This is a genomic window from Serratia sp. 2880STDY5682894, from assembly GCF_001537385.1.
Taxonomy (GTDB): domain Bacteria; phylum Pseudomonadota; class Gammaproteobacteria; order Enterobacterales; family Enterobacteriaceae; genus Serratia; species Serratia nevei.
Genome location: NZ_FCJA01000013.1, coordinates 54870 through 108749 on the forward strand (window position 1 = coordinate 54870; position 53880 = coordinate 108749).

Consider the following 53880-nt stretch of genomic DNA (forward strand, 5'->3'; position numbering starts at 1 on the left):
GCCAATCGCGCCAGTCGTTGGTGCCGGCGAACGCCAACACATACTGCTTGTCGTTGCTGTAAATCCCGGCCTGGAAACCGCTGCCCGCGTCGTGCAGGCTGGCGGGATCGATGCCGAAACCGAGCAGCGCACTGTCGCTCAGGCGGTTGAACCCGGCGGCGCCCTGGCCATTGAGTGAGTAAACGTCCTTGGCCAACAGCGCCAACGCATAATCCCCCTCCTGCGATTGCTGCCCCCGCGTCACGCCCGGCGCTGCCGCCGCCGTCGGTGCCGCCGCTGAGATATCGCCGACCAGCGTATTCAACAGATTCTGCGCATTGAGCGTGTTCTGAGAGGGAGAGGCCACCGGCGCCGGATTTGCCGGCGCTGCCGCGGGCTGCGCCGCCGTCGCCGTCTCGGCAGCGGCGCGAGGCGTAGGGATCGCGGCCACCGGGGATACTGTAGAGGTAAAACTTAAAGGCATACTCATGCCGACTCCTTGTCGATAGACTTTTTATTGAGCACCTGAATAGGTGCTGATTTAGCTATCGGCAGGTCGGATGAGTTCTGTATTAGAAATGCTTATCTTTGTACAGAATGTGATCCGCGTTCGGTTTTCGGCCGCCAAACGCCAGAAAGGGAGCCGAAGCTCCCTGATTGACTGCGCCGCAAATTACAGGCTTTCGGTAAAGGTGCGGGCGATAACGTCGCGCTGCTGTTCCGGCGTCAGGGAGTTGAAGCGCACCGCATAGCCGGACACGCGGATGGTCAGCTGCGGGTATTTTTCCGGGTGCTTGACCGCGTCTTCTAGGGTTTCGCGACGCAGCACGTTGACGTTCAGGTGCTGACCGCCTTCCACGCGCACGGTCGGCTGCATTTCCAGCGGCACTTCACGGTATTCGATCTGGCCCAGGTCGCTCACCGCGACAACCTGATCTTCCGCGTAGTTGGCCTTGGCGCACACGCAGCGAGCTTCCGCTTTTTCATCGTCCAGCAGCCAGAAAGAATTCACCAGCGCCTGGTCATTCGCTTTGGTAATTTGAATACCGGTAATCATTATGTTGCCTCCGTACAAGGGCGTAAAAATTCACGTCGTGAGAAAACCCAATTCTGGTTTCGGCCATTTGGTAAAACCATTGTTGTCTTGTTGTTCTGTATACCAGCCTGACCGGGCCAGTTCCTTGATTAAAGTCAATTTTTACCGGGTAGGCACAGAGCGTGAAGGGGCAAATTTATGTTTTATATCAATTTTCCCACTGCGGCAAAAAACAATTATTTTTGTAAATTTTCAAAAATAATTGCATAAGGCACGGCGGCGAGAAATGAAAAGCGGGTTTCGCTGCGCGTGCCGAAACGGTAAGCTATAGCCCATGAATTGCTAAAGAAAACAAAGGAGAGCGTTTATGGCCACCTCCCTCACCTGGCATGACGTGATCGGCAAAGAGAAAGAGCAACCCTATTTTGTTGAAACGCTCGCCTTTGTTGCCGCTGAGCGCCAGGCCGGTAAGACCATTTATCCACCGCAGAAGGACGTGTTCAACGCTTTCCGCTATACCGAGCTGGCGGACGTCAAGGTCGTCATCCTCGGCCAGGATCCGTATCACGGCCCCAATCAGGCGCACGGTCTCTCTTTCTCGGTGCGCCCCGGCGTACCGGCGCCGCCGTCGCTGGTGAATATGTATAAAGAGCTGGCGACCGACATTCCCGGCTTCGAACGCCCGGATCACGGCTACCTGCAAAGCTGGGCCGAACAGGGGGTGCTGCTGCTCAACACCGTGCTGACGGTGGAAGGCGGCCGCGCGCACTCGCACGCCAACCTGGGCTGGGAAACCTTTACCGATAAAGTGATCGCCGCCCTGAACGAGAACCGTGAAGGCGTGGTGTTCCTGCTGTGGGGCTCGCACGCGCAGAAGAAAGGCAACTTTATCGACCGCAACCGCCACCATGTGCTGAAGGCGCCGCACCCGTCGCCGCTCTCCGCGCACCGCGGTTTCCTCGGCTGCCGTCACTTCTCGCAGGCCAATCAGCTGCTGGAGCAGCAGGGGCTCACGCCGATCGACTGGATGCCGCGCCTGCCGCAGGCGTAGCACAGAGACAAAAAAGGCACCCTCGGGTGCCTTTCTTTATGCCGTTGCCGGGGCGATTACGCCTTGGCTTTGGAGACTGCAACCATCGCCGGACGCAGCAGGCGGCCGTTCAGCGTATAGCCTTTCTGCATCACCATCATCACGTGGTTCGGTTGGTGATCGGCGGATTCCATCATGCTCATCGCCTGATGCACTTCCGGGTTAAACGGCACGTTGACGTCGCCGACGATTTCGATGCCGTACTTGCGCACCACGTCCAGCAGCGATTTCAGCGTCAGCTCGATGCCTTCGATCATCGCGGCCAGTTCCGGGTTGTTTTTATCCGCCAGATCCAGCGCGCGCTCCAGGTTGTCGATCACCGGCAGCAGATCGCCGGAGAATTTCTCCAGGGCGAACTTGTGCGCTTTCTCGACGTCCAGTTCGGCGCGGCGGCGGATGTTTTCCGCTTCCGCTTTGGCGCGCAGCAGGCTGTCGCGCTCGTGCTGCTGAGCTTCCGCCAGTTGGGCTTCCAGTTCGGCGATACGCGCATCGCGCAGATCGACGCCTTCCGCCGCTTCCGGCAGCGTATCATCGTGATGAGCGTGTTGTTCCATTTCTTCCGAGACTTGCTCGTTTGGCGTCTTCTGTTCTTTACTACTCATGAATATCTCCGCGTTTTAGCATTAATCTCGCAACTTGGCTTATTATGGGGATCAAAACCGGGGTTTCAAGTCAACCGGTCACAATGTGGGGCATAAACGGGTCCCGGTGAGGAAAATCACAACAAATGAATAAAAAATTCGCCTGTATTGGCATTGTTGGCCACCCGCGTCACCCTTCAGCGCTGGCAACCCACGAGATGCTGTTCCACTGGCTGGTCGCCCGCGGCTATTCGGTGATGGTCGAACGCCAGATCGCCCATGATTTGGGGCTGAAAGACGCCGTGACCGGCAGCCTGGCGGATATCGGCCAGCGCGCCGATCTGGCGGTGGTGGTCGGCGGCGACGGCAATATGCTCGGCGCCGCGCGCGTGCTGGCGCGTTACGACATCAAGGTGATCGGGGTCAACCGCGGCAACCTCGGCTTCCTCACCGATCTCGATCCCGACAACGCCCTACAGCAGCTGGCGGACGTGCTGGAAGGTGAGTACATCGACGAACAGCGTTTCCTGCTGGAAACCATCGTGCATAAAGAGCACCAGCAGTGCCGCATCAGCACCGCCATCAACGAAGTGGTGCTGCACCCCGGCAAAGTGGCGCACATGATCGAATTCGAAGTGTACATCGACGATCGCTTCGCCTTCTCGCAGCGCTCCGACGGCCTGATCATCGCCACGCCGACCGGCTCCACCGCCTACTCGCTCTCCGCCGGCGGGCCGATCCTCACCCCGTCGCTGGAGGCGATCGCGCTGGTGCCGATGTTCCCGCACACTCTCTCCGCCCGGCCGCTGGTGATCAACGGCGACAGCACCATCCGCCTGAAGTTTTCGCAGATCGGCAGCGATCTGGAGATCAGCTGCGACAGCCAGATCGCGCTGCCTATCCAGGAAGGCGAAGAAGTGCTGATCCGCCGCAGCGATTTCCACCTGAATCTGATTCACCCGAAGGACTACAGCTATTTCAACACGTTAAGCACCAAGCTGGGCTGGTCGAAAAAATTGTTCTAAAATCTGCGCCGGCCACTTTACTGTATATAAAACCAGTTTATACTGTATGAAATTACAGTTATGTATTTATACACAGGAAGGTTCCCATGCTGGCGCAATTAACCATCAGCAACTTTGCTATCGTTCGTGAGTTGGAAATCGATTTTCAACCGGGTATGACGGCGATCACCGGTGAAACCGGCGCCGGCAAATCCATCGCCATCGATGCGCTGGGGCTGTGCCTCGGCAACCGCGCCGACGGCAACGTGGTGCGCCTGGGAGCCGCCCGCGCCGACATCTGCGCCCGCTTCTCGCTGGCGGACACCCCGTCTGCGCGCGAGTGGCTGGAACAGAACCAGCTGGACGACAGCAACGAATGCCTGCTGCGCCGGGTGATCAACGCCGACGGCCGTTCGCGCGGCTTTATCAACGGCACCGCCGTGCCGCTGTCGCAGCTGCGCGAGCTGGGGCAACGCCTGATCCAAATCCACGGTCAACACGCCCATCAGTTGCTGCTCAAACCGGAGCACCAAAAAGCGCTGCTCGACGCCTACGCCGACGAACCCGCCCTGCTGGCGGCGATGAGCCAGGCCTACCAACGCTGGCACCAGAGCTGCCGCGAGCTGGCGCACCATCAGCAGCAGTCCATCGAGCGCGAAGCGCGCAAGCAGCTGCTGCAATACCAGTTGAAAGAGCTGAACGAATTCGCGCCGCAGGCCGGCGAGTTCGAACAGACCGACGCCGAGTACAAGCGCCTGGCCAACAGCGGCCAGCTGCTGACCCTCAGCCAGCAGACGCTGCAGCTGCTGGCCGACAGCGACGAGAACAACATGCTCAGCCAACTCTACAGCGCCAAGCACCTGCTGCTCGAGCTGGCCGGGCTGGACGACAAGCTCAGCGGCCTGCTGGACATGCTGGAAGAGGCCTCTATCCAGATTAGCGAAGCCAGCGACGAGCTGCGTCACTACGCCGATCGTATGGATCTCGATCCCAATCGCCTGCACGAGCTGGAACAGCGCCTGTCGCGCCAAATCAGCCTGGCGCGCAAACACCAGGTTGCGCCGGAAGAGCTGCCGCAGCTGCATCAGCAGTTGCTGGATGAACAACAGCTGCTTTCACAGCAGGAAAGCGACCATGAGCACCTGAACGAGGCGGTCACCCTGCATCACCAGCAGGCGCTGGCGCTGGCGGAGCAGCTGCATCAGAAACGCCTGAATTACGCCGCCGAGCTGACCACGCTCATTACCGACAGCATGCAGGCGCTCTCCATGCCGCACGGCAAGTTCAACATCGATGTGCGTTTCGAGCCGCAGCATCTGAGCGCCGAAGGGGCCAGCCGCACCGAGTTCTGCGTCTCCACCAACCCGGGGCAGCCGCTGCAGCCACTGGCGAAGGTCGCCTCCGGCGGTGAGCTGTCGCGCATCGCGCTGGCCATTCAGGTAATCACCGCCCGCAAGATGGAAACCCCGGCGCTGATCTTCGATGAGGTCGACGTGGGCATCAGCGGCCCGACCGCCGCCATCGTCGGCCGCCTGCTACGCCAGCTCGGCGAATCCACCCAGGTGATGTGCGTGACCCACCTGCCACAGGTGGCCGGGTGCGGGCATCAGCACCTGTTCGTCAGCAAACAGACCGATGGCACGGTCACCGAAACCCAGATGGCGCCGCTGGATAAGCGCGCCCGGCTGCAGGAGCTGGCGCGCCTGCTCGGCGGCAGCGAAGTCACCCGCAATACGCTGGCGAACGCCAAAGAACTGCTGGCGGCATAAAAAAGCTCAACTTTTTCACTTTCCTGCGGTCTGACAGTGACGCTGTTGACCCGAAAGATATCTAAAGTGCGGCGCGGCGGTGATCTTAAGCTTCCTCAACGGCCTGAAACAGGCCAAGCGCTTGAGGTGCTGAAAGAAAGCCAACGCGTCGCAACTTGAAAGATGAAGGGTATAAAGGTTTCCAACTGCCGCAAGGTCTATTATCATCGGCATCCTATGCCCTAAAGGAATGTGATTACTATGCGCTGTAAAACGCTGACTGCCGCCGCTGTAGTTCTTGTGATGCTGACTGCAGGCTGTTCTACTTTTGAAAAGGTGGTTTATCGTCCTGACATCAACCAGGGGAACTACCTGACGTCGACCGACGTGGCGAAAATTCAGAGAGGGATGACCCAGCAACAGGTCGCTTACACATTGGGCACCCCAATGCTGCAAGACCCGTTCGGGACTCAGACGTGGTTCTATGTGTTCCGCCAGCAGCCTGGCCATGAAGACATCACCCAGCAGACGCTGACGCTGACCTTCGACAGCGCAGGCGTGTTGACCGATATCCAGAACAAACCGGCGCTGACCAAGTAATCGGCGCCGCCCGCTCTTCCGGCCCATGAGGGGGCATGATGTTCCTCATGACAGTCGCAGGCTGCAACGCGGAAGAGAAAATCAGTTTCAGATAAAAAAATAAGGCGCTCATAGCGCCTTATTTTTTTGCCTTTTCTGCCCGTTGCCGGCGCAGCTCTTTCGGATCGGCTATCAGCGGCCGGTAGATCTCCACCCGGTCGCCGTCGTTCAGCGTATCGCCCAGCTTGGCCGGGCGGCTGTAGATGCCTATTTTGTTGCTCTTGAGATCGATATCCTGGCGCAGCTCCAGCAGGCCCGAAGCCTGGATCGCCTGCTCGACGCTGCTGCCCTCGGCCAGTTTCACCTTGCGCAGGTACTGACGCTCCGGCAAGGCGTACACCACCTCGACCTGGATGTCAGACACTGTAGACCTCTTTCGCCCGCTGGGTAAATGCCTGCACCATGCTGCCCGCCAGCTCTTTGAACACCTTGCCGAACGCCAGCTCTATCAGTTTGTTGGTGAACTCGAAGTCCAGGTGCAGCTCCACCTTGCAGGCCTCTTCGCTCAGCGGCGTGAACTGCCAGCCACCCATCAGCTTGCGGAACGGACCATCGACCAGCTGCATATTGATGCTCTGGTTATCCAGCAGCGTATTGCGCGTGGTGAAGGTCTTGCTGATACCGGCCTTGGCGACGTCCACCGCGGCGGTCATTTCGTTGGAGGTAGCGTTAAGCACCCGGCTGCCGGTGCAACCTGGCAGAAAATCGGGATAAGAATGAACATCGTTAACCAACTGATACATCTGCTCGGCGCTGAACGGCACTAATGCAGACCGACTGATCTGGGGCATATCATTTCCTGTGAGACATAAAACGTACAGATAATACCATTTATCTGGCGGCAAACAAAAAATCTGCTAAGGGATGGGGGCGCCAAAAATGCGAAAAATTGCGCAGGTGCTGAACGGGAAAGGATTTCTTTCGCTGAAGCATCCAGTATAATGAACGCACTATGACAAAGAAAAAAGCACACAAACCCGGTTCCGCCACCATTGCTCAAAACAAGCGCGCGCGTTTCGAATACTTCATTGAAGAAGAGTTCGAGGCGGGCCTGTCGCTGCAAGGGTGGGAAGTTAAATCGCTGCGTGCAGGCAAAGCCAACCTCAGCGACAGCTACGTGACGTTCCGTGACGGTGAAGCCTATCTGTTTGGCGCCACCATCACCCCGCTCAACGTGGCTTCGTCGCATGTGGTGTGCGATCCGACGCGTACCCGTAAACTGCTGCTGAAACGACGCGAGTTGGATACCCTGCTCGGCCGCGTCAACCGCGAAGGTTACACCGTGGTGGCCTTGTCCCTGTATTGGAAAAATGCCTGGAGCAAGATCAAGATCGGCGTAGCCAAAGGCAAGAAAGAGCACGACAAACGCGATGACATCAAAGATCGCGAATGGCAGACGGCGAAAGCCCGTATCATGAAGCACGCCAATCGTTAAGCCGCTGGCTTATCGAGGTAAACTTCTGGTATACTGCACAAAGTTACTTGGGGCTGATTCTGGATTCGACGGGATTTGCGAAGCCCTAGGAGCATGCCGAGGGGCGGTTGGCCTCGTAAAAAGCCGCAAAAAAATAGTCGCAAACGACGAAAACTACGCTTTAGCAGCTTAATACCCTGCTTAGAGCCCTCTCTCCCTAGCCTCCGCTCTTAGGACGGGGATCAAGAGAGGTCAAACCCAAAAGAGATCGCGTGGACGTCCTGCCTGGGGCTGAAGCGTTAAACTCAATCAGGCTAGTCTGTCAGTAGCGTGTCCATCCGCAGCTGGCCGGCGAATGTAAAGATTGGACTAAGCATGTAGTGCCGACGGTGTAGTAATTTCGGACGGGGGTTCAAATCCCCCCAGCTCCACCAAATACGTCGCCAGTGAACCAGATAGACCCGGCGATAATAGCGAAAAAGCCCACAACTTCGGTTGCGGGCTTTTTTGTTTTTGTCGTATTCCGAAGGCTCGCCCCACGGCCCGGGCTCCCCCGAGCCGATGCAGGCTAGTGATCCAAATAAAGGTAATGCAGCCAGCTGGTCATGCGCAGCAGCACTTTGCGCATCACGGAGACGTGCTCGAAGTGCCCGGTATACACCGCCGCCTGGGCGCTCACGCCGTCGGGCAGATGAGCCAGATCCGGGTTGGCCGCCAGGTCAATCATCACGTACACCCCTTCCCGGCCCGGCGTGGCGCTCAGGCCCTGCAATGCGCCGCTGGCCTGGTAGCTGCCGTCCGGTATCGCCGGCAACACCCGGCTTACGGTGCCGCCATAAACCTGCCCCGGCAAGCCGTTGAACACCACCTCGGCCTGGTCCCCCTGCGCCAAGCGCAGGATGGCGTTCTGACGGAACACCGCCACCACCTGGCGCTTTTGCTGCGGGATAAAAATCATCACCGGCTTGAACGGCAGGCGAACCGCCGCCGTACCCGGCCGCGCCAGCACCTGCGTGACATAACCGTCGCTCGGCGCGCGCACCACCGTTTGTTCCAGGTTGTAGCGCGCTTCGGCAATCTGCGATTTCAGGCTGGCTATCGTGGCGTCTTCGCCGTCATAGCGCCCGGACAACCGCGCCTGTTCCTGCTGGAACTGGGCTTTCGCCGCCTGCAGCGCGGCGGATTGCGCCTGGTACTGCTGCTGCGCATGGCTGACGTCCTGCTCCGAGAACGGGTTGACTGGCATCGCCGCCCCTTTCGCATAGCGCTGGTAGTCCTTGCGGGCACGCTCGTACTCCGCATTAGCCCGCTGCACGTTGGCGGCGGACTCGCTGAGCGCCGCCCGGCGCGTTCTGATCTCCGCCTCTGCCCCGGCCAGATCCGCCTCCAGCCTGGTGAGCCGCGCACGGTAGCGGCTGTCGTCGAGACGGAACAGCACCTCGCCTTTGCGCAGCAGCACGTTGGTTTTCTCCGTCACCTCAACGATCATGCCCGAGACCTGCGGCACCATCGGCACAGAAACGGCAATTTTCTGCGCCCGATCGCTGTACGGATGGTTATAGTTCATTGTCAGAATCAAGGCGCCGACGATAACGATCCCGCCGAGCACGGCGGTCGGCACGGTCCATTTATTAACCGGAATGCGGAACAGTTTAAATACGCCGTAGCTCAGCGCCACGTAGCTGAGAATAATGAGCAAATCCATAGATTACGCTCAACTTACCGTAGGGCCGGAAACCGCCGTCGGCTTTTCCTGCAGGCGTTGCAATTCGGCTTCGAGCAGCGCGATGCGCGCCTGCAGGTCCGTTGAAGGTTCTGCCTTCTCACTCATGCCCCAGCCGCGTTCCGGCCGATAGAGCGTCGCCCAGATCCACAGCAGTGGCCAAATAGCGTGCAGCGTAAACAGGCTAACCCAGCCGGCGACGTGAATCGCATCTTGATGCGGGTGCTGGCGCTTTTTGGCCAGCAAATAGGGAATGTCATGAATAATAATGACGCCGTAGAATAAAATCAGGAATACCGCAATCAGTACGCCTAAAGCAAAATAATTAAGAAACATGTAAAGCCCTGATTGGTCATAGCGGAAATAAACGAGGTTTATAGCGTGTTATATTGTCTGATATCGTTAGCGATGGTATCGATGGCATTCTTCACGTCGGTGACTTTAAGCTGCGCTTTCTCGTTATTGAGATTTTCCCCTGAAGCCTTGCGCACCACTTTAATGACCGGCTGATTAGTCGCCGCATCGATAAACTCGCCTTCCATATAGACCGCACTCTCCATGGTGCGGTGCCCGGTTACGCTTTGCGTCGCGGCGATCAGCAGGGTGATCGGCAAGACTTCATAGATCTGCAGCCCTTTCTTCTGCGTGTCGATCGCCGTGATGGCGCCGCGGAAAATCAGGGTATGCTCGCGCGGCATATCCACCAGCGTAAAGTGGGTACCCATCGCCTGCTTAAACTGCTGGTTGGTGTAATTCAGGATATTGTCGAGTGCGCGCTGGCTCACCATCTCGCTCGGTTTCGGCCGCGGGAAATAGATCATCGGTTGATAAACCAGATATTGATAACGGGAAAAATCGACGTTCTTATCCTTCCAATATAAAACGTCTTTGCCGGACGCGGATTGACCTTTATTGATATCGTTATAATTGGTCAAAAAGGTCGAGTACTTTTCTTTTTCGGTCACGGCGGAAGAACACGCGGCCAGTAATAACAGCGCAGGCAAAATAACCGCTCTTGTCACTTTCATTGACGGGTTTCTCTTTATTTTGGTGGATAGCAAATAATCAAATCGAATGATACCCACCCGTCCACGATAAGTCATATGACAATGCCGCCAAAGGTGTATATCATTTTTGATATACAAACTCACAAGAGCCGGCCAGTGAAAGAGAAAGACTTCCGCATTGAAGAACTCAGGATTGTCCGCATCATTGCCGAAACGGCAAGCGTCAGCAAAGCGGCGCAGCGGTTGGATATGCCGCAGTCTAACGTGTCGCGCGCCCTCACCGCGCTGGAACGGCGGCTCGGGCTGGAACTGTTCCTGCGCGGCCCGCGTACCCTGGCGTTGACCGAATTCGGCGAGCAATTCTTACGGCGCGCCTCGCAGTTGCTGGACGAACACAGCGATCTGCTCGATATGTCCGGCACCTATAAACGCAGCCTGAGCGGCATGGTCACGCTCGGCGCGCCGATCGGCATCCACGCTTTCCTGGCCCGCTATTTACTGCCGCCGCTGCTGCACGCTGTGCCGGCGCTGACTGTCGATCTGGTGACCCGCAACCCCGACGAACGCGAGAAAAAGTACGGCGCAGTATTCGACAGCGACTGCGATTTGCTGATCAGCTTTTTCCAGCCGCAAAACGAAAGCCTGATCGCCAGGCCCTTCACCCGCTTTCGCGTCGGGCTGTTCGCCGCGCCGGATTACATTGCCCGCTCGCCGCTGAGAGCGCTGGATGAACTGCCGCAGCATCGCTGCATCACCTTGCGCATGCTGGGCGGCATCCGCAATACCTGGAGCGGCTACAATGCGCAGGGGGAATTGGTACAGGTCGAGATCGGCGGCGCCAGCGTCTGCGATAACATTCTGCCGGCGATCGAGCTGGCCAAACAGGGCCTGGGCATCGTCTACGCCCCGTACTATTCCGTCGCCGCCGAGCTGGATGCCGACACCCTACAGCCCTGCCTGGCGCGCGAGCGCGGCATCGATATGCAGGCCTACCTGATCTACCGCCGGCGCGGCGTGTTGCCGCACCGCGTGCAGGTGACGATGGACAGCATCATGGAGAGCGTTAAGCTGCACGCCCACCGGCTGATATAACCAAGAAAAACCCCGCCGCAGCGGGGTTGAACGCTTCATGTCGGCGCAAAATACCTCACCGCCCCTCTTTCTCCCCTAGGAAGAAATACCACAGCGGAATGGAAAGCAGCAGGGTGAACACCAGCGTATACAGCAGCACCATCAGGCTCTGCATGATCACCATCTGGGCGCTCCAGGCGCCGATCGGCAGCTGGAATTGCTCGACGGTGCCGCCGAGGATCGCTCGGCCCATCACGCAGCCGACCGCCACCGCCACCGTCGCCACCGCCGCGCGGAACTTGCGCACCTCGGCGCGGCGGGCGGCCGCTTCCGGCGTTTCGTCCTGAAGGCCTTGCCGCTGGCCGCGCCAGCGCCATACGTCCACCAGCAGCAACGCCGCGAGGCTCACGCCCATCACCGGCAGGCAATAACCCATCGCCGCTGCTACCAGCAGCGTGACGGCGCGGGCAGGCAGGGAAAGCGCCAGCCAGGCGGCAACCAGCGTATGCACCGGATGCTGCGCCCCCGCCGCCGGGCGGCGCAACCACCACATGCGGTAACCCAGCGCAATCATCAGGCACAGCCCGAGGCCGAACGCCGCCAGCAGCAGCTGATTCGGCAAGCCGAACAGAATGCCCATGTGGGCGTCGATGCCCCAGCGGGTCAGCTTGGCGATGAGCGGGAAGGTGTCGAACCGCACCTGATCGATGACGGCGAAGCTTTGCGGCGCGATGGCAACCGCGTCCACCTGCGTCGGCCAGCTGCGATCCACTTCGGTTACCGTCCAGGCTTTGCCCTCGCCTTTCGGCTGGCGCAGCTCGACCTTGGCGGCGTCGATCCCGGCGGCGCGCGCAGCGTGCAGCGCCCGATCCCAGTCGCCGTTCAGCGCATTGGCCTGCACGGCAGGGTTCATCTTCATGCCCGGCATCATCCCGCGGTGCTCGGCGTGCGGATCGGCCGGCATCTGCGGCGCATCGGCCTGCAGGCTAGTGTTGACCTGCGGCGTCAGCCAGCCCAGGTTGGCCCGCAGCGCGTCGATGTTGCCACCGGCCCACTGCGACCAGGTCAGCCCGGTAGCCGAGAAAAACAGCAGCCCGGCCAGCAACGCCACGCCCAGCGTGATATGCCAATGGCGGCTGGCGGCGAAGCCCCCTTTTGCTCTTTTCAGCCTGCGCTTCGGCCGCGTCGCCAGCCACAGCGCCACGCCGCCCAGCGCGGCCACCCACAGCCAGGAGGCCGCCAGCTCGCTGTAGTTGCGCCCCAGATCGCCAAGCAGCAGGCTGCTGTGCAACTTATCCAGCCAGGTGCGCAGCGGCAGCACGCCGGAGGTGCCGTATACCGTCATATCGCCCTTGATCGCCAGGGTGTAAGGGTCGACAAACAGCGCGCGCGACTCGGAAGCGCCCAGATCGGCGCCCGCGAACTGTACGCGCGTGGTGTCCATTGCGCCGGGTGCCGGGCGCACGGCGTAAATGCGCGCCTCGTCACCCACCGCGCGGCGGGCGGCGGCGATCTGGTCAGCCAGCGATCTCGCCTGCCCGTGCGGTTCGGTGAAAAGCGCATCGCGATACAGCGCCTCTTCAAGCTGCGGGGTCAACACATACAGCGTGCCGGTCAGTGCTGCGACCAGAATAAAAGGAGCGACCAGCAGGCCGATATAAAAATGCAGCCGTCTGATCAGGTTCAGCATCGCGCCACGCGGCGATGCGGCAGGTGGAGTTTTGGTTATTGAAGACATGGCCTTTCTCGTTTTTCAAACTGTGCGCGCAGGCAAACCGTCCGCAGCGATACGGACGGCGTTACCCATGATCAAGCAATAGGGAAAAACGGTTGGCCGGGTGGCCCGCGCGGGCTCGGCCGCAGAGTCAGGCGCCGAATGGGCGGAGAAACGATGCGCGGCGCGCAAGGCAGACGCGCGATGCGCGCCATCAGCCACAGCAGCGGGACGAATGTCCACAGCAGCAGCGGCACGTGGATCAGCAGCTCGCAATAGCCGCAGAAAATCATCTCCGCAGGGTCCATGCCGTGGTGGCCGGCATGCTCGGCGGCATGCATCGCCATCGCGTGCATGTCGTGCGGCATAGCGGCGTCCGTCTGCGCCATGCCGCCCATCATTGGGTGATGCATCAGCGATTTCGACACCACCGGCGCCACAAACAGCAACAGCACCGCCATAATGGCGATGCAGGCGGTAAAGCGTTGCTGTAGTTGGCGTGGCACTCTCATCGCGGCGGCGAATTAACCCGGTCGGTGGCGAACAAGCGGCCAGTGTAACCCGCGATGCGCGATGAGGTGAAAGAAAAGTCAGATTTGTCTTAATCGTCCCCGGCGGCGGCGATCACAGCACCCGCGAATAGATCCGCGAGGATTCGCCCCAGGGGTGATACCCGAGCCCGTTATAAACGAAGCCGCTGCGCTCGTAGTAGCCTTCCAGATCGGTGCACAGGTGCAGCTGCGGGAAGCCCAGCCGGCGGGTTTCCGCCGCCACATGCTCAATCAGTTTGGCGCCGTAGCCCCGGCCGCGCTGCGTTTCCTCTACGTAGAGCGCACACAGCCAGGGATACAACTCCCCCCGGCTGATAAAGTCGTTGGTGATGAGCCCCGCGCAGCCGAGGATCTGGTCATTTTCCATCAGCAGGTACCACTGCGGCAGCGGGTTGGCGGCGCCGAGGCTGCAGTTGATGGCGTCTTCATACATCATCAGCGTTTCTGCCGTGGCCCAGTGCCGCTGAAAATACGCAATGGCGCGCGGCGCCAGCTCGGGCGCTTGCCGCACCGAAATCATGTCCATCGTCATTCCCGTTATTCATGTTGTCAGCGTAGAATTATGCAGCAATATACACGGTATGGCAGCGGCATTCCGCCGCCGTCATTCACCCCAAGGAGTCATCATGACGCAAAACATCTATGACAATCAGGCCTTTTTCGACGGCTATGCGCAGCTCAGCCGCTCGCAGCACGGCCTGGACGGCGCGCCGGAATGGGCCGCCATCCGCCGCATCCTGCCGGATTTGCAGGGCAAAAGCGTGGTCGATCTCGGCTGCGGCTACGGCTGGTTTTGCCGCAGCGCGCGCGAACAGGGCGCCGCCGACGTGCTGGGGCTGGACGTCTCGGAAAAAATGCTGGCCAAGGCGCGGGAGATGACCGCCGACGCGGGCATCGAGTACCGTCGGCAGGATTTGGCGCAGCTGCAGCTGCCGCCGGAAAGTTACGATCTTGTCTACAGCTCGCTGACGCTGCACTACCTCGAGGATCTGGCCGCCCTGTTCGCCACGGTTTACGCCGCGTTGAAACCCGGCGGGCAGTTCATCTTCACCGCCGAGCACCCGATCTACACCGCCCCGGCGCAGCAGGGCTGGCTGACCGACGGCAACGGGCAGAAATCCTGGCCGGTGAACGGCTACCAGCGAGAAGGCCAGCGCGTTTCCAACTGGCTGGCGGAAGGCGTCATCAAGCAGCACCGCACGCTCGGCGGCTATATCAACCCGCTGGCGCAGCAAGGGTTTATCATCCAGCATTTGAACGAATGGGGCCCCAGCGCGCAGCAAATTGCCGCTAATCCGGCGCTGGACGAAGAGCAGGAGCGCCCGATGATCTTCATTCTCGCCGCCCGCAAACCCGCCTGATTGATCCGCAGTAAACCGTTCACACCACCACAGTTGGGGAGTCCGCCTCCCCCCAACGGCTATTATGCCGGCAACGCCACCCCATGCGCCGCGAAGTGCGTCAACGCCTCGCCCTCCATACGATAGCGCACCCACTCGCTCTGCGGCTGCGCGCCGATGCTGAGGTAGAAATCGATGGCCGGTTGGTTCCAGTCCAGCACGCTCCACTCCAGGCGGCCGCACTGCCGTTCGCACGCCAGTTGGGCGATGTGCCGCAGCAGCTTTTTACCGGCGCCCGCGCCGCGATGCTTCGGCGCCACGTACAGGTCTTCCAGATAGATGCCGTTTTTACCCAGCCAGGTGGAGTAACTCATAAAGAACACCGCATAACCCGCCGGCTCGCCGTTTACCGTACAAATCAGCGCTTCGGAACAGGCGCCCGGCCCAAACAGGCTGCGTTCGATATCTTCCACGCTGGCCAGCACCTGCTCGCGCGCCTTTTCGTACACCGCCAGCTCGATAATCATGTCCAGAATCAGTTTGGCGTCACTTTTTTGCGCCGGGTAAATCTCAATGGTCATGGCAAATCCTGAGTGTGTTGATGACTGTGCTTGCCAGCATATCGCGCCTCAAATACTGTATGAACTGCATTTTCATCAACAGGTAATGAATATCATGCATCTGGATTTGAAGCGTCTCGATCTCAACCTGCTGCTGGTGTTCGAAGCGGTCTATCGGCTGCGGTCGGTGACGCGCGCCGCGGCAGAGCTGGCCCTCAGCGCGTCGGCGCTGAGCCACGCGTTGATTCGGCTGCGCAAGGCGCTGGCGGACGAGCTGTTCTACCGGGTCGGCAACGACATGCACCCGACGGTGTATGCCGACAGCCTGGCCCCGACCGTCAGCGAAAGTCTGGCGCTGCTGGCCAAAGGGCTGCATCCGCGCCCGCGCTTCGTCCCCGCCGAAAGCCGGGAGAGCTTCACCTTCGCCATTACCGATTACACCGCCTTCGCGGTGTTTCCCGCGCTGATGGCGCAGATGCAGCGCCTGGCGCCCGGGCTGTCGTTCCAGCTGCGCTATTCCGAGCGCAAGGTGGCATTGAACGATCTGCTGGCGGGGCGCATCGACTTCGCGCTGGGCTTTACCGAAACCGACGGCGAAAGCTACCCGGAGATCGACGAGGTGAGCTGGCTGGAGGACGAGTATGTGGCGATTTGTGCACCCGCCTTCAGCGTAAAATACGGCGAACTGACGCTGGAAAACTACCTGCGAGCGCGCCATCTGGTGGTGACGCCGTGGAACGAACAGCGCGGCGTCATTGACTACCAGCTCGATAAGCTGGGGCTGCAGCGCGATATCGCCATCCGCACGCCTTCGCTGTTGGGAGCGCCGTTCATCGTCGCCGACAGCGAACTGGTGATGAGCATGCCGCGCTACGCCGCGCAAAAATTGCGGCAGGCGGCGGCGCTGGATATCCACCCCCTGCCGTTTCCGGTGCCGCCGTATCAGATTAAAATCTACCTGCACCGCAAGAACGGCCGGCCGGAGGCCTGCCGCTGGTTGCGGCAACAGCTGCAGGCGCTGGCGGCGTTATAACGCGGGTTCGCCGATCGGCAGATACCCCTGCCACAGCGGCCGGGCCGGTTTGCCGTGCGGGTTGGCCCGCAGATGCACGTGGTAGCCCTGCAGCGCCTGCAGCAGCAGGCAGTCGTCCACCTCGGCCAGGTCATCCTTGTGCTGCTGTGCGCTGTCCGTCAGCAGCACCCGTTTGGCTTTGTCCTTCGCCTCGTCGGCGGAACGCGCCACAAACAGGCCGAACTGGTGCAATTCCGCCAGCTCATCGCTGCGGTAGCCGCCCACGTTGACGAAAAACAGCTTCTCTTCACCGGCGAACGGCGCAGGCTCCAGGCTCACGTCGTAACCGTCCGCCCAGTCGATGCGCGCATAGCCGTCGACATGCACCTTGCGCTTATCGCCGAACCACTTTTCACGCAGCAGCGGATACGCCTCTTCCGGCCGATCCGCCGCCGCGAACTGCACGTCGTGCAGCTCAATATTGGCGCCCGGCGCCGTACCGCCCACATAAAACATCAATAATCCCGGCATGTTATTCTGCTCTCCTTGGTGATAATCGCTATATAAAATAATACATAACGAAACTCGTGCCAACGGCAGCGCCATTCTGTGTTATCAATAGGTGAGGTTTAATCTGTTGTGGAGGAACGCATGGCATTCAATATCGGTGATTTTGTTCAACGCACCACCGGCGGCCCAAAGATGACCGTGGTGGCGATCGACGGTGAAACCCTGGTTTGCAGCTGGAATGAACTGGGCAAAGAGCAGCGCACAGAGGTGCAGGCCAGCGACGTGGCGCTGTACCACGAAGACGGCGATTTCGGCGTCTGCTGAATGACCGGGGCGCACCGCGCCCCGTTATCGCCTCAGGCGCGAATGTCCTGATAGGCCGGCGTGGTATCAAACTCATGCTTGGCGAACGGGCATAGCGGAATGATTTTACGCTGCTCCGCGCGCATCTTCTCCACCACCAGCGCCACCAGCTTTTTGCCGACGCCCTGCCCCTTCAATGACTCATCCACCCAGGTGTGATCAATAATGGTCAGCTTGTCGCCGCTCGGCACGAAAGAGATCTCGGCGATCAGCTTGCCCTGCTCGTCATTGATATAAAAACGCTTGTCGTCTGCCAGTATTTTATGTTCCATATTATTTCTCCCTATATTTAAGTGCGCCGCTGGGGCAGGTGTCGATAACGCGTTTCACCTCCGCCGCGTCGGCATTGTCCGGCATAATCCACGGGCGGCGGTTCAGGGTAAAAATAGCCGCGTTGCCACGCACGCAGTTGGCAGAATGGCGGCATATCGCGCTGTTAAAATAAACGTCAATCTTGTCGCCGGAATAACGGCGGTAACCGGCGGCGGTCAATTCCTCGTCCATTTTGGCCTCACATTGCCTGTTTTATTGTTTTTGCTCCAGGCTCAAGTATAGGCAATGCCGCCGGCTTCACCACGCGTCTCGCTCACCGAAAAAAGTGGCGCAACCGCCCGCCGCCGCTAGAAAAAAACGTAAATTGTTCTAATCTTTATTCAGTAAGACAACATCATTCCGACAGTGGCTAAGGAGTTCGAAATGGGTGATAGCTCAAAAGACGGCGTAATTCTGCTGTCCCGCATATTACTGATGGTTCTGTTTATCATTTTCGGCTGGATGAAACTGGTCAACTTCGGTGCGACCGTCACGGCGATGGAAGGCTACGGCACGCCGATGCCTTATTTAGCGGCGATCGTTGCCGTAGTGGTGGAGTTTATTTTCGGCATCGCGCTTATTCTCGGTCTGTTTACTCGCCCTATCGCGGTCATTTTCGCCCTGTATGTGTTGGGCACCGCGTTTATCGGCCATCCGTTCTGGAAAATGACCGGCATGGAAATGATGGGCAATGAAATCAACTTCTTTAAAAACATCAGCATCATTGGCGGCTTGCTGTTGCTGGCGGTAACCGGCGCCGGCCGTTATTCGCTGGACTATAAAATATTTAATAAATAATTCATCGATGGCCGGCGAATATCGCCGGCCATTTTATTTCGGCTATCCCTTCAACGGCTGCGCTTGGCGTGGCGCTCAAAGTTTTCCGCCTTGGCCTGCGCCGATTTACGCAGCGTGACATAGCAGGCGCCCTCGCCGCCGTCGCGCGGTAAGGCACGGCAAAACGCCTGAACCTGTTCAAACTGCGCCAGCCATTTGGCGACGTAACTGCGCACGATATTCGGATGGCTTTCGTTCTGCCGCCCGCGGCCGTGCACGATCAGCAGCGAACGCAGGTTTTGCGCCTCCGCCTGCACGATAAAGCGAAACAGCGCCTGCCGGCTGGCTTCGACCGACTGACGCAGCAGGTTCAGCGACGCCTGCGGCGGATAACGCCCGTTGCGCAGCTTGTCCAGCACGCCCTGTTGAATGCCTTCCCCTTTGAACTCCAGCGGCTGTTCGCAGGGGATCACCTCGAGAAAATCGGTGCTGAGGAAGTTTTCCTGCATCAGCCGCTGCGCTTCGCGCCGCGCGCTTTTGTCCATCGCCTCCTGCGGCTTGAGGTACAGCGTCTGCCGTCCGCTCGCCAGCGGCACCACGTCCGCCATCGCCTGTTCAAAAAAGTCTTTTTCCTGCTCGCTCATCTTCCACCTCTCTTGAACGGCAGCCTTTACGGCCGGGAATGGGGTCGATTGTAAGACGCCTTGCCACGGTTGCAAGCCGGGAATTGTCAGCAGCATTTGTCTCATTTGTCGTCAACGGGTGAGCTTGCGAACAGTTTTCGCTATACTGCTAAGCCATCATTGAGTGCCGCAAAGGATCGAGCCCATGACAATGCGCGAGCTGGAAATCCAGTTTCAAAATGCGATGAATGAGTTGCAGAGCAGCTTCGAACGGCAACACCGCGAATGGCAGCAGAGCTACCAGGCGCTGCAGCAACTGCTGGAAGAGGCCAAACAGCGCGAAGCCGCGCTGCGGGCGCAGAATGAACAACTGGCGCGCAAGCTGAGCACCGCCAGTTCGGTGCCGGAACAGCATGCGCTGGTGAAGCAGATCAAAATGCTCGGCGCCCATCTGGACGCGCTGGCCAAAGACGCGGCCACCTTCAATCACCACCTGCGCCAACAGAGCGCGGTCGGTAATTTCAGCGGCGAACAGCATTGATAGCGGGCGCTGTCGCACAGCGCCTCCCGCCCCTCTTCTGGCGTATTGAGAGTGTAATAAAGCCTAAATGACCTGGATCATCCTCGCCGCCCTGATCGTCGTATTCATTATCGGTTACCGCATCCTGACGTCCGACACCCGCAAAGCCATCGATTCGCTGGCCCATCTGCTGAGGGTCAAACCAATGCTGATCGAATCGATGATCCAGGAAATGGGCGGCCGCCAAAGCCAGACCTTTATTCGCATGCTGAACAACGGCTACACCGAAGAGATGCACCAGGCGGCTTATCTGCTGTTCATCTACCTGACGTTCATCAAACAGGCGGACGACGAACAGATTGCCCTGTGGCGCGACGTGCTGCTGCGCGCCGGGCTATCGCCGGAGCTGCACGCCGAGCACACCGAAGCGGCGCTGTTTTACTTCGCCGAACTGGATATCGATGCGTTTGAACTGGCGCAGTTCCGTCGCGCCTACAACGAGCGTTTCAACCGCGAAGCGTTGGCCCACGGCTGATCGCGTCCCCCGAAGCGGGGGACCGATTACAGGAACATGCTGAAGAGGTAGCGCGACAGCGCTTCGCGCGAGCTGAAGCCGTGTGCGATGCCGTAACGCAGGTTCGGGGCGTCGCCGCTTAAATCCAGGGGAAACTCCAGATACTGCTCGCTGGTGCGCACCGGGGAGGTTGGCGTGGCGAAATGCACGCTTCTCTCTTTCAACGCCGGGTGGATCACCAACGCGGTTCTGCCCATCCGCGCTTCGCGATTCACATACACGTAGTGTGCACCCTTGCGGTAGCCATAGGCCTGATCGGTGACATAATCACGCTCAAAGCCGGTATTCTCCAACACTTTAGCCACTTCATCCGGCCGTAAATACATCGATTCCTCCTCTCATTCTGGACCGCTGAGCGACCTTACCGTAATCATTCACCGAAACAATGATTTTCTGGGGAGGAATCCGGGTTTCGGACTATTCCTGAATCAGCTCCGGCTGCGCTGCAGCAGGCGCAGAGTGAGCAACACCCCGAGCGCCACCAGCAGCGCCGCCGCCAGATAGATCGACGGCACGCCCGCTTGCCCAATCAGCAGCCCGGCCAGCGGGCCGGTGATGCCCAGCGCCAGGTCGAGGAACGCCGAATAGGTGCCGAGCGCCGTGCCCTGATTCTGCGGCGGCACCTGTTTCACCGCCTCGACGCCCAGCGCCGGGAACACCAGCGAGAAACCGGCGCCGGCCAGCAACGCGCCGGTTTGCACCATCCAGGGCTCACCGGCCAGCCAGATCAACAGCAGCCCGACGATCTCGACCAGAAACGACGCCAGCGTCACCTTCAGACCGCCGTGGCGGTTGATGACGTTGCTGAAGATCAGGCGGATGCCGACGAAGGCGCAGCTGAACAGCGTCAGCGAAAACGCCGCGCCGCTCCAACCTTTGTCGGCATAGTAAAGCGTGATGAACGTGGCGATCACGCCGAAGCCGACGGTGCCCATCGCCAGCCCGAGGCCATAGGCCCAAATACGACCGAACACCGCGCGAAAGGCGATGCGCTGCCCGGCGGCGATCGAGACGTCCGGCTTGCCGCTCGCCAACAGCAGCGCCACCGCGACCGCCAGCACGATCAGCGCCGACACCCCGGCCAATCCCCACTGCTGATTCAGGTACACGCCGAGCGGCGCCCCGGCCGCCATCGCCCCGTAGGTGGCAACGCCGTTCCAGGAAATCACCCGCGCGGTGTGCATCGCTCCAACCCGGCCGATACCCCACAGCGTGGAACCGGTGCTGGCGAAGCTTTCGCCGACGCCGAGAAACACCCGCCCCACGCACAGCAACAGCAGGCTGAGCCACGGGTAACCGTCAACGCCGAACGCCAGCGCGTAAAACAGGCCGCTGGCGCCGCAGCACGCCAGGCCAAACAGCACCACCTTCTTCGGCCCCAGCTGATCGGCATAGCGCCCGGCGTGCGGGCGGCTGAACAGCGTGGCGAAGTACTGCGCGCTGATGATAAGGCCCGCCAGCACCGAGTTGTAGCCCAGATGCTCATGCACAAATCCCGGCAGCACCGCCAGCGGCAGGCCGATGGTCAGGTAGCAGACGAAGGTGAACATCACCACGGACAGAATGCGTCGGTTCAGCTGGAGATTATTTTCTGCGGTCATCGAAGGTGGCTCGCATCGGACGGGGTAGACAGAGATTGCCAGCATACCCCGATGGGATCTGATGATAAATGAGAGAGTTATAACGAATTATTATTTCGCTAACGATTTTGCCGCCACCCGCGCGCGCAGAAAATCGATAAACGCCCGTACCTTTTCCGGCACATGGCGGGTGTTCGGGTAGAGCGCATAGATGCTCTGCTCGGGGAAACGGTGATCCGGCAGCAACCGCTGCAGCCGGCCGGCGTCGATTTCGGGCTGCGCCAGCCACGCCGGCAGCAGCGCCACCCCGGCGCCATGCAGGGCGAACGCCAGCAATGCCGCGGCGCTGTCGCCGGTGAGCGTGGCAGCGTCCGCGACCTTGAACAGCACCGCTTCGCGCTGCGGCGTGGCCACCTGCCAGCTGAGCGGTGAACTGAGCCGGCTGTGGGCGATCCACTGCGCCTGCGCCAGATCCGTCAGCGAATGAATCGGTCGGTCGGCCAGATAACCCGGCGACGCCACCGGAAAAATGGCGAAGCTGTCGATCAGCGCCGCGCGGTGGCTGGAGTCCGCCAGCTGGCCCAGGCGGATCGCCACGTCAAAGCGCTCCGAGATCAGATCGGCATGATAAGAAGAAGAGACATGCTGGATGCGCAGCCGCGGATTCTGCCGCGAAAATGCCGCCAGCGCCGGCACCACCACCTGCGCGCCATACTCCGGCGTGCTGGTGATGCGCAGCACGCCGCTCAGGCCGTGATGATCGCGACGCACGTCGTCCAGCACGTTTTCCGCCTCCTGCAGCAGCTGCAGGCTGCGCTGGTAAAAACGTTCGCCGGCGTCGGTCAGCGACAGCCGCCGGGTGCTGCGCGCCAGCAGTGACACCCCCAGCTCGTTCTCCAGCTGTTTGACGTTAAAGCTCACCACCGCCTTGGTTTGCCCCAGCGCCACCGCTGCCGCGGTAAAGCTGCCCGCTTCCACCACCGCCGCAAAGATCGCCAGGCGCTGTAAATTCAGCATTTCGCCGCCCTTATTGTCAAAATCATTTTGACAGTGTAATCGCCCGCCGCCGATTTATCCGCACTTTTCCCCCCGATACACTGCTCGCCTTCAACCGGAGGCACCATGTCTTATCGCAGCAAAGTGGCAATCGTCTATCTGCTCGGCTTTTTCGTCGATCTGATCAATATGTTTATCGCCAACGTCGCCTACCCCGCCATCGGCCAGGCGATGCGGGCGTCGGTCAGCCAACTGGCGTGGGTCAGCAACGGCTATATTCTCGGCCTGACGCTGGTGATCCCCCTCAGCGCCTGGCTGGCGCAGCGCATCGGCGGGCGGCGGGTGTTCCTGCTGTCGCTGGCGCTGTTCATGCTGGCCACCCTCGGTGCGGGCAATGCCGACAGCATCGGCGCGCTGATCGGCTGGCGCACCCTGCAGGGCATGGGCGGCGGCTTACTGATCCCCATCGGCCAAACGCTGACCTACCAGCTGTACCGCAGCCATGAACGCGCCGGGCTGTCGGCGGCCATCATGTTGGTGGGGCTGCTGGCGCCGGCGCTGTCACCGGCGCTGGGCGGCTGGCTCGTCGATCGGCTGGACTGGCGCTGGGTGTTTTTCGCCAACCTGCCGCTGGCGGCCCTGGCCCTGGCGCTGGCGGCGCTGTGGCTGCGCGCGGAAACGTCGACGGCGGTGCGTAAACCGCTCGACGGCAAAGGGCTGCTGAGTGCCTGCGCGGCGTTGACGCTGCTGCTGCTCGGCCTGACCCGGCTGAGCGAGACCGGTCATCAGGCTTCCGGCGCGGCGCTGCTGGCCGCCGGCCTACTGGTGCTGGCCTATTATCTGCGCCATAGCCTGCGCACCCCGCAGCCGCTGCTGAACCTGCGGCTGGTCGCCGATCCGCTGCTGCGCAACGCCATGGCGGTTTATTTGTGCATTCCCGGCCTGTTCATCGGCGTCAGCCTGGTGGCGATGCTGTATCTGCAAAACCAGCTGGGGATGCCCGCCGCCCAGGTCGGCGGCCTGATGCTGCCCTGGGCGCTGGCGTCGTTCCTGGCCATCACCCTGACCGGCAAAACCTTTAATCGCCTCGGCCCGCGGCCGCTGCTGATCGCCGGCTGCCTGTTACAAGGCGCCGGCATGCTGACGCTGGCGCAGATCGATCTGGCCGGCCAGCACGCATTGCAGATCGCCGCCTTCGCCCTGATGGGGTTTGGCGGCAGCCTGTGCAGCAGCACCGCGCAGAGCAGCGCGTTCCTGCAGATCCCCGACGCTCAGCTGGCGGACGCCAGCGCGCTGTGGAACATCAATCGCCAGCTCAGTTTTTGCCTCGGCGTGGCGCTGCTCAGCCTGCTGCTGAATTTGCTGCTGACCGGGCTGCCGCCCGCGGCGGCCTACCGCACCTGCTTCATTCTGGCGGGCGCCAGCGTATTTATCCCGCTGCTGCTGTGCCTGCGCCTCGCCAACCGCGCCATCGTGCGCCAACTCAACGCTCAACAGGATGCTTTATGAACCCGTACTTTACCGAAGTGATCGACGCCCACATCGCCATTGAACGCTGGCTGGGCAAAGGGGCTGGAGAAGAACAGGCGCTGCTGGCGCGCTTTACGCCGGATTTCAGCATGATCGCGCTGAGCGGCGCTCCGCTGGATTTTGCCGCGCTGTGCGCCTTTTTCCGCGCGCATCGCGCCGCCAAACCGGGATTGGAAATCGAGATAGAAGAGATGAAGCTGGTGGCCGAATGGCCGACGGGCGCAGTAGTCAGCTACCGGGAAAAACAGAGCCTGCCGGGGCAAAGCGCCACGCTGCGCTATTCCACGGTGGTCTTTGAACGTCAGCCCAACGTACTCGGCTGGCGGCATTTGCACGAAACCGCCGCGGCGCAATAATTACAAAAAGCTGCCGGCCAAAAACAGTTCCCAACCGACGATCACCCCGCACAGGGTTACCGCACTGAAAATGACTTCAAACAGATAGCGATTGATCATCGTTCGTCGCCTCAAAAGAAGACACCCGGAAGAACCGGGTGTCTGGAGTACGGGCTGGAGAGTGCGGAACCTTTCGGTTCCGCAAACATCACTTAATTAAGCTTTTTTACCGGCTTTTTTGTGGTGTTTTTTAGCGGCCTGAGCTTTCTGCACTGGCGCTTTTTTGTGGTGTTTTTTAGCAGCCTGGGCTTTCTGAGCTGGCGCTTTTTTGTGGTGCTTTTTAGCGGCCTGAGCTTTCTGGGCTGGCGCTTTTTTGTGGTGCTTAGCTTTCTTGTGGTGCGTTGCTTTAGCTGGTGCTTTTTCAGCAGCAGCCGCTGGCGCAGCGGTAGTGGTGGTCGCAGCTGGCGCGGTGGTGGTAGCCGGAGCAGTAGCTGCAGTATCAGCAGCGAAAGCAACAGAAGACAGACCCATAGTGGCAGCAACGATCAGCGCTAATACTTTTTTCATCTTTAAATCCTCAGAGTGTTGTTTCGGTAAGCTCCGGTGGAGCCGTTGAAACAGATACTAGTGGAATCAAACTGCCGTTTCCGTGAGTGATTGGTTTCGCCGAGTAACCAAATGTACAACGTTTGTGAACGGCGCTTGTGAACCGCATCGGCGGGTATATGCTGAAGGAAGATGCCCCTCGTACAGGCTCGCTCACGCTATGAAAACCGTCTCGCTGAAACACGCGCCGGGCCGCTACGCCGGTCTGGCCCTCGCCGGTCTGCTGCTGCTGACGCTGCTCTACCTGTTCGTGCGGCACTGGGCCGAGTTTGTGCAGTATTGCATCAACTTCCAGATTTACATGCACCGCTATCTGGTGCTCTATCTGCTGCAGCAGCGTAACCAGCAATACAGCGGCGGGCTAATGCTGACGCTGGCCAGTTTCGCTTACGGCTTCCTGCACTCCATCGGCCCCGGCCACGGCAAGTTCGTCATCACCACTTATCTGGCCACCCACCGCGAACGGCTGAACGCCAGCCGGGCGATCACCCTGCTGGGCAGCCTGATGCAAGGCGTGGTCGCCATTGTGTTCGTGGTGGTGCTGGCGGTGGCGCTCAACCTGTCGATGGGCGATCTCAGCCTCAGCCGTTATTGGGTGGAAAAAGGCAGCGCGGTCTTCATCGCCGCCTTCGGCCTGATGGTGATCCTGCGCGCCAGCGGCTGGCGCTGGCGTCGGCGCCGCGCGCCGGTCATTCAGGCGCTGCACCCAGCGGACCACGCGCATAGCGCGGCGTGCGAGTGCGGCCACCGGCATCAGCCCGGCGCAGCCGAACTGACCGGCGGCTGGCGCAACGCGCTGTGGCTGATCGTCTCCATCGGTATTCGTCCATGCAGCGGCGCCATCCTGATTCTGGTGTTCGCCAACGCCATCGGCATGTTCACCTGGGGGGTGATCTCCGCCATGAGCATGGCGCTGGGCACCGGGCTGTCGATCATGATCCTCGCCACGCTGGTGCACCACGCGCGCGAGCGTTTTCTAGCCCATCAACCCGGCCTGACGGGCTACTATCTGGCACAGGCGTCGCGCATCGCCGTGATGCTCGGCGGCGTGATCCTGATCCTGTTCGCGCTGGTGTTGTTCAATTCGGTGATCCCGGTCAGCGCCAACGGCGATTTTATCGCCGCCGGCTGCTAACGCCGGTAAATCGTCGTTTTTTTGCGTGATCGGCCACACAAATCTCGGCATGGTCTACACTTAAAAGACATGTGTCGAAATGGAGAGCTGAATGTTTAAGAAAGCGGAAAGAACAGAACGCGATATCGATCAGGACGTCACTCTGTTGGCCGATACGCTGGATGAAGTGTTGCGCGAGTCCGGTGACAAGACCAAAGAGGAACTGAAAGAGCTGCACAGTAAGGCGAAAGGCGTGCTGCGCGACGCCCGGGCGCGGTTCAATGGCTCCACCAGTCTGACACAGCATGCGCGCGACGCGGTCGATCAAGCAGACAGCTATGTGCGTGACAAACCTTGGCAGGGCGTAGGGATCGGTGCCGCCGTCGGCATCGTGCTCGGCGTGCTGCTGGCCCGGCGTTAACACCCCTGCAGTCATAAAGATAAAACAGATGTGCGTCTGGCCCGCGGAAATCGCGGGCCGTTTAATTGAGGCGTTTGAACAGCTGCGCCAGCCCCTGCACCGCCCGCTCCGTCTCCTCTTGCCGAGTGAAATTGGCGAACCCCAGCAGTAACCCCTGCCCCGCCGGATGATCGATTCGCCAGTCCGATAACGCCTGCACCGCCAACCCCTGTTGCCAGGCTTGCGCCGCCAACGGCGTATCCGCCACCCCGTCACGCAGCCGGGCCAACAGCTGAATGCCGCCCTGTTGCGGCACCGCCGTCAGCCACGTCCCCAGCTGCCGTTCCAGCGCCTGCGTCAGCCACTCACGCCGCTGGCGGTACAGCGGCCGCATGCGTTTCAGGTGGCGGTAGAAATGCCCTTGCCGGATAAAATTCGCCACGCCGGCCTGCAGCAGCGGCGGGCAGCCGCAGCCACGTAGCCGGCTGCTGCGCGCAAAGGCCTCCGTCAGGCCGGCGGGCACCACCAGGTAAGCCATGCGCAGCGCCGGGAACAGCGTTTTGCTGAAGGTGCCGGCGTACAGCACCCTCCCCTGAACATCGAGGCTTTTCAGCGGCGGCAATGGCCGCCCGTGATAGCGAAACTCGCTGTCGTAGTCATCTTCCAGGATCCAGGCCCTGCGCTGCTGCGCCCAGTCGAGCAGCGCCATGCGCCGCGCCAGGCTGAGCGTGACGCCGAGCGGGCTTTGATGGGTTGGCGTCACCACCGCCAGCCGCGCCTCAGGCGCCGTCAGCATACCGGCGGCCACGTCCATGCCTTGTTCATCCACCGGCACGGCGATCGGCCTGACGCCGGCGGCCCGCAGCAGCGGGCGCGTGACCGGATAGCCGGGATCTTCGATCCATACCGCGTCGCCGGCGTGCAACAGCGTCTCCACCACCCAGTCCAACAGCGCCGGATAACCGGCGCAGAGGAAAACCTGCTCCGGCCTGCAGCTGATGCCGCGCGACAAATGCAGATAATGGGCGATCGCCTCACGCAGCTCAGGCAGGCCGCCGGCCGGCGGCAGCGCCAGGGAAGCCACCGTGGAACCGCGCAGCTGGCGGGCGACAATGCGCTGCCATAACGCCCGGGGAAACGCGTCCAGCGCCGGCACGCCCAGTTGGAAAGGCTGCAGCATGCCCTGCGGCTGCAGCGGATCGGGTGCCATCGCCGCCAGCGGCGGCGCAGCGGATACCCCGCCCGGCGGCACGTGCGGCAGCTGCGGCGAGACATAGGTGCCCGCCTGCCCGCGGCTCTGCAAGAAACCTTCGGCAATAAGTTGCGCGTAGGCGCTTTCCACCGTGGCGCGCGCCACGCCCAGATCGCTCGCCAACCCGCGCACTGAGGGTAATCGGCTGCCCGCCGCCAGGCTGCCCTGGGCGATGGCGTCTTTAATCCGCAGGTAAATCTGCCGGTACAGCGGTTCCGCCAGCCGGTTGTCCAGCCGCAGCGAGGTCAGGAAAGATGGCATCATGGCCTGGTTAAATAATCATTTTATGGCCCTATAGCATAGACCATAAGGCCGCTAAAGTAGCGGCATGATTTCGTTACTACCGATTGAGGTTGACCATGATTAAGCAACGTTTGAACTATGCCGAGCTGGCGCCCGCCCCGTACAAAAATATGGTAAGCGCGCTGATGGCGCTGGAGAAAGGTGCCCTGGACAAGGCGACCATCGAGTTGATGTTTATGCGCGTTTCGCAGATCAACGGCTGCGCCTACTGCCTGGATATGCACGGCAAAGCGCTGCGCGAAAGCGGCTTCAGCCATACCAAGCTGGATACGCTGGCGGGCTGGCGCGTCAGCCATGAGTTCAGCGAGCGCGAACGCGCCGCGCTGGAATGGGCCGAGTCGGTAACGCTGATCGCCGCCACCGGCGCACCGGACAGCGCTTTCGAGGCGCTGAAGGCGCACTTCAGCGATACCGAGATCGCCGATCTGACCTTCGCCATCAGCATCATGAACGCCTTCAACCGGCTGGCCGTCAGCATGCGTCAGTAATGCGCTCGATTCCCCCTCTTCACTGAGAGGGGGAATTTCTCACCCGCAAAAATTTTTTCCCTCGCCTTTTCCAGCCCCGGCGCGGCCTGCGCCTCCAACCCGACAAAACACCATATATAGCGTGGTTGATAAAACAAATATCAACATATAGTATTTTATGGGTCAGCCGCAGGGAGTGTCGTTCGGTTGATAACGCCGTCAGAAACGCCAGGAACGATGCTCCGTTATCTGACTTGTCCGCCTTTCCTTCAGCCTAAAGGTAAATGCGAATCATGAGCATTATTATTTACAGTAAGCCGGACTGTGTCCAGTGCAACGCCACCTATCGCGCATTTGATAAACAGGGGATTGATTATCAGGTGATCGATCTCACCCAGGATCAGCAGGCGCTGAACCACGTTAAATCCTTAGGTTATCAGCAAGTTCCGGTGATTATCGCCGGTGACGATCACTGGTCCGGGTTCCGGCCGGACAAGATCGGCGCACTGGCGCTCACCTGCTGAGGCCCGCCGATGAATCCGCTGGTCTATTTCTCCAGCAGCTCGGAGAACACCCATCGGTTCGTTGAGAAACTGGGCCTGCCGGCGATCCGCATTCCGATCGCCGGAGCCCGCAGCAAATTGCTGATGGAACAACCCTATATCTTGATCGTGCCCAGCTATGGCGGCGGCAGCGCCGTCGGCGCGGTGCCGATCCAGGTCATCCGCTTTCTCAACGTTCCGCAAAACCGTTCATACCTGCGCGGCGTCATCGCCGCCGGGAACACCAACTTCGGCGCAGCATACGGCATCGCCGGCGACATCATCGCCAAAAAATGCCAGGTGCCTTTTTTGTACCGCTTCGAGCTGCTCGGCACCGCGCAAGACGTTGAAAACGTTCGACAGGGAGTAACCGCATTTTGGCAACGACAGAACTGACCAGGCCCGAGACGGGCGCGCTGGATTACCATTCGCTCAACGCGATGCTCAATCTCTACGATGCGGAAGGCCGGATCCAGTTCGATAAAGATCGGCTGGCGGCACGGCACTACTTCCTGCAGCACGTCAACCAAAACACCGTGTTCTTCCATAACCTGGAGGAAAAGCTGCGCTATCTGGTGGAGGAAGGCTACTACGAGCCGCAGGTGCTGGCGCAGTACGAATTCCCGTTTATCAAGCAGCTGTTCCAGCAGGCCTACGCCAAAAAATTCCGCTTCGAGACCTTCCTCGGCGCCTTTAAGTATTACACCAGCTATACGCTCAAAACCTTCGACGGCAAACGCTATCTGGAGCGCTACGAAGATCGGGTATGCATGGTGGCGCTGACGCTGGCGGCGGGCGACACCGGGCTGGCGCAGGATCTGGTGGAGGAGATGATTTCCGGCCGCTTCCAGCCGGCCACCCCAACCTTCCTCAACTGCGGCAAACGCCAGCGCGGCGAGCTGGTCTCCTGCTTCCTGCTGCGTATCGAAGACAATATGGAATCGATCGGGCGGGCGGTGAACTCCGCGCTGCAGCTGTCGAAACGCGGCGGCGGCGTGGCCTTCCTGCTGAGCAATATTCGCGAGGTGGGCGCGCCAATCAAGCGCATCGAGAACCAGTCCTCCGGCGTCATTCCGATCATGAAAATGCTCGAAGACGCCTTCTCCTACGCCAACCAGCTCGGCGCGCGCCAGGGGGCCGGCGCGGTGTATCTCAATGCCCACCACCCGGACATTCTGCGTTTCCTCGACACCAAACGGGAAAACGCCGACGAGAAGATCCGCATCAAAACGCTGTCGCTGGGGGTGGTGATCCCGGATATCACCTTCGAGCTGGCGAAGAACAACGAAGAGATGTACCTGTTTTCGCCCTACGACGTCGAACGGGTGTATGGCGTGCCGTTTTCGGAGATTGCCGTCAGCGAGAAATATCGCGAGATGGTGGACGACAAGCGCATCCGCAAGTCGCGCATCAACGCGCGCGAGTTCTTCCAGGTGCTGGCGGAGATCCAGTTCGAATCCGGCTACCCGTACGTGATGTTCGAGGACACCGTCAACCGGGAGAACCCGATCGCCGGGCGCATCAACATGAGCAACCTGTGTTCGGAGATCCTGCAGGTCAACCGCGCCAGCACGTATCACGAGGATCTGAGCTACGATCGCATCGGCAAGGACATCTCCTGCAACCTCGGCTCGCTGAACATCGCCAAAACCATGGACGCGCCGGACTTCGGCAAGGCGATCGAGACCGCGATCCGCGCGCTGACCGCGGTGGCCGACATGAGCGATATCCGCTCGGTGCCGTCGATCGCCGAGGGCAACCGCAGCGCCCGCGCCATCGGCCTGGGCCAGATGAACCTGCACGGTTACCTGGCGCGCGAGCGCATTTTCTACGGCTCGGAAGAAGGCATCGACTTCACCAACCTCTATTTCTATACCGTGGCCTATCACGCCATTCGCGCCTCGAACCGGCTGGCGATCGAGCGCGGCGGCGCCTTCGACGGTTTTGAACACTCCCGCTATGCCAGCGGCGAGTACTTCGACAAGTACACCGAACGCGACTGGCTGCCGCAAACCGAGCGGGTACGCGAGCTGTTCGCCGCCGCCGGCATCGCCATTCCGGGCCGCGACGACTGGCGCGCGCTGCGCCAGTCGGTGATGCTGCACGGGCTGTACAATCAGAACCTGCAGGCGGTGCCGCCGACCGGTTCCATCTCGTACATCAACAACGCCACCTCCAGCATCCACCCGATCGTCTCGCGCATCGAGATCCGCAAGGAAGGCAAGATCGGCCGCGTTTACTACCCGGCGCCCTACATGACCAACGACAACCTGGCGTATTACCAGGATGCCTACGAGATTGGCCCGGAAAAGATCATCGATACCTACGCCGCCGCCACGCAGCACGTCGATCAGGGGCTGTCGCTGACGCTGTTCTTCCGCGATACCGCCACCACCCGCGATATCAACCGCGCGCAGATCTACGCCTGGCGCAAAGGCATCAAGACCATTTACTACATCCGCCTGCGCCAGATGGCGCTGGAAGGCACCGAGGTGCAGGGCTGCGTGTCCTGCTCGCTGTGAGGCAACTTATGACGACCCTAACATCGGCGCCGCTGGTGCGCGCCATCAACTGGAACATCATCGAAGACGACAAGGATCTGGAGGTATGGAACCGCCTGACCTCCAACTTCTGGCTGCCGGAGAAGGTGCCGCTGTCCAACGATATCCCCTCCTGGGCCACGCTGACACCGAAGGAGCAGCAGCTGACCATTCGGGTGTTTACCGGGCTGACGCTGCTGGACACCATCCAGAACACCGTCGGCGCGCCGGCCCTGATCGCCGATGCGCTGACGCCGCACGAAGAGGCGGTGTACTCCAACATCAGCTTTATGGAGGCGGTACACGCCCGCTCGTACAGCTCAATCTTCTCCACCCTGTGCCAAACGCCGGACGTGGACGATGCCTACCGCTGGAGCGAGGAAAACCGCGCGCTGCAGAAAAAGGCCGGCATCATTCTGGCCCACTACCGCAGCGACGATCCGCTGTTGAAGAAGGTTGCCAGCGTGTTCCTCGAGTCGTTCCTGTTCTATTCGGGCTTTTATCTGCCGATGTACTGGTCGAGCCGCGCCAAGCTGACCAACACCGCCGATCTGATCCGCCTGATCATCCGCGACGAGGCGGTGCACGGCTACTACATCGGCTATAAGTTCCAGAAAGGGCTGGAGAAAGTGGACGCCGCGCGGCGCCGGCAGGTGAAAAACTTCGCCTTCGACCTGATGCAGGATTTGTACGACAACGAGGTGCGCTACACCGAGGAGCTGTACGACGGCGTCGGCTGGACGGAAGACGTGAAAACCTTCCTGCACTACAACGCCAACAAGGCGCTGATGAATCTGGGATATGAAGCGCTGTTCCCACCGGCGATGGCGGAGGTCAACCCGGCTATCCTGTCGGCATTGTCGCCGAACGCCGATGAAAACCACGACTTCTTCTCCGGCTCCGGTTCGTCTTACGTCATCGGCAAGGCGGTCAACACCGAGGATGAGGACTGGGATTTCTGAGGGCTGGCTGGCCGTATCAGGAAAAGGCTTTCGCGGGAGTGCGACGTGTCGTGCTCCCGCGACTATGTGTTTTGCTTGAAGGCCGCACGCAGCTCAAGCCGCCGCCAAATAGCGCGTTTCTCCGCGTCGCTGGCGGTCGGCCAGGCGGCGATCTCCGCCCGCGTGCGCCGACATCCCCGGCACCGCTGGGTTTCGTCGTCGATGCGGCACAGGCTGACGCAGGGCGATCTCACGCCGTGCTGGAATTGCTGATTGTCGCCCGCCATAAACCGCCCTTGATGTGATGTGTGCCGCCACAGGATACCCGATCCTGCGGCGGCGCGTCGTCAATCAGATGATGCCGCCGTTGGCGCGCAGGGTTTGGCCGTTGATCCAGCCGCCGTCGTTCCCGGCGAGGAAGGCCACCGCCGCGGCGATATCTTCCGGCGTGCCCAGGCGCTCCAGCGGCGCCATCTTCGCCAGCCGCTCGATAAGCTCCGGGGTTTTACCGTCGAGGAACAGCCCGGTCGCGGTCGGCCCCGGCGCAACGGCGTTCACCGTGATATTGCGGCCGCGCAGCTCTTTTGCCAGCACGCTGGTCAGCGCCTCGATCGCCGCCTTGCTGGCGGCATACATGCCGTACCCCGGCTGCAGCAGCCCCACCACGCTGGAGGAGAAGTTGATGATGCGGCCGTTGTCGCGCAGGCGCTTCGCCGCCTCGCGCATCGTGTTGAAACTGCCTTTCAGGTTGATGTCGATCAGGCGATCCGCGTCTTCATCGCGCATGTCCGCCACCGGTGCCAGCGCCATCACCCCGGCGTTGTTGACCAGCACGTCGACGCCGCCAAACGCCTGTTCGGCGCTGTCGAACAATCGGGAAACCGCTGCCGCATCGCTGACGTCGGCTTTGGCGCCGAGCGCGCGGCCGCCCGCCTGTTCTATCTTGCGCACCAGTTCATCGGCCGGCGCCGGGTTGCCTGAATAGTTGATGATGACGGTAAAACCGTCGGCGGCCAGACGCTCGGCGATGGCGGCGCCGATGCCGCGCGATGCGCCGGTGACGATGGCGACGCGTTGAGTGGCGTGCTGCATAAGTCTCTCCTCCTGGGTCAGTGAGTTGTCATCATGCACCTTTCGGCACGGCGAATAATCCCCTATTCTTCGTTATCACTATCCGAAATAAACGAACAATTATGGACAGAATCGACGCCATGCGCCTGTTCACCCGCGTGGTAGAACAACGCAGCTTTACCCAGGCGGCGCAGGATCTGAACCTGCCGCGCTCCACCGTGACCGACGCCATCAAACAGCTCGAAGCCCGGCTGCAGGTCAGGCTGCTGCAGCGCACCACCCGCCACGTCAGCCCGACGCTGGACGGCGAAGCCTACTATCAGCGCTGCCTGAGCATTCTGGCGGACATCGAAGAGGCGGAGATGGCGTTCGCCGGCGCCAAACCGCGCGGGCTGCTGCGCATCGAGGTGCACGGCACGCTGGCGCGCCATTTTCTGTTGCCCGACTTGCCTGATTTTTTGGCGCAATACCCGGATATCGAGCTCTATATGAGCGAAGGCGATCGGCTGGTGGACGCGCTACGGGAGGGCATCGACTGCGTGGTGCGCGTCGGCAAACTGCGGGACAGCGACATGGTGGCGCGCCGCCTGGGCGAGCTGGAAGAGGTGACCTGTGCCGCCCCGGCCTACCTGCAGCGCTTCGGCACGCCGCAAAGCCTGGACGATCTGCGCCATCACCGCATGGTGGGCTTTCGCTCTTCGGCGACCGGTGCGCTGATGCCGCTGGCGTTCACGGTGGCGGGGCAAGCGCAGCCCATCACGCTGCCGGCGACGGTGTCGGTCAGCGCGGCGGAGAGCCTGGTCGCCGCCGCCCGCGCCGGGTTGGGCATCATTCAGGTGCCGCGTTATCATCTGCGCGGCGATCTGGCCGACGGCAGCCTGTTGCCGCTGCTGCCGGATTGGCCTTCTCCGCCGATGCCGGTCTCGCTGCTTTATCCGCGCAACCGCCAGCTCTCGCCGCGGGTGCGCGTGTTTCTCGACTGGTTCAGCCGGGTGTTCGCCGAGCGGAACCGATAACAAGAGCGTGCGTTACAGCGCGCCGTAGTTCAACGGCACCCAGGTGTAACCGTCGCCCTGGCGGTTCAGATACCCCAACCCCGGGAACGACAGGTGTGCGCCGCCGACCAGTTCGCTCTGCCGCGCGCTGTCGCCAAATATCCGCAGCCGCTGAGCGACCGCCGCCTTGGCGTCGCTGTCAAAGCTGATAGCCACCTTCGGATGCGGCAACTGCACCGCCGCTACGTGGATCAGATCCCCCAGCAACAACAGCTTTTTGCCCTGGCTCGTCACCTGATAGACGCTGTGCCCCGGCGTATGCCCGTGGGCGGCAAAGGCGGCGATGCCCGGCGAAAGCTCGCCGTCGCCGTTGAATGGCTTAAAGTGCCCGGCCGCCTGATAAGGCTTGATCGCCGCCTGGGCTCTTTCGAAGTTGCTTTTATTTTCCGCGTTGGCCCGTTTCAGCTGGTCGGCGCTCAGCCAGAAGTCCGCGTCCTGGCTGGCGGCGCGCACCACCGCATTGGGGAATACCGCCTTGCCGTCGTGCGTCAGGCCGCCGAGGTGATCCGGGTGCATGTGGGTCAGGTAGATCTCATCCACCTGCTCCGGTTGGTAGCCCGCCGCGCGCAGGTTATCCACCAGCTTGCCCAGGCCGTCGCCCAGCAGTTGGCCGGCGCCGCTGTCGATCATCACCAGCTTGTCGCCGGTATTGATCAGATAGGCATTGACCGAGGTGACCACCGGCAGGCTTTGATGCCGCTCGGCCAACCCGGCGGCGATCTGCTGCGGCGTGGTGTTGAGCAACAGCTTGTCCGCCGGCAGGCGAATGACGCCGTCGGACAACGCGGTCACTTCAAAGCCGCCCAGCATGATGCGGTAAAATCCCGGCGTCGGGGTTTTGGCCTGCGGCGCGGCGGCCCCGGCCTGTAATGACATAACGGCCAGCGCCGCGCCCAGCAGACAACGTTTCCAGAACATGATGACTCCTTGCGAGAATTGGACAGCGCTAAGTATTGACGCAAAAGGCCCGATGCGCCTGTTTAATAAATGCCTTTGATAAATATATAAATAATATATTTATTATGAATAATTTTGTTTGCCGAGCCACACAACCCCAATCCATATTTTCTCGCTCGCCACTTGGTTATTTTTCTTACTCCCTAAACCAAGAGTGAGGAAATATCATGAACTATCAATTCGAAAATCTGGTCTTTGAAGGCGGCGGCGTAAAAGGCATCGCCTATGGCGGCGCGCTGGAATTGCTGGAAGCCAAAGGCATCATGCCGCAGATCAAGCAAACCTCCGGCGCCTCGGCGGGCGCCATCGCCGCGCTGCTGGTCGGCCTGGGCTGCAGCTCGGCGGACGTCACTAAAATTCTGTCGGCGATGGATTTTAAAAAATTCCTCGATTATAACGGCGGCTTTTTCGGTACGCTCCAGGACGCCTACCGCCTGTTCAATCAATACGGCATCGCGCCCGGCGATTATTTCTATCAATGGTCGCGCGATATTATCAAGCAATATACCGGCAAGCCGGATATTACCTTCGAGCAGTTCGAAGCGATGAAAGCGGCGAAAGGGTTCAAGTCGATTTACTTTATCGGCGCCAACCTCAACAGCGGCCAGCGCGAGGTCTATTCGCATCGCACCACGCCGCGCATGAAAGTGGCGGACGGCCTGCGCATTTCGATGTCGTTCCCGTTCGCCTTCGTGGCGAAGAACAATACCCTGGGCGATCTGTGCATCGACGGCGGCATGATCGACAACTACCCGGTGCGGCTGTTCGACTATGACTTTTCCGCCACGCCGCCTTATATCGACAGTTCCAGCCAGCGCATCAACACCCGCACCCTGGGCCTTCGCCTGGACTCCGCCGGCGAAATCGCCCAGGCCGCCGGGCAGGCCGGCCCGCGCACGCCGGTCAACAACCTGTTTGATTTCACCCTGGCGGTGGCCAACGTGATGCTGGACATCCAAACCAAGGTGCACCTGGACAGCGACGACTGGAAGCGCACCGTGTATGTCGACACGCTCGACGTCGGCACGCTGGAGTTCGGCATCAGCGAGGAGAAGAAACGCGCGCTGCTCGAATCCGGCCGCCGCGGCGTAGAGCGCTATTTCGCCTGGTACGACGCCGCCATGAAACAGGCAGCGTAACCGGTATTATCCCTGCCCGCGCGTACGGCCGGCGCGCGGGCAAAAAAAATCCCCGCGGGGGCGGGGAAAGGCAAAGTAACGCTAAGGATTTATAGGAGTTATACGAAGAACTTGGCCAACACCAGCAGCGACAGCGAGACGTTGATAGCGCCCCCGATACGCGTCGCGATCTGGGCGAACGGCATCAGCGACATGCGGTTGCCGGCGGTGAGGATCGCGACGTCGCCGGTACCGCCCTGCCCACTCTGGCAGCAGGAGACGATCGCCACGTCGATAGGGTGCATGCCGATTTTCTTGCCGACGAAGAAACCGGTCGCCACCAGCGCGCTGACGGTTGTGACGATCACGATCAGATTCTGTACGGTGAACGCGTCCACCAGCTCCTGCCACGGCGTGATGGCCACGCCGACCGCGAACAGGATCGGATAAGTCACGGCGGTGCGGAAGAATTTGTACACCACCTGCGAGCCTTCCTGAATGCGCGGCGACACCCCGTGCGCCAGCTTCACCGCCACGGCGGCGAACAGCATGCCCACCGGCGCCGGCAGACCGATCAGGCGGTGCAGCAGCATGCCCACCATATACAGCAGGATGGCCAGCAGCGCGCCGCAGGCGATGGTGCTGACGTCCACCTTGCCGCTGATTTTTTCCACCGCGTTCATGTCGCTGTCGCCCTGCTTGCTCGGCATCAGGCTGCCTTCGCCGGTCAGGTGCGGATAACGCTTGCCCAGCTGGTTGAGCAGGCCGGCGATGACGATGGCAGTCAGGCTGCCGAGCATCACGATCGGCAGAATGCGCCCCAACGCCACGCCCTGCTCCATGTGCAGGATCGCCGCGTAGCCCATCGACAGCGGGATCGCCCCTTCACCCACGCCGCCGGCCATGATCGGCAGGATCAGGAAGAAGAAGATCTGGAACGGCTCCAGGCCCAGCGCCATGCCGACGCCCATCCCCACCAGCATGCCGACGATCTCGCCGCACAGCATCGGAATGAAGATGCGCAGGAAGCCCTGGATCAGCACCTGGCGGTTCATGCTCATGATGCTGCCGACAATGATGCAGCAGATGTAGAGATAAAGAATGTTGGTCGATTTGTAGAACTTGGTGGTCGACTCCACCACCACGTCCGGCAGCAGACCGTAGTGCACCAGCGCGGAAGGAATGAAGGTGGCGCAGATCGCCGCCGCGCCCATTTTGCCGATCAGCGGCAGGCGCTTGCCGAATTCGCCGCAGGCGAAACCGAAGAACGCCAGGGTGGCCACCATCACCACGATATCGCTCGGCAATTTGCCTTCCAGGCAGTCGAGCAGAATCAATACACCGGCCAGAATAAAGAACGGTAACGGAATAATCCCTACTTTATAATTGTCCAGTATCCGCCACCATTTCTCACGCAGAGGAATATCGGCGGCCTTGTCTTTGGCTACGAGGTAAGAATCATCTGTTGTGCTCATAATCTGGCCTCTTATTAGTTTGTTCAGCCATCATAGAGAAGCGCACGGATTATCTGCTGTGATTATGTTCAAAGTTAAAAAGGGTTTTTAATGGTGGTTATGGTTTCTATGGGGTTAATTAAGATTATGTAAAAACCGGCGTGGTTTTAATGGTGTTAATACCGTTTTTATTTTAAAGCTTATCAACTTTATCGCAGACGAACAATTCTCGTCCGGTTCACTCTAATCCCGTGTGAGGGATCACAAGTTGATCGGGCGCAATATTACAGACCCCGCTTCTCGTGATAGGGTAAGGCTTCAGGATCTCTTTACGGTGAAGCACCGCCATGCGCCTCAAACTCTCATTTCAAATCAAGCTGTTTCTGTGCCTGGTGGCCTTCTCCTGCCTGCTGCTGACCTGTATCGGCGCCTATACCTATTACCAGCTGGATGCGCAGCTGCACCGCGATCTCGGCGCCCGCGCCCAGGTACAGGCGCGGGAAATCGCCCTCATTCCTTCGCTGGTGGACGCAGTGGAGAACAACGACGCCGCCCGGATCGCCGCGCTGATGAAAAAAATCCGCGCCAGCAGCGACGCCAGTTATATCGTCATCGGCGATAATCATGCCCGCCACCTTTATCATTCCGAATATGAAGGCCGCCTGGGCACGCCGATGATCGGCGGCGATAATAAAGAGGTGCTGGAAGGAAAAAGCATTATTTCCATTCGCAAGGGCGGCATTGGCGTTTCATTGCGCAGCAAGGCGCCGATCGTGGATGAAAATAATCGCGTGATCGGCATCGTTTCGGTCGGCTATTTGAAATCGCATATCGATAATTTAAATGCCAGGACGTTGACGCAAATTATCGGCTCCATCGTCCTGCTACTGATCGCCCTGTTCGTCTTTTCCTGGCTGCTGTCGAAAAACCTCAAGCGCCAGATGTTCTGGCTGGAGCCGAAAGAGATCGCGCTGCTGGTTCGCCAGCAAAAAGCGCTGCTGGAAGCCATCTATGAAGGGGTGATCGCCATCGATCCGCAGCTGCGGATCATCACCATCAACCATGCGGCGCGCGAGCTGCTGGATCTGCACCAGCCCGCCGCCGGCTTGCTGGGCCGGCCGATCGGCGACGTGATCCAGGCGCAGCCGAACTTCTTCGCCGCCGCGCAGCTGGGCCAGGATACGCATGACGAGGTGTGCCGCTTCAACCACGTGCGGGTGATCGCCAGCCGGGTGCGCATCATGCAGGAACAGGAGCTGCAAGGCTGGGTGATCAGCTTCCGCGACAAGAACGATATCAATACCCTGAGCAGCCAGCTCAGCCAGGTGAAACGCTATGCCGACAACCTGCGCATCATGCGCCACGAGCAGCTGAACTGGACCGCCACGCTGGCCGGGCTGCTGCATATGCAGCGCTACGACGAGGCCATCCGCTACGTGGAGGCCCAGTCGGAGGGCGCGCAGGAAATCCTCGATTTCATCTCGCAGCGCTTCAGCTCGGCGGCGCTGTGCGGCCTGCTGCTGGGCAAATACTCCAGCGCCAGAGAAAAAGGCATCGAGCTGCGCTTCGATCCGGCCTGCCAGCTGCGGCAGATCCCGGCGGCGCTGAATGAGACCGAACTGATGTCGATCGTCGGCAACCTGTTGGATAATGCCGTGGAGGCGACGCTGCACTACCCGGCCCCGCACGAAGCGATCGAGCTTTATATCAGCGACGGCAGCGACGAGCTGGTGATCGAGGTGGCGGATCGCGGCACCGGCATCGCCGAGGAGATTCGTGATACGCTGTTTGAACAGGGCGTCACCACCAAAGCGGATAAAAGCGACCACGGCATCGGCCTGCATCTGGTCGCCAGCCACGTGGCGCAGGCGCACGGCAGCATAGAAGTGTCGGACAACGAGCCGCACGGCGCGATATTCTCTATATTTATCCCTAAATAAAACCCATAACCCGATTTTTTGAGCACCCGATTATGTCACACCAAGCACTGGACGTTCTGATCGTGGAAGACGAGCCGCAACTGGCGACGCTGCACGCGGAGTTCATCGAGAAAAATTTCAACCTGCGGGTGGTGGCTTACGCCGCCACGCTGGCCGAAGCGCGGGCCAAAGCCAATACGCATCAGCCGCGGCTGATTCTGCTGGATAACTTCCTGCCGGACGGCCAGGGCATCGAGCTGATGGAAGAACCGGCGGTGAAGAACCCCGCCTGCTCGGTGATCTTCATCACCGCCGCCAGCGACATGCATACCTGCAGCCAGGCGATCCGCAACGGCGCCTTCGACTACATCATCAAGCCGGTGTCTTACAAGCGGCTGCGCAATTCGCTCGAACGCTTCATGCAGTTCGTGCAGACCCAGCGCACCTTCAAGATTATCGATCAGGACAACGTCGATGCGCTGTACAACCTGCAGTCGAAGCAGTTCTCCAGCGAGCCGAGCGCCAAAGGCATCGAAACCAATACCCTCGAGCTGGTGCAGGCGCTGTTTATCGCCCAGCCGGCGGTGGCGCATGCGGTGGAAGACGTGGTGGAGCAGGTCGGCATCAGCAAGACCACCGCCCGCCGTTATCTGGAATATTGCGTCGCCACCCAGTTCGTGCGGGTGGAGATGCTGTACGGCAATATCGGCCATCCGCGGCGGCTGTATCGCAAGGCCTGAGGCTGCCATCTGGCTGTCATATTACGGCGATAACATAGCGCCCGACGATATCCCCCTCGATATCGGCACCTGTCGTTAAAACTGATGAAATACTGATGACTTTTGCCCGGCCTCTGGTCGGGTTTTTTATTATCCGAACGGCAGACGCAGAAGCGAAATATCCCATTGCTTCACGCCGCGTTATTTCCCCCAAAACCAATCCATTATGGCGAATAACGGCCGTCAATTTTGAGTCGCGGGCCAAATTACCATAACTAATTAAAACCTTGATGTAAACCACTAATATCCCATTTAAACGACATTCAGGGTTGTCTCAGATATTCACTGTGTTAGGGTAAAAAGCTCTTTTATTTTGCTAAGGACAGCTCATATCGCTTTAATTAAACCAGAGGAAACAGCAAATTGCATGGCAATTAAACTTGAAGTAAAGAACCTGTATAAGATATTTGGCGAACACCCGGAACGCGCATTCAAACTGCTGGATAAAGGTCTGACAAAAGATCGGCTGTTTGAAAAAACCGGCTTATCGCTCGGCGTAAAAGACGCCACTCTGGCCATTGAAGAAGGCGAGATATTTGTCATCATGGGGCTCTCCGGTTCCGGCAAGTCCACCCTGGTACGCCTTCTCAATCGTCTGATAGAACCCACCCGCGGTCAGGTACTGATCGACGGTGAGGACATCGCCAAAATATCCGACACCGCGCTGCGTACCGTGCGGCGAAATAAGATCAGCATGGTATTTCAGTCATTCGCGCTAATGCCGCACATGAATGTCCTGAATAATACCGCCTTCGGTATGGAATTAGCCGGCATACCGCTGCAGGAGCGCCAGGAAAAAGCGCTGGATGCCCTGCGCCAGGTCGGGCTGGAGAATTATGCGCTGTCTTATCCGGATGAATTATCCGGCGGTATGCGCCAGCGCGTGGGATTAGCCCGCGCCCTGGCCAATAACCCGGATATATTATTGATGGACGAAGCCTTCTCGGCGCTCGATCCGTTAATTCGTACCGAAATGCAGGATGAGCTGGTGAAATTACAGGCCCAGCATCAACGCACCATCGTGTTTATTTCCCACGATCTGGACGAAGCGATGCGCATCGGCGATCGCATCGCCATCATGCAGGGCGGTGAGGTGATCCAGGTCGGTACGCCGGACGAGATCCTGAATAACCCGGCCAACGACTATGTGCGCACCTTCTTCCGCGGCGTGGACATCAGTCATGTGTTCAGCGCCAAGGATATCGCCCAACGGCGCCCGGTGACGCTGATCCGCAAAACCCCCGGTTTTGGCCCCCGTTCGGCGCTGCAGCTGCTGCGCGATGAGGACCGAGATTATGGTTATGTTGTTGAACGCGGGAAGAAATTTATCGGCGTAGTGTCGATAGAGTCGCTGAAAAAAGCGCTGTCCGCCAATCAAACGCTGGACGATGCCCTGCTCGAGGCCCCCGCCGCCGTGCCGGCCGACACGCCGCTCAGCGATCTGATCTCCCTGGTCGCCCAGGCGCCGTGCGCGGTGCCGGTGGTGTGCGAAGAACATAACTATCTCGGCATCATCTCCAAGGCCATGCTGCTGCAGGCGTTGGACAAGGAGGGCTCCGCCAATGAGTGATACCACGCAAACCCAAGATCCCTGGGCTACCGCACCGGCCGATGCCGGCGCCGCACCCACAAACGATGCCGCCGCCAACGCCGGCGACGCCTGGTCCAGCACGCCAGCGCCGGCCGCCCATGACGCCGCCGCGTCAGGCACCGATTGGCTCAGCGGCGCCCCGGCGCAGCCGGAGCACTTCAGCCTGCTCGATCCGTTCCACAAAGCCTGGGTGCCGTTCGACGCCTGGGTCACACAAGGCATCGACTGGCTGGTGCTGCACTTCCGCCCGCTGTTCCAGGGCATCCGCGTGCCGGTCGACATGATCCTGAGCGGCTTCCAGCAGCTTCTGCTGGGCATGCCGGCGCCGATCGCCATTCTGGTGTTCTCGCTGCTCGCCTGGCAGGTCTCAGGCCTCGGCATGGGCGCCGCCACGCTGCTCTCCCTGGTTGCCATCGGCGCCATCGGCGCCTGGTCGCAGGCGATGGTCACGCTGGCGCTGGTGCTGACCGCGCTGTTCTTCTGCATTCTTATCGGCCTGCCGCTCGGCATCTGGCTGGCGCGCAGCAAGCATGCCGCCAAGGTGATTAGACCGCTGCTCGACGCCATGCAGACCACCCCGGCCTTCGTCTACCTGGTGCCGATCGTCATGCTGTTCGGCATCGGCAACGTGCCGGGCGTGGTGGTGACCATCATCTTCGCGCTGCCGCCGATCGTGCGCCTGACCATTCTGGGCATCAAGCAGGTGCCGGAGGATCTGATCGAGGCCGCCGAATCCTTCGGCGCCAGCCCGCGTCAGCTGCTGTTCAAGGTGCAGCTGCCGCTGGCGATGCCGACCATCATGGCCGGCGTTAACCAGACGCTGATGTTGGCGCTGTCGATGGTCGTCATTGCCTCGATGATCGCCGTCGGCGGTCTGGGCCAGATGGTGCTGCGCGGCATCGGCCGGCTGGACATGGGCCTGGCCGCCGTCGGCGGCGTCGGCATCGTGATCCTGGCGATCATTCTCGATCGCCTCACCCAATCGCTGGGGCGCGATCGCCGCAGCAAAGGCATCGGCCGCTGGTATCGCCGCGGCCCCATCGGGCTGCTGACTCGCCCGTTCATCAAACAAGCCTGACGCTTTTCCCGCCGGCGGCTGCGGCCCCGGCGGGCTATGACACCACCACATCGAAAAAAGGGGAAACACTATGCGCACTACGGGCATCTGGGCTCTCGCCCTGACGACGCTGATCGGCTCACAGAGCGTGAGCGCGGCAGATTTACCCGGTAAGGGGATCGCGGTACAGCCGGTGCAAAGCACCATTTCCGAAGAGACGTTCCAGACGCTGCTGGTCAGCAAGGCGCTGGAAAAATTGGGTTACGACGTGAAGGAACCGCGTGAAGTGGATTACAACGTCGCCTACACCTCGATCGCCTCCGGCGACGCGACCTTTATCGCGGTCAACTGGGATCCGCTGCACGCCGATCAGTACAAGGCCGCCGGCGGCGACGCCAAGTTCTACCGCGAAGGCGTCTACGTCAACGGCGCCGCGCAGGGCTACCTGATCGACAAGAAAACCGCCGAACAGTACCACATCACCAACGTCGAGCAGCTCAAGGATCCCAAGATCGCCAAGCTGTTCGACACCAACGGCGACGGCAAGGCCGATCTGACCGGCTGCACCCCGGGCTGGGGCTGCGAAGCGGTGATTAACCACCACATCAAGGCCTATGGCCTGAGCAATACCGTCGAACACAACCAGGGCAACTACGCGGCGATGATCGCCGACACCATCACCCGCTACAAAGAGGGCAAACCGGTGCTGTATTACACCTGGACGCCGTACTGGGTCAGCGATGTGATGGTGCCGGGGCGCGACGTGGTCTGGCTACAGGTGCCGTTCTCCTCCCTGCCGGGCGAGCAAAAGAACGTCGACACCAAGCTGCCTAACGGCGCCAACTACGGCTTCCCGGTCAACACCATGCGCATCGCCGCCAACAAGCAGTGGGCCGAAGCCAATCCGGCGGCCGCCAAGCTGTTCGCCATCATGAAGCTGCCGATCGCCGACATCAACGCGCAAAACCTGCGCATGCATGAAGGCCAGGCTTCGGAAGCCGACATCCAGAACCACGTCAACGGCTGGATCAAGGCGCACCAGGCCACCTTCGACGGCTGGGTGAAAACCGCCGCCGAAGCGGCGAAGCCGTAACCGCTCAGGGGCGCCGCCTGTGCCGCGCCCTTACCCCGCCATATCGATGCCGCTGAAATGCAAAAAGCGCTCGGCGATAGTCGACATGGGCTGCGGCCAAATGCAATACACCTGGCGCCGCGGCCCGTCTTCAATCGGAATCGACACCAGCGCGCTCAAGCGTTGCGCGGTCGAGATCGGTACGATGCCCGCCGCCAGCCCGCGCCGCACCAAATTCTCCAGCCATTCGATATGATCGATTTCAAAACTGACGTGCCGACGAATGCCCGCCGCCTGAAAGGCGCGATCGGTTTGGCGCCGCGCGCCGGTGCCGCTGTAGAAATCCACCAGCGGCACTTCCGCCAGCGCCTGCAGGTTCACCCGCTCGCGGCCGGCCAGCGGATGCTGCGGCGCCACCAGCGCCACCAGCGGCTCATCGGCCAACTGCCGGTGCGACATCGGCAGCAGATCGGCATCGCCCGGCCAGATGCCGACGAACGCCATATCGCATTTTTGCTGGCGTACGTCCTCCAGCAGCGCTTCGCTCATGCCGACGTACAGGCGGATATTCACCGCCGGATAGTGGCGATGAAACTTGTCGAGCCTTTCGGTCAGAGCCATCACGTTTATCGTTGAAATGGTGCCGATGGTCAGGGTGCCGGACACCGCGCCGTCGGCCGCCGTCACCTCCTCCACCAGCGCCTGCTGCGCCGCCAACAGGCGCTGCGCAGGGGCCACGAAAGCCTGGCCGGCGGGGGTCAACCGCACCCGACGCGAAGTGCGTTCAAACAGCGTACAGCCCAGCTCTTCTTCCAGTTTGGCGATCTGGTGGCTCAGCGCCGACTGCACCGTATGGCAGCGCTGCGCCGCCCGGGTAAAGTTCAGCTCTTCCGCCACCGCCAGCGCATAGCGGATCTGTTTCAGGTTCATGGCATCTATCTTGAAATGAGATAAATAAAATGAAAATTATACATTGGTTTCCCGGCGTGCGTTGCCGGATACTGCGCGCCATCTTCTTCCCGTGATGAAAAAACCATGAGCCAACAAAACGCCCACCCGGGCCTCAGCCCGGCGCTGACCGTGCTGATCGCCATCGCTACCGGCCTGGCGGTCGCCAGCAACTATTACGCGCAGCCGCTGCTGGAAACCATCGCCACCGGCTTCAACCTGTCGGTCAATCAGGCCGGCTTTATCGTTACCGCCGCGCAGCTCGGTTACGCCACCGGGCTGCTGCTGCTGGTGCCGCTCGGCGATATGTTCGAGCGCCGCGGGCTGATCGTGTTCATGACGCTGCTGGCCGCCGGGGGCATGCTGATCACCGCCACCTCCGCCACCCTGCCGATGATGATCCTCGGCACCGCGCTTACCGGGCTGTTCTCGGTGGTAGCGCAGATTCTGGTGCCGCTGGCCGCCACGCTGGCCCACCCGGAAAAGCGCGGCAAGACCGTCGGCATCATCATGAGCGGCCTGCTGCTCGGCATCCTGCTGGCGCGTACCGTCGCGGGGGCACTGGCGTCGTTTGGCGGCTGGCGCACCATCTACTGGGTCGCCAGCGTGCTGATGATCCTGATGGCGCTGATCCTGTGGCGCGCGCTGCCGCGCTATAAGCAACACTCCGGGCTGAACTACCCGCAGCTGCTGGCCTCGATCTTCAGCCTGTTCTGCCGCACGCCGCTGCTGCGCACCCGCGCCATCCTCGGCGCCCTGTCGTTCGCCAACTTCAGCGTGCTCTGGACCTCCATGGCCTTTCTGCTCGCCGCGCCGCCGTTCAACTATTCCGAGGGGGTGATCGGGCTGTTCGGCCTGGTGGGCGCCGCCGGGGCGCTGGCCGCTTCACGCGCCGGGCATCTGGCGGACAAGGGCAAAGCCGGATTGACCACCACCGTCGGCCTGGTGCTGCTGCTGCTGTCCTGGATACCTATCGCGTTCGCCAAACAATCGCTGTGGGCGCTGATCGCCGGCATCCTGATCCTCGATCTGGCGGTGCAGGCGGTACACGTCACCAACCAGAGCGTGATGTACCGCATCATGCCGGACGCGCGCAACCGCCTGACCGCCGGCTACATGACCAGCTACTTTATCGGCGGTGCCCTCGGTTCACTGCTCTCCGCCTCGGCCTATCAGCATGCCGGCTGGTACGGCGTGGCCGCCGCCGGCGGGGTGTTATGCCTGCTCAACCTGCTGACCTGGTGGCTCGGCAAGCACCACGATCCGCAGGGGCCGGCGACAATCTGATTATCGTGCAAATAGTCACTTAAGAAATTTATTAGCGGTGCAGGGTATAAACATTACTTACTCTCTGGTAATGTTCTGGGCATAAACTATTGAAGTCCTATCTACCCTGCGACCCACAACCATGCAAAGCCAAGCTGCAGACAGCCTCAATCCGCCCGCCGTCAGCGCCACCTTCGCCAACGGCGTCGTCGACAGTTTGCCGATCGTCATCGGGTATGTCCCGGTGGCGTTCGCCTTTGGCCTCAGCGCCGTCAAACTGGGCTTTTCCCCGCTGGAAAGCATTTTCTTCTCCTGCATTATCTACGCCGGCGCCAGCCAGTTCGTGATCACCGCCCTGTTGAGCGCCGGGATGTCGCTGTGGGTCTCCGCGTTAACGGTGATGGCGATGGATGTGCGCCACCTGCTCTACGGCCCGGCGCTGCGCCACCGCATCGTCTCGCGCATGTCGCCCGGTAAAACGGCGATGTGGGCCTTTGGCCTGACAGATGAGGTCTTCGCCGCCGCTACCGCCAGGCTGATGCGCAATAACCGCAGCTGGAGCGAAAACTGGATGCTGGGCATCGCGCTCTGTTCCTGGCTTTCCTGGGTGGCTGGCACCGCGCTCGGCGCGCTGTTCGGCAACGGCCCGCTGGAGCAGTTCCCGGTGATCGAAGCCTCGCTGGCCTTCATGCTGCCGGCGCTGTTTCTCAGTTTCCTGCTGGCCGCCTTCCGGCGCCCGCAGAGCCTGACCATTGCTGCCGCATTGGCCGGCGCGCTGCTCGGCGTGGTGCTGTTCTCCATTCCGGTCGCCATTTTGGCCGGCATCGGCGCCGGCTGCGTCGCAGCCCTGTTCCAGCCCGCCCCTGCGGAGGCCAACCATGAACACTGATGTGCTGGTGATCGGCCTGGTGGTGGGCTGCGCCAATTACCTGTTCCGTTATCTGCCGCTGCGGCTGGCGCCGGCGCGCGCCCAGCCCGGCCTCAAACGCGGTAAAGCCGCCCTGCTGCTCGACAGCATCGGCATCGCCTCGATCTGCGCCCTGCTGGTGGTCTCCAGCACGCCGGTCGTCATGCGCGAACCGGACAAGCTGCTGCCGACGTTGGCGGGGTTCGCCGCACTGGCGCTGTGCTTCTACCGCAGCAAAAGCATCATTCTGTCGACGCTGCTCGGCGCGACGGCCTTTGGCGTCACATTAAAGCTGTTAATGCTTTTCGGTCCGGGCTGACGCCGCTCCCGATCGTTTGGCTTCACTTTGGCGTTTTCATGCGTCACATCTTTACAAACACTGACAAATGACACGAATTGCTAAATTATCCGCACGGCTGAACATTTACATTATTAGTCACCGTCGTTACTATCTCGAACGAAATTAATGAGGCCCTAAATTATGGAAAGCTCGTTTGCCCCCATAGAACAAATGCTGAATTTCCGTGCCACCCGGCAGAAAGATTTCCCTTATCAGGAAATCCTGCTGACCCGCCTGTGCATGCACATGCAAGGCAAGCTGCTGGAAAACCGCAATAAGATGCTGAAGGCGCAGGGGATTAACGAAACACTGTTTATGGCGCTGATCACCCTGGATGCGCAGGAAAGCCACAGCATCCAACCTTCTGAGCTAAGCTCTGCCTTAGGCTCCTCGCGCACCAATGCGACCCGCATCGCCGACGAGCTGGAGAAACGCGGCTGGATCGAGCGCCGGGAAAGCGACAACGATCGCCGCTGCCTGCATCTGCATCTGACGCCGCAGGGGGAAGAATTTCTCAGTCAACTGCTGCCGCCGCAGCACCAATGTCTGCATTTCCTGTGGTCCACGCTGACCGACGATGAGCAAAAACAGCTGGAACAGCTGACGCGCAAATTGCTGGCACGTCTGGATCAAATGGAAATCACAGAACAGTTATCCTAATTCACAATTTCTGTTCAGGTACCTACTTATGCGATCCCCATTTAACTGGAGATTCACCCCGCTGTTCGCCGTGTTGCTGCTGGCCGGGTGTGCTTCGACCGATAATATTGCCCCGCAATCCACGCTGATGGATCCGCAGAGCCTGCAGTTGGCTCAGCCGAAAGTCAGTTCGCTGGCCGTCAGCCCGCAGTGGTGGCGCGCCCTCAAGGATCCGCAGCTGGACGCCTTGATGACGCAGACGCTGCAAAGCTCGCCGACCCTGCGGCAGGCCGCCGCCCGCGTGCGCGAAGCGCAGAGCGTGGTGGGTGAAGCCAGCGCCGCCAACGGGCCGAACCTGGATCTGAACGCCAGCACCCAACGCCAGCGCGTGCCGCAAAACGTCAATATGGGGCTGGGGTATCCGCATAAGCCGATCTACGAAAGCTCCAATTCGCTGGGGCTGAACCTGGCGTACGAGTTCGACTGGTGGGGCAAATACCGCAACCAGGTGAACGCCGCCAAGGCGCAGGTCAACGCCGCGCGCGCCGAGCAGGAACAGGCGGCGCTGACGCTGACCAGTTCGGTGGCGTCCGCCTATTATCAGCTGCAGAGCAACCTGGCGCTCGAGAAGCTGCTGCAGCAGGAAGTGAACAACAATGAGCGCCTGACCGCGCTGCGCCAACAGCGCTATCAGGCCGGCCTGACCGGCGTCGACGTGCCGCAACAAACCCAGGCACAGTCCGACGTCGCCAAGCAGCAGATCCTGCAGCTGCAATCGCAGATCGAGCAGCTCAGACACCAGCTCGCCGCGCTGGCCGGCCAGGGGCCGAACGCCATGCAGCACCTGCGTCAGGTGCCGTTGCCCGCAGACAACCTGATGGCGCCGCAGGGCGAGCTGACGGCGGATCTGCTGGGCAAACGCCCGGACATCGCCGCGCAACGCCAGCTGGTGGAGTCTTACAGCCAGCGCGTCAGCGCCGCGCGTAAAGAGTTTTACCCCAGCCTGACCATTTCAGCCTTCGCCGGCCTGATGACCACCAATACCAGTGGTACCAGCCCGAACCTGTTTGAAGCGGCCAGCCAGGCCTGGAACGTGATGCCGGCGATTTCGCTGCCGATCTTCCACGCCGGGGCGCTGCGCAGCAAGCTGGGCGAGGAATCCGCGCTGTATGACGAAGCGGTGGAATCCTACAACCAAACCATCCTGAATGCGGTACAGGAAACCGCCGACGCCATCACCATCCAGCAGAGCTCTGCGCAACAGCAGCTGCAGGCGGCGTCCGCGGCCCAGTCGATGCAACAGGTGTATCAGGTCGCCAACGCCCGTTACCAGGCAGGGATTATCGGGCGCGACGATCTGTTGACCAGCCAGACGCAGCTATTACAGCAGCAACAGGCGGAGTTGAATGCCAGCAGCAATTTACTGCAGGCGAAGATAGGACTGATCCGCGCGCTGGGCGGTGGCTATCAGGCCCCGGCCGCAGCGGATTCGAAAGCATAATAATATAAGGCTTGGAGAACACCATGAGCGCAAGCGCGGAAATCCAAAACCCGCAGCAGCCGAACGGCAAAAAGAAGCAGCGTAAATTTTGGCTGCTGTTGCTGACGGTTATTTTCATTGTTATAGGGGTGGCTTACTTAGTGTATTGGTTCCTGGTGCTGCGTCATCACCAGGAAACCGACGACGCCTACGTCTCCGGCAACCAGGTGCAGATCATGGCCCAGGTGTCCGGCAGCGTGAACAGCGTCAATTTCGACAACACCGACTACGTCAAGCAGGGCGACGTGCTGCTGACGCTCGATCCGACCGATGCCGAGCAGGCGTTTGAACGCGCCAAGACCGGCCTGGCCAACAGCGTGCGTCAGACCCACCAGCTGATCATCAACAGCAAGCAATATCAGGCCAACATCGCCCTGCGCAAGACCGATCTGAGCAAGGCCGAGAACGATCTGAAGCGCCGCGTGGTGCTGGGCAGCGTTGACGCCATCGGCCGCGAAGAGCTGCAACACGCTCGCGATGCGGTCGACAGCGCCAAGGCCGCGCTGGAAGTGGCGGTGCAGCAATACAACGCCAATCAGGCGATGGTGCTGAACACCCCGCTGGAACAGCAGCCGGCGATCCAACAGGCCGCCGCGCAGATGCGCGATGCCTGGCTGGCGCTGCAGCGTACCAAAGTGATCAGCCCGATCACCGGCTATGTCTCGCGCCGCAGCGTGCAGGTCGGCGCGCAGATCGCCGCCGGTTCGCCGCTGATGGCGGTGGTGCCGGCCGATCACATTTGGGTTGACGCCAACTTCAAGGAAACCCAGATCGCCAACATGCGCATCGGCCAGCCGGCGACGGTGGTCAGCGACGTCTACGGCGACGACGTGGTGTATCAGGGCAAAGTGGCCGGTATCGACATGGGCACCGGTAGCGCCTTCTCCCTGCTGCCGGCGCAAAACGCCACCGGCAACTGGATCAAAGTGGTGCAACGTCTGCCGGTGCGTATTGAGCTCGACGCCAAGCAGGTGGCCGATCATCCGCTGCGCATCGGTCTTTCTACGCTGGTGACCGTCGACACCGCCAACCTGGACGGCCGCGTGCTGGCCGACGTGGTGCGCGACAAACCGCTGTATCAGAGCGACGCGCTGGCGTTGAATCTGGCGCCGGTTAACCAGCTGATCGCCGACGTGATCCATGCGAACGCCGGCTAAGCGCGCGGGAGGCCATCTTGCCACAGAAACCGCTTGAAGGCGCCCAGCTTGCCTGGATGACGGTCGCGCTCGCCATGGCGACCTTCATGCAGGTGCTGGACTCCACCATCGCCAACGTGGCGATCCCCACCATTTCCGGTAACCTCGGGTCTTCCAACTCGCAGGGCACCTGGGTGATCACCTCGTTTGGCGTGGCGAACGCCATCTCGATTCCGATCACCGGCTGGCTGGCGAAGCGCTTCGGCGAAGTGCGGCTGTTCCTCTGGTCCACCGCGCTGTTCGCCCTCGCCTCCTGGCTGTGCGGCATCTCCAACAGCCTCGGCATGCTGATCTTCTTCCGCGTGATCCAGGGCGTGGTGGCCGGGCCGCTGATCCCGCTGTCGCAGAGCCTGTTGCTGAACAACTATCCGCCCGCCAAGCGAGCGATGGCCCTGGCGCTTTGGTCGATGACCGTTATCGTCGCGCCGATCTTTGGGCCGATCCTCGGCGGCTATATCAGCGACAACTACCATTGGGGCTGGATCTTCTTCATCAACATCCCGATCGGCGTCTTCGTGATCGTGGCGGCGATGGCGACGTTGAAGGGGCGGGAAACCAAAACCGAGATCAAACCGATCGACACCGTCGGCCTGGTATTGCTGATCGTCGGTATCGGTTCGCTGCAGATCATGCTCGATCAGGGCAAGGAGCTGGACTGGTTCAACTCGACCGAGATCATCACGCTCACCGTCGTCGCGGTGGTGGCGCTGCTGTTCCTGGTGGTGTGGGAGCTGACGGACGACCATCCGGTGGTGGATCTGTCGCTGTTCAAGTCGCGCAACTTCACCATCGGCTGCCTGTGTATCAGCCTGGCCTACATGCTGTACTTCGGCGCCATCGTGCTGTTGCCGCAGCTGCTGCAAGAGGTGTACGGCTATACCGCCACCTGGGCGGGGCTGGCGTCGGCGCCGGTTGGGCTGATCCCGGTGCTGCTGTCGCCGATCATCGGCAAGTTCGGCAATCGGCTCGACATGCGCCGGCTGGTCACCTTCAGCTTCATCATGTATGCCGTGTGCTTCTACTGGCGTGCCTATACGTTTGAACCGGGTATGGACTTCGGCGCTTCCGCCTGGCCGCAGTTTGTCCAGGGCTTCGCCATCGCTTGCTTCTTCATGCCGTTGACCACCATCACGCTGTCCGGCCTGCCGCCGGAACGCATGGCGGCGGCGTCGAGCCTGTCGAACTTCACGCGAACGCTGGCGGGGTCGATCGGTACCTCGATCACCACCACCCTGTGGACGCAGCGCGAATCGCAGCACCATTCGCAGCTGACGGAGTTCGTCAACCCGTACAACCCGCAGTCGCAGGAGATGTACCGGCAGCTGGAGCAGCTCGGCATGAGCAAACAACAAGCGTCGGCGTATATCGCCAACGAGATCACCGCGCAGGGCCTGATCATCTCCGCCAACGAGATCTTCTGGCTGTCGGCCGGGGTATTCCTGGTGCTGCTGGTGCTGGTGTGGGTGGCGAAACCGCCGTTCAGCTCCGGCGGCGGTGGGGGCGGCGGCGCTCACTAAGCTTCAATAAACGAAACGGGCGCCCTGGGGCGCCCGTTTTTTTATCCGACGTAGAACAGATTACGCCTGATTCTGACGCCACCAGTCCGCCAGCAGAATGCCGGTCGCTACGGAAACGTTCAGGCTTTCCACCTTGCCGGTGCCGCCGATAGACACGTTCATGTCGCCCTGCTGCCAGGCGCTGTCGCTCAGACCGTCACGTTCCTGGCCCAGCACCAGCACCATCTTGGCCGGCAGCTTGGCCTGCGCCAGCGCGGTGCCTTTGTGGCTGGAGGTGGTAACGATGGTGTAACCCGCCTTGCGGAAGGTGTCCAGCACCGACAGGAAATCGTCGGCGTTGATCGCCTTGATGTGCTCCGCGCCGCCTTCTGCGGTACGCACCGCCGCGCCGGATTCCAGCAGCGCCGGATCCTGCAGCAGCACGCCGTTGACGCCGAAGTGAGCGCAAGAACGGACGATAGCGCCCAGGTTATGCGGGTTACCCACTTCTTCCAGCGCCAGCACGCAGTCGGTCGCCGGTGCGCTTTTCAGGTAGGTCTGCGCATCCAGGCCCTGACGCTTTTTGATCAGGAAGCAGACGCCGCCGTGGTGCTCGGTGCCGGAAGCCTTGGCCAGCTCTTCCTCATCCACCACGTGGTAAGCCTTGCGGTTAGCCGCCATCCAGCGCAGCGCTTCGCGGAAACGCGGGGTGACCGACTGC

62 protein-coding genes, 1 other RNA gene and 1 pseudogene (1 of these 64 cut by a window edge) are annotated in these 53880 nt (G+C 60.8%); 36 read left to right on the plus strand and 28 right to left on the minus strand.

All coding sequences use genetic code 11. The features are described 5' to 3' along the window. Both AWX27_RS25325 and grcA read right to left on the minus strand, forming a co-directional pair. Window positions 1-469, minus strand: a pseudogene (locus tag AWX27_RS25325) (phospholipase); the annotation flags it as partial. Between the two features lie 183 nt (window positions 470-652). After that, complete coding sequence (gene grcA / locus AWX27_RS22295) at window positions 653-1036, minus strand: autonomous glycyl radical cofactor GrcA (RefSeq protein WP_004929114.1); 384 nt, start codon at window positions 1034-1036, stop codon at window positions 653-655. Window positions 1037-1382: 346 nt separating this feature from the next. Here grcA and ung point away from each other — a divergent pair, with 346 nt between their 5' ends. Beyond that, window positions 1383-2066 (plus strand): uracil-DNA glycosylase, encoded by a 684-nt coding sequence (gene ung, locus AWX27_RS22300; protein WP_033635636.1) that lies wholly within the window; start codon window positions 1383-1385, stop codon window positions 2064-2066. A gap of 56 nt (window positions 2067-2122) precedes the next feature. Here ung and grpE read toward each other — a convergent pair whose 3' ends face one another. Further along, window positions 2123-2707: a nucleotide exchange factor GrpE gene (gene grpE, locus AWX27_RS22305; protein WP_025303955.1), complete on the minus strand. Its 585-nt coding sequence runs from the start codon at window positions 2705-2707 to the stop codon at window positions 2123-2125. Between the two features lie 125 nt (window positions 2708-2832). On the opposite strand from grpE, the gene nadK reads away from it, so the two are divergent. From nadK to bamE, 3 genes are all read left to right on the plus strand, one after another. Next, on the plus strand, window positions 2833-3711 hold the full coding sequence (nadK, locus tag AWX27_RS22310; protein WP_019452304.1) for an NAD(+) kinase: 879 nt from the start codon (window positions 2833-2835) through the stop codon (window positions 3709-3711). A gap of 86 nt (window positions 3712-3797) precedes the next feature. Further along, window positions 3798-5459 (plus strand): DNA repair protein RecN, encoded by a 1662-nt coding sequence (gene recN, locus AWX27_RS22315; RefSeq protein WP_060425057.1) that lies wholly within the window; start codon window positions 3798-3800, stop codon window positions 5457-5459. Between the two features lie 240 nt (window positions 5460-5699). Further along, entirely contained in the window at window positions 5700-6038 is a 339-nt protein-coding gene (gene bamE, locus AWX27_RS22320) for an outer membrane protein assembly factor BamE (protein ID WP_060425058.1), read from the plus strand. A 118-nt stretch (window positions 6039-6156) separates the two neighbouring features. On the opposite strand, the gene AWX27_RS22325 is transcribed toward bamE, so the two are convergent. Both AWX27_RS22325 and AWX27_RS22330 read right to left on the minus strand, forming a co-directional pair. Continuing rightward, window positions 6157-6441 carry an RnfH family protein gene (locus AWX27_RS22325; protein ID WP_004929098.1) on the minus strand — a complete coding sequence of 95 codons (285 nt, stop codon included), beginning with the start codon at window positions 6439-6441 and terminating at the stop codon, window positions 6157-6159. Continuing rightward, window positions 6434-6868: a type II toxin-antitoxin system RatA family toxin gene (locus AWX27_RS22330; protein WP_004929096.1), complete on the minus strand. Its 435-nt coding sequence runs from the start codon at window positions 6866-6868 to the stop codon at window positions 6434-6436. Before AWX27_RS22330 ends, AWX27_RS22325 begins: the two co-directional genes overlap by 8 nt. Window positions 6869-7029: 161 nt before the next feature. Here AWX27_RS22330 and smpB point away from each other — a divergent pair, with 161 nt between their 5' ends. Together smpB and ssrA are read left to right on the plus strand one after the other, a co-directional pair. Next, a complete protein-coding gene (gene smpB, locus AWX27_RS22335; RefSeq protein ID WP_033635638.1) occupies window positions 7030-7512 on the plus strand; it encodes an SsrA-binding protein SmpB in 483 nt (160 codons plus the stop codon). Window positions 7513-7561: 49 nt separating this feature from the next. Beyond that, window positions 7562-7925, plus strand: a transfer-messenger RNA (tmRNA) gene (ssrA, locus tag AWX27_RS22340). A gap of 134 nt (window positions 7926-8059) precedes the next feature. On the opposite strand, the gene AWX27_RS22345 is transcribed toward ssrA, so the two are convergent. Genes AWX27_RS22345 through AWX27_RS22355 form a run of 3 tightly spaced genes read right to left on the minus strand, consistent with a single transcriptional unit; the run spans window position 8060 to window position 10242 of the window. After that, the gene (locus AWX27_RS22345; protein ID WP_041036389.1) at window positions 8060-9196 is read right to left on the minus strand and encodes an HlyD family secretion protein; all 1137 of its coding nucleotides are present in this window, start codon (window positions 9194-9196) and stop codon (window positions 8060-8062) included. 9 nt (window positions 9197-9205) lie between these two features. Next, complete coding sequence (locus AWX27_RS22350; RefSeq protein WP_046687688.1) at window positions 9206-9550, minus strand: DUF3302 domain-containing protein; 345 nt, start codon at window positions 9548-9550, stop codon at window positions 9206-9208. Between the two features lie 38 nt (window positions 9551-9588). Further along, window positions 9589-10242, minus strand: a complete 654-nt coding sequence (locus AWX27_RS22355) for a DUF3313 domain-containing protein (RefSeq protein ID WP_041036393.1) — start codon at window positions 10240-10242, stop codon at window positions 9589-9591. A gap of 135 nt (window positions 10243-10377) precedes the next feature. Here AWX27_RS22355 and AWX27_RS22360 point away from each other — a divergent pair, with 135 nt between their 5' ends. Further along, complete coding sequence (locus tag AWX27_RS22360) at window positions 10378-11313, plus strand: LysR family transcriptional regulator (protein WP_060425060.1); 936 nt, start codon at window positions 10378-10380, stop codon at window positions 11311-11313. A gap of 55 nt (window positions 11314-11368) precedes the next feature. On the opposite strand, the gene AWX27_RS22365 is transcribed toward AWX27_RS22360, so the two are convergent. From AWX27_RS22365 to AWX27_RS22375, 3 genes are all read right to left on the minus strand, one after another. Continuing rightward, entirely contained in the window at window positions 11369-13030 is a 1662-nt protein-coding gene (locus tag AWX27_RS22365) for a DUF2534 family protein (RefSeq protein WP_060425061.1), read from the minus strand. Between the two features lie 71 nt (window positions 13031-13101). Beyond that, window positions 13102-13518, minus strand: a complete 417-nt coding sequence (locus AWX27_RS22370; protein ID WP_230200994.1) for a DUF2946 domain-containing protein — start codon at window positions 13516-13518, stop codon at window positions 13102-13104. A 112-nt stretch (window positions 13519-13630) separates the two neighbouring features. After that, complete coding sequence (locus AWX27_RS22375) at window positions 13631-14083, minus strand: GNAT family N-acetyltransferase (protein WP_080432967.1); 453 nt, start codon at window positions 14081-14083, stop codon at window positions 13631-13633. Between the two features lie 100 nt (window positions 14084-14183). Here AWX27_RS22375 and AWX27_RS22380 point away from each other — a divergent pair, with 100 nt between their 5' ends. Continuing rightward, window positions 14184-14918, plus strand: a complete 735-nt coding sequence (locus AWX27_RS22380) for a class I SAM-dependent methyltransferase (protein WP_060425066.1) — start codon at window positions 14184-14186, stop codon at window positions 14916-14918. 62 nt (window positions 14919-14980) lie between these two features. Here the strand turns inward: AWX27_RS22380 and AWX27_RS22385 are convergent, their stop codons facing one another. Next, complete coding sequence (locus tag AWX27_RS22385) at window positions 14981-15478, minus strand: GNAT family N-acetyltransferase (RefSeq protein ID WP_060425068.1); 498 nt, start codon at window positions 15476-15478, stop codon at window positions 14981-14983. Between the two features lie 85 nt (window positions 15479-15563). Between AWX27_RS22385 and AWX27_RS22390 the strand changes: the two genes are divergently transcribed. Then, window positions 15564-16490: a LysR substrate-binding domain-containing protein gene (locus AWX27_RS22390; RefSeq protein ID WP_060425071.1), complete on the plus strand. Its 927-nt coding sequence runs from the start codon at window positions 15564-15566 to the stop codon at window positions 16488-16490. On the opposite strand, the gene AWX27_RS22395 is transcribed toward AWX27_RS22390, so the two are convergent. Further along, complete coding sequence (locus AWX27_RS22395) at window positions 16485-17000, minus strand: DUF1543 domain-containing protein (RefSeq protein WP_033649790.1); 516 nt, start codon at window positions 16998-17000, stop codon at window positions 16485-16487. The genes AWX27_RS22390 and AWX27_RS22395 overlap by 6 nt on opposite strands. A 120-nt stretch (window positions 17001-17120) precedes the next feature. Between AWX27_RS22395 and AWX27_RS22400 the strand changes: the two genes are divergently transcribed. After that, window positions 17121-17303: a YodC family protein gene (locus tag AWX27_RS22400; protein WP_025303973.1), complete on the plus strand. Its 183-nt coding sequence runs from the start codon at window positions 17121-17123 to the stop codon at window positions 17301-17303. Window positions 17304-17335: 32 nt separating this feature from the next. Here the strand turns inward: AWX27_RS22400 and AWX27_RS22405 are convergent, their stop codons facing one another. Beyond that, entirely contained in the window at window positions 17336-17614 is a 279-nt protein-coding gene (locus tag AWX27_RS22405; protein ID WP_047730014.1) for a GNAT family N-acetyltransferase, read from the minus strand. Window position 17615: 1 nt separating this feature from the next. Then, a complete protein-coding gene (locus AWX27_RS22410; protein WP_016929825.1) occupies window positions 17616-17846 on the minus strand; it encodes a (4Fe-4S)-binding protein in 231 nt (76 codons plus the stop codon). A gap of 192 nt (window positions 17847-18038) precedes the next feature. Here AWX27_RS22410 and AWX27_RS22415 point away from each other — a divergent pair, with 192 nt between their 5' ends. Further along, entirely contained in the window at window positions 18039-18452 is a 414-nt protein-coding gene (locus AWX27_RS22415; protein WP_016929826.1) for a DoxX family protein, read from the plus strand. Between the two features lie 50 nt (window positions 18453-18502). Here the strand turns inward: AWX27_RS22415 and smrA are convergent, their stop codons facing one another. Continuing rightward, window positions 18503-19075, minus strand: a complete 573-nt coding sequence (smrA, locus tag AWX27_RS22420; RefSeq protein ID WP_060425072.1) for a DNA endonuclease SmrA — start codon at window positions 19073-19075, stop codon at window positions 18503-18505. Window positions 19076-19259: 184 nt separating this feature from the next. On the opposite strand from smrA, the gene AWX27_RS22425 reads away from it, so the two are divergent. Together AWX27_RS22425 and AWX27_RS22430 are read left to right on the plus strand one after the other, a co-directional pair. After that, window positions 19260-19595, plus strand: a complete 336-nt coding sequence (locus tag AWX27_RS22425; RefSeq protein ID WP_004928976.1) for an MbeD/MobD family mobilization/exclusion family protein — start codon at window positions 19260-19262, stop codon at window positions 19593-19595. Between the two features lie 67 nt (window positions 19596-19662). Then, window positions 19663-20109, plus strand: coding sequence for a DUF1198 family protein (locus AWX27_RS22430; RefSeq protein WP_025303978.1), 447 nt, complete (start codon window positions 19663-19665; stop codon window positions 20107-20109). A gap of 26 nt (window positions 20110-20135) precedes the next feature. On the opposite strand, the gene AWX27_RS22435 is transcribed toward AWX27_RS22430, so the two are convergent. The 3 genes from AWX27_RS22435 to AWX27_RS22445 form a co-directional block, all read right to left on the minus strand. Then, window positions 20136-20474: a DUF2002 family protein gene (locus AWX27_RS22435; RefSeq protein WP_038872785.1), complete on the minus strand. Its 339-nt coding sequence runs from the start codon at window positions 20472-20474 to the stop codon at window positions 20136-20138. Between the two features lie 102 nt (window positions 20475-20576). Next, window positions 20577-21749: an MFS transporter gene (locus AWX27_RS22440; protein WP_072265493.1), complete on the minus strand. Its 1173-nt coding sequence runs from the start codon at window positions 21747-21749 to the stop codon at window positions 20577-20579. 90 nt (window positions 21750-21839) lie between these two features. Further along, window positions 21840-22745, minus strand: a complete 906-nt coding sequence (locus AWX27_RS22445) for a LysR family transcriptional regulator (protein WP_060425077.1) — start codon at window positions 22743-22745, stop codon at window positions 21840-21842. Between the two features lie 105 nt (window positions 22746-22850). Here AWX27_RS22445 and AWX27_RS22450 point away from each other — a divergent pair, with 105 nt between their 5' ends. Then, the gene (locus AWX27_RS22450; RefSeq protein WP_060425079.1) at window positions 22851-24233 is read left to right on the plus strand and encodes an MFS transporter; all 1383 of its coding nucleotides are present in this window, start codon (window positions 22851-22853) and stop codon (window positions 24231-24233) included. After that, window positions 24230-24610, plus strand: a complete 381-nt coding sequence (locus tag AWX27_RS22455) for a DUF4440 domain-containing protein (RefSeq protein WP_049200826.1) — start codon at window positions 24230-24232, stop codon at window positions 24608-24610. The genes AWX27_RS22450 and AWX27_RS22455 overlap by 4 nt, the downstream gene beginning before the upstream one ends. A gap of 195 nt (window positions 24611-24805) precedes the next feature. Here AWX27_RS22455 and asr read toward each other — a convergent pair whose 3' ends face one another. Beyond that, entirely contained in the window at window positions 24806-25156 is a 351-nt protein-coding gene (gene asr / locus AWX27_RS22460; RefSeq protein WP_004928953.1) for an acid resistance repetitive basic protein Asr, read from the minus strand. Between the two features lie 199 nt (window positions 25157-25355). On the opposite strand from asr, the gene AWX27_RS22465 reads away from it, so the two are divergent. Together AWX27_RS22465 and AWX27_RS22470 are read left to right on the plus strand one after the other, a co-directional pair. Then, window positions 25356-26330 (plus strand): nickel/cobalt transporter, encoded by a 975-nt coding sequence (locus tag AWX27_RS22465; protein WP_060425082.1) that lies wholly within the window; start codon window positions 25356-25358, stop codon window positions 26328-26330. Between the two features lie 91 nt (window positions 26331-26421). Next, window positions 26422-26730, plus strand: a complete 309-nt coding sequence (locus tag AWX27_RS22470; RefSeq protein ID WP_004928950.1) for an ElaB/YgaM/YqjD family protein — start codon at window positions 26422-26424, stop codon at window positions 26728-26730. Between the two features lie 61 nt (window positions 26731-26791). Here the strand turns inward: AWX27_RS22470 and AWX27_RS22475 are convergent, their stop codons facing one another. Next, window positions 26792-28225, minus strand: coding sequence for a MocR-like pyridoxine biosynthesis transcription factor PdxR (locus tag AWX27_RS22475; RefSeq protein WP_060425084.1), 1434 nt, complete (start codon window positions 28223-28225; stop codon window positions 26792-26794). Window positions 28226-28320: 95 nt separating this feature from the next. Between AWX27_RS22475 and AWX27_RS22480 the strand changes: the two genes are divergently transcribed. The 5 genes from AWX27_RS22480 to nrdF all read left to right on the plus strand — a co-directional run bounded on the left by AWX27_RS22480 (window position 28321) and on the right by nrdF (window position 32775). Beyond that, entirely contained in the window at window positions 28321-28752 is a 432-nt protein-coding gene (locus tag AWX27_RS22480) for a carboxymuconolactone decarboxylase family protein (RefSeq protein WP_060425086.1), read from the plus strand. A 272-nt stretch (window positions 28753-29024) separates the two neighbouring features. Further along, window positions 29025-29255: a glutaredoxin-like protein NrdH gene (nrdH, locus tag AWX27_RS22485; RefSeq protein WP_004928934.1), complete on the plus strand. Its 231-nt coding sequence runs from the start codon at window positions 29025-29027 to the stop codon at window positions 29253-29255. A gap of 9 nt (window positions 29256-29264) precedes the next feature. Beyond that, entirely contained in the window at window positions 29265-29669 is a 405-nt protein-coding gene (gene nrdI, locus AWX27_RS22490) for a class Ib ribonucleoside-diphosphate reductase assembly flavoprotein NrdI (RefSeq protein WP_015378865.1), read from the plus strand. After that, window positions 29651-31795 carry a class 1b ribonucleoside-diphosphate reductase subunit alpha gene (nrdE, locus tag AWX27_RS22495; RefSeq protein WP_072265494.1) on the plus strand — a complete coding sequence of 715 codons (2145 nt, stop codon included), beginning with the start codon at window positions 29651-29653 and terminating at the stop codon, window positions 31793-31795. Before nrdI ends, nrdE begins: the two co-directional genes overlap by 19 nt. A gap of 8 nt (window positions 31796-31803) precedes the next feature. Next, window positions 31804-32775, plus strand: coding sequence for a class 1b ribonucleoside-diphosphate reductase subunit beta (gene nrdF / locus AWX27_RS22500; RefSeq protein WP_038872807.1), 972 nt, complete (start codon window positions 31804-31806; stop codon window positions 32773-32775). 62 nt (window positions 32776-32837) lie between these two features. Here nrdF and AWX27_RS22505 read toward each other — a convergent pair whose 3' ends face one another. After that, window positions 32838-33041 (minus strand): DUF1289 domain-containing protein, encoded by a 204-nt coding sequence (locus AWX27_RS22505; protein ID WP_060425090.1) that lies wholly within the window; start codon window positions 33039-33041, stop codon window positions 32838-32840. A gap of 64 nt (window positions 33042-33105) precedes the next feature. After that, the gene (locus AWX27_RS22510; protein ID WP_060425092.1) at window positions 33106-33846 is read right to left on the minus strand and encodes an SDR family oxidoreductase; all 741 of its coding nucleotides are present in this window, start codon (window positions 33844-33846) and stop codon (window positions 33106-33108) included. Between the two features lie 101 nt (window positions 33847-33947). Here AWX27_RS22510 and AWX27_RS22515 point away from each other — a divergent pair, with 101 nt between their 5' ends. Next, on the plus strand, window positions 33948-34841 hold the full coding sequence (locus AWX27_RS22515) for a LysR family transcriptional regulator (protein WP_048234590.1): 894 nt from the start codon (window positions 33948-33950) through the stop codon (window positions 34839-34841). 12 nt (window positions 34842-34853) lie between these two features. On the opposite strand, the gene AWX27_RS22520 is transcribed toward AWX27_RS22515, so the two are convergent. Continuing rightward, on the minus strand, window positions 34854-35798 hold the full coding sequence (locus tag AWX27_RS22520; protein ID WP_060425094.1) for an MBL fold metallo-hydrolase: 945 nt from the start codon (window positions 35796-35798) through the stop codon (window positions 34854-34856). Between the two features lie 206 nt (window positions 35799-36004). On the opposite strand from AWX27_RS22520, the gene AWX27_RS22525 reads away from it, so the two are divergent. Then, window positions 36005-36976 (plus strand): patatin-like phospholipase family protein, encoded by a 972-nt coding sequence (locus AWX27_RS22525; protein ID WP_060425096.1) that lies wholly within the window; start codon window positions 36005-36007, stop codon window positions 36974-36976. Between the two features lie 98 nt (window positions 36977-37074). Here the strand turns inward: AWX27_RS22525 and AWX27_RS22530 are convergent, their stop codons facing one another. Further along, complete coding sequence (locus AWX27_RS22530; RefSeq protein WP_033635692.1) at window positions 37075-38430, minus strand: 2-hydroxycarboxylate transporter family protein; 1356 nt, start codon at window positions 38428-38430, stop codon at window positions 37075-37077. A 326-nt stretch (window positions 38431-38756) separates the two neighbouring features. Between AWX27_RS22530 and AWX27_RS22535 the strand changes: the two genes are divergently transcribed. Together AWX27_RS22535 and AWX27_RS22540 are read left to right on the plus strand one after the other, a co-directional pair. Continuing rightward, entirely contained in the window at window positions 38757-40349 is a 1593-nt protein-coding gene (locus AWX27_RS22535) for an ATP-binding protein (protein WP_060425098.1), read from the plus strand. 32 nt (window positions 40350-40381) lie between these two features. After that, window positions 40382-41068: a response regulator gene (locus AWX27_RS22540; RefSeq protein ID WP_048234594.1), complete on the plus strand. Its 687-nt coding sequence runs from the start codon at window positions 40382-40384 to the stop codon at window positions 41066-41068. A gap of 16 nt (window positions 41069-41084) precedes the next feature. On the opposite strand, the gene AWX27_RS25200 is transcribed toward AWX27_RS22540, so the two are convergent. After that, window positions 41085-41348: a hypothetical protein gene (locus AWX27_RS25200; RefSeq protein WP_139159287.1), complete on the minus strand. Its 264-nt coding sequence runs from the start codon at window positions 41346-41348 to the stop codon at window positions 41085-41087. A 126-nt stretch (window positions 41349-41474) separates the two neighbouring features. On the opposite strand from AWX27_RS25200, the gene proV reads away from it, so the two are divergent. The 3 genes from proV to proX all read left to right on the plus strand — a co-directional run bounded on the left by proV (window position 41475) and on the right by proX (window position 44848). Next, window positions 41475-42677, plus strand: a complete 1203-nt coding sequence (gene proV / locus AWX27_RS22545; protein ID WP_038872840.1) for a glycine betaine/L-proline ABC transporter ATP-binding protein ProV — start codon at window positions 41475-41477, stop codon at window positions 42675-42677. Continuing rightward, a complete protein-coding gene (gene proW / locus AWX27_RS22550) occupies window positions 42670-43776 on the plus strand; it encodes a glycine betaine/L-proline ABC transporter permease ProW (RefSeq protein ID WP_060425100.1) in 1107 nt (368 codons plus the stop codon). Before proV ends, proW begins: the two co-directional genes overlap by 8 nt. A gap of 70 nt (window positions 43777-43846) precedes the next feature. Then, window positions 43847-44848 carry a glycine betaine/L-proline ABC transporter substrate-binding protein ProX gene (gene proX / locus AWX27_RS22555; RefSeq protein WP_033635697.1) on the plus strand — a complete coding sequence of 334 codons (1002 nt, stop codon included), beginning with the start codon at window positions 43847-43849 and terminating at the stop codon, window positions 44846-44848. A 30-nt stretch (window positions 44849-44878) separates the two neighbouring features. Here the strand turns inward: proX and AWX27_RS22560 are convergent, their stop codons facing one another. Further along, window positions 44879-45757 (minus strand): LysR family transcriptional regulator, encoded by an 879-nt coding sequence (locus AWX27_RS22560; protein WP_038872847.1) that lies wholly within the window; start codon window positions 45755-45757, stop codon window positions 44879-44881. A 105-nt stretch (window positions 45758-45862) separates the two neighbouring features. On the opposite strand from AWX27_RS22560, the gene AWX27_RS22565 reads away from it, so the two are divergent. The 7 genes from AWX27_RS22565 (at window position 45863) to emrB (ending at window position 53180) form a co-directional block, all read left to right on the plus strand. Further along, window positions 45863-47062, plus strand: a complete 1200-nt coding sequence (locus AWX27_RS22565; protein ID WP_033632267.1) for an MFS transporter — start codon at window positions 45863-45865, stop codon at window positions 47060-47062. A gap of 121 nt (window positions 47063-47183) precedes the next feature. Further along, window positions 47184-47930, plus strand: coding sequence for an AzlC family ABC transporter permease (locus AWX27_RS22570; RefSeq protein WP_038872849.1), 747 nt, complete (start codon window positions 47184-47186; stop codon window positions 47928-47930). Next, window positions 47920-48267, plus strand: coding sequence for an L-valine transporter subunit YgaH (gene ygaH, locus AWX27_RS22575; RefSeq protein WP_025304001.1), 348 nt, complete (start codon window positions 47920-47922; stop codon window positions 48265-48267). The genes AWX27_RS22570 and ygaH overlap by 11 nt, the downstream gene beginning before the upstream one ends. Before the next feature lie 162 nt (window positions 48268-48429). Next, window positions 48430-48948 carry a transcriptional repressor MprA gene (gene mprA / locus AWX27_RS22580; protein ID WP_025160249.1) on the plus strand — a complete coding sequence of 173 codons (519 nt, stop codon included), beginning with the start codon at window positions 48430-48432 and terminating at the stop codon, window positions 48946-48948. A gap of 28 nt (window positions 48949-48976) precedes the next feature. After that, on the plus strand, window positions 48977-50428 hold the full coding sequence (locus AWX27_RS22585) for an efflux transporter outer membrane subunit (RefSeq protein ID WP_060425102.1): 1452 nt from the start codon (window positions 48977-48979) through the stop codon (window positions 50426-50428). A 23-nt stretch (window positions 50429-50451) separates the two neighbouring features. After that, window positions 50452-51624, plus strand: coding sequence for a multidrug efflux MFS transporter periplasmic adaptor subunit EmrA (emrA, locus tag AWX27_RS22590; RefSeq protein WP_033635707.1), 1173 nt, complete (start codon window positions 50452-50454; stop codon window positions 51622-51624). A 17-nt stretch (window positions 51625-51641) separates the two neighbouring features. Continuing rightward, window positions 51642-53180, plus strand: a complete 1539-nt coding sequence (gene emrB, locus AWX27_RS22595; RefSeq protein ID WP_038872860.1) for a multidrug efflux MFS transporter permease subunit EmrB — start codon at window positions 51642-51644, stop codon at window positions 53178-53180. A gap of 60 nt (window positions 53181-53240) precedes the next feature. Here emrB and AWX27_RS22600 read toward each other — a convergent pair whose 3' ends face one another. Continuing rightward, on the minus strand, window positions 53241-53880 hold the 3' portion of the coding sequence (locus AWX27_RS22600; protein WP_038872863.1) for a tRNA/rRNA methyltransferase. 449 nt of this gene lie beyond the right edge of the window; 640 of the gene's 1089 nt are visible here — the last part of the coding sequence; its start codon lies beyond the right edge, outside the window; it ends in the stop codon at window positions 53241-53243.

Excerpts from the sequence above, each read along its gene's own strand:
- grcA (WP_004929114.1), bottom strand. The coding sequence starts at position 1,036 with ATGATTACCGGTATTCAAATTACCAAAGCGAATGACCAGGCGCTGGTG.
- ung (WP_033635636.1), top strand. The coding sequence starts at position 1,383 with ATGGCCACCTCCCTCACCTGGCATGACGTGATCGGCAAAGAGAAAGAG.
- grpE (WP_025303955.1), bottom strand. The coding sequence starts at position 2,707 with ATGAGTAGTAAAGAACAGAAGACGCCAAACGAGCAAGTCTCGGAAGAA.
- nadK (WP_019452304.1), top strand. The coding sequence starts at position 2,833 with ATGAATAAAAAATTCGCCTGTATTGGCATTGTTGGCCACCCGCGTCAC.
- recN (WP_060425057.1), top strand. The coding sequence starts at position 3,798 with ATGCTGGCGCAATTAACCATCAGCAACTTTGCTATCGTTCGTGAGTTG.
- bamE (WP_060425058.1), top strand. The coding sequence starts at position 5,700 with ATGCGCTGTAAAACGCTGACTGCCGCCGCTGTAGTTCTTGTGATGCTG.
- AWX27_RS22330 (WP_004929096.1), bottom strand. The coding sequence starts at position 6,868 with ATGCCCCAGATCAGTCGGTCTGCATTAGTGCCGTTCAGCGCCGAGCAG.
- smpB (WP_033635638.1), top strand. The coding sequence starts at position 7,030 with ATGACAAAGAAAAAAGCACACAAACCCGGTTCCGCCACCATTGCTCAA.
- AWX27_RS22345 (WP_041036389.1), bottom strand. The coding sequence starts at position 9,196 with ATGGATTTGCTCATTATTCTCAGCTACGTGGCGCTGAGCTACGGCGTA.
- AWX27_RS22350 (WP_046687688.1), bottom strand. The coding sequence starts at position 9,550 with ATGTTTCTTAATTATTTTGCTTTAGGCGTACTGATTGCGGTATTCCTG.
- AWX27_RS22355 (WP_041036393.1), bottom strand. The coding sequence starts at position 10,242 with ATGAAAGTGACAAGAGCGGTTATTTTGCCTGCGCTGTTATTACTGGCC.
- AWX27_RS22365 (WP_060425061.1), bottom strand. The coding sequence starts at position 13,030 with ATGTCTTCAATAACCAAAACTCCACCTGCCGCATCGCCGCGTGGCGCG.
- AWX27_RS22370 (WP_230200994.1), bottom strand. The coding sequence starts at position 13,518 with ATGAGAGTGCCACGCCAACTACAGCAACGCTTTACCGCCTGCATCGCC.
- AWX27_RS22375 (WP_080432967.1), bottom strand. The coding sequence starts at position 14,083 with ATGGACATGATTTCGGTGCGGCAAGCGCCCGAGCTGGCGCCGCGCGCC.
- AWX27_RS22380 (WP_060425066.1), top strand. The coding sequence starts at position 14,184 with ATGACGCAAAACATCTATGACAATCAGGCCTTTTTCGACGGCTATGCG.
- AWX27_RS22385 (WP_060425068.1), bottom strand. The coding sequence starts at position 15,478 with ATGACCATTGAGATTTACCCGGCGCAAAAAAGTGACGCCAAACTGATT.
- AWX27_RS22390 (WP_060425071.1), top strand. The coding sequence starts at position 15,564 with ATGAATATCATGCATCTGGATTTGAAGCGTCTCGATCTCAACCTGCTG.
- AWX27_RS22395 (WP_033649790.1), bottom strand. The coding sequence starts at position 17,000 with ATGCCGGGATTATTGATGTTTTATGTGGGCGGTACGGCGCCGGGCGCC.
- AWX27_RS22400 (WP_025303973.1), top strand. The coding sequence starts at position 17,121 with ATGGCATTCAATATCGGTGATTTTGTTCAACGCACCACCGGCGGCCCA.
- AWX27_RS22405 (WP_047730014.1), bottom strand. The coding sequence starts at position 17,614 with ATGGAACATAAAATACTGGCAGACGACAAGCGTTTTTATATCAATGAC.
- AWX27_RS22410 (WP_016929825.1), bottom strand. The coding sequence starts at position 17,846 with ATGGACGAGGAATTGACCGCCGCCGGTTACCGCCGTTATTCCGGCGAC.
- AWX27_RS22415 (WP_016929826.1), top strand. The coding sequence starts at position 18,039 with ATGGGTGATAGCTCAAAAGACGGCGTAATTCTGCTGTCCCGCATATTA.
- smrA (WP_060425072.1), bottom strand. The coding sequence starts at position 19,075 with ATGAGCGAGCAGGAAAAAGACTTTTTTGAACAGGCGATGGCGGACGTG.
- AWX27_RS22425 (WP_004928976.1), top strand. The coding sequence starts at position 19,260 with ATGACAATGCGCGAGCTGGAAATCCAGTTTCAAAATGCGATGAATGAG.
- AWX27_RS22430 (WP_025303978.1), top strand. The coding sequence starts at position 19,663 with ATGACCTGGATCATCCTCGCCGCCCTGATCGTCGTATTCATTATCGGT.
- AWX27_RS22435 (WP_038872785.1), bottom strand. The coding sequence starts at position 20,474 with ATGTATTTACGGCCGGATGAAGTGGCTAAAGTGTTGGAGAATACCGGC.
- AWX27_RS22440 (WP_072265493.1), bottom strand. The coding sequence starts at position 21,749 with ATGACCGCAGAAAATAATCTCCAGCTGAACCGACGCATTCTGTCCGTG.
- AWX27_RS22445 (WP_060425077.1), bottom strand. The coding sequence starts at position 22,745 with ATGCTGAATTTACAGCGCCTGGCGATCTTTGCGGCGGTGGTGGAAGCG.
- AWX27_RS22450 (WP_060425079.1), top strand. The coding sequence starts at position 22,851 with ATGTCTTATCGCAGCAAAGTGGCAATCGTCTATCTGCTCGGCTTTTTC.
- AWX27_RS22455 (WP_049200826.1), top strand. The coding sequence starts at position 24,230 with ATGAACCCGTACTTTACCGAAGTGATCGACGCCCACATCGCCATTGAA.
- asr (WP_004928953.1), bottom strand. The coding sequence starts at position 25,156 with ATGAAAAAAGTATTAGCGCTGATCGTTGCTGCCACTATGGGTCTGTCT.
- AWX27_RS22465 (WP_060425082.1), top strand. The coding sequence starts at position 25,356 with ATGAAAACCGTCTCGCTGAAACACGCGCCGGGCCGCTACGCCGGTCTG.
- AWX27_RS22470 (WP_004928950.1), top strand. The coding sequence starts at position 26,422 with ATGTTTAAGAAAGCGGAAAGAACAGAACGCGATATCGATCAGGACGTC.
- AWX27_RS22475 (WP_060425084.1), bottom strand. The coding sequence starts at position 28,225 with ATGATGCCATCTTTCCTGACCTCGCTGCGGCTGGACAACCGGCTGGCG.
- AWX27_RS22480 (WP_060425086.1), top strand. The coding sequence starts at position 28,321 with ATGATTAAGCAACGTTTGAACTATGCCGAGCTGGCGCCCGCCCCGTAC.
- nrdH (WP_004928934.1), top strand. The coding sequence starts at position 29,025 with ATGAGCATTATTATTTACAGTAAGCCGGACTGTGTCCAGTGCAACGCC.
- nrdI (WP_015378865.1), top strand. The coding sequence starts at position 29,265 with ATGAATCCGCTGGTCTATTTCTCCAGCAGCTCGGAGAACACCCATCGG.
- nrdF (WP_038872807.1), top strand. The coding sequence starts at position 31,804 with ATGACGACCCTAACATCGGCGCCGCTGGTGCGCGCCATCAACTGGAAC.
- AWX27_RS22505 (WP_060425090.1), bottom strand. The coding sequence starts at position 33,041 with ATGGCGGGCGACAATCAGCAATTCCAGCACGGCGTGAGATCGCCCTGC.
- AWX27_RS22510 (WP_060425092.1), bottom strand. The coding sequence starts at position 33,846 with ATGCAGCACGCCACTCAACGCGTCGCCATCGTCACCGGCGCATCGCGC.
- AWX27_RS22515 (WP_048234590.1), top strand. The coding sequence starts at position 33,948 with ATGGACAGAATCGACGCCATGCGCCTGTTCACCCGCGTGGTAGAACAA.
- AWX27_RS22520 (WP_060425094.1), bottom strand. The coding sequence starts at position 35,798 with ATGTTCTGGAAACGTTGTCTGCTGGGCGCGGCGCTGGCCGTTATGTCA.
- AWX27_RS22525 (WP_060425096.1), top strand. The coding sequence starts at position 36,005 with ATGAACTATCAATTCGAAAATCTGGTCTTTGAAGGCGGCGGCGTAAAA.
- AWX27_RS22530 (WP_033635692.1), bottom strand. The coding sequence starts at position 38,430 with ATGAGCACAACAGATGATTCTTACCTCGTAGCCAAAGACAAGGCCGCC.
- AWX27_RS22535 (WP_060425098.1), top strand. The coding sequence starts at position 38,757 with ATGCGCCTCAAACTCTCATTTCAAATCAAGCTGTTTCTGTGCCTGGTG.
- AWX27_RS22540 (WP_048234594.1), top strand. The coding sequence starts at position 40,382 with ATGTCACACCAAGCACTGGACGTTCTGATCGTGGAAGACGAGCCGCAA.
- proV (WP_038872840.1), top strand. The coding sequence starts at position 41,475 with ATGGCAATTAAACTTGAAGTAAAGAACCTGTATAAGATATTTGGCGAA.
- proW (WP_060425100.1), top strand. The coding sequence starts at position 42,670 with ATGAGTGATACCACGCAAACCCAAGATCCCTGGGCTACCGCACCGGCC.
- proX (WP_033635697.1), top strand. The coding sequence starts at position 43,847 with ATGCGCACTACGGGCATCTGGGCTCTCGCCCTGACGACGCTGATCGGC.
- AWX27_RS22560 (WP_038872847.1), bottom strand. The coding sequence starts at position 45,757 with ATGAACCTGAAACAGATCCGCTATGCGCTGGCGGTGGCGGAAGAGCTG.
- AWX27_RS22565 (WP_033632267.1), top strand. The coding sequence starts at position 45,863 with ATGAGCCAACAAAACGCCCACCCGGGCCTCAGCCCGGCGCTGACCGTG.
- AWX27_RS22570 (WP_038872849.1), top strand. The coding sequence starts at position 47,184 with ATGCAAAGCCAAGCTGCAGACAGCCTCAATCCGCCCGCCGTCAGCGCC.
- ygaH (WP_025304001.1), top strand. The coding sequence starts at position 47,920 with ATGAACACTGATGTGCTGGTGATCGGCCTGGTGGTGGGCTGCGCCAAT.
- mprA (WP_025160249.1), top strand. The coding sequence starts at position 48,430 with ATGGAAAGCTCGTTTGCCCCCATAGAACAAATGCTGAATTTCCGTGCC.
- AWX27_RS22585 (WP_060425102.1), top strand. The coding sequence starts at position 48,977 with ATGCGATCCCCATTTAACTGGAGATTCACCCCGCTGTTCGCCGTGTTG.
- emrA (WP_033635707.1), top strand. The coding sequence starts at position 50,452 with ATGAGCGCAAGCGCGGAAATCCAAAACCCGCAGCAGCCGAACGGCAAA.